The sequence below is a fragment of the Pseudomonas orientalis genome (assembly GCF_001439815.1).
In the GTDB taxonomy this organism is placed as follows: domain Bacteria; phylum Pseudomonadota; class Gammaproteobacteria; order Pseudomonadales; family Pseudomonadaceae; genus Aquipseudomonas; species Aquipseudomonas orientalis.
In genome coordinates, this window is the sequence record NZ_JYLM01000007.1 from 226136 (window position 1) to 283352 (window position 57217).

Annotated in this window: 52 protein-coding genes (2 of these 52 cut by a window edge); 31 read left to right on the plus strand and 21 right to left on the minus strand. The window is 61.8% G+C overall.

The genetic code is table 11. The features are described from left to right. On the plus strand, positions 1-6 hold the end of the coding sequence (locus tag TU82_RS18430) for a phosphate-starvation-inducible protein PsiE (RefSeq protein WP_057724703.1). Its footprint begins 483 nt before the window's first position; only the last 6 of its 489 coding nucleotides appear in the window; its start codon lies beyond the left edge, outside the window; the stop codon is at positions 4-6. On the opposite strand, the gene TU82_RS18435 is transcribed toward TU82_RS18430, so the two are convergent. Both TU82_RS18435 and TU82_RS18440 read right to left on the minus strand, forming a co-directional pair. Beyond that, entirely contained in the window at positions 3-320 is a 318-nt protein-coding gene (locus TU82_RS18435) for a DUF3509 domain-containing protein (RefSeq protein ID WP_057724704.1), read from the minus strand. The genes TU82_RS18430 and TU82_RS18435 overlap by 4 nt on opposite strands. Positions 321-668: 348 nt before the next feature. Further along, entirely contained in the window at positions 669-2045 is a 1377-nt protein-coding gene (locus TU82_RS18440; RefSeq protein ID WP_057724705.1) for an L-serine ammonia-lyase, read from the minus strand. Between the two features lie 137 nt (positions 2046-2182). Here TU82_RS18440 and TU82_RS18445 point away from each other — a divergent pair, with 137 nt between their 5' ends. After that, positions 2183-3130, plus strand: coding sequence for a LysR substrate-binding domain-containing protein (locus tag TU82_RS18445; RefSeq protein WP_057724706.1), 948 nt, complete (start codon positions 2183-2185; stop codon positions 3128-3130). 212 nt (positions 3131-3342) lie between these two features. Next, the gene (locus tag TU82_RS18450; RefSeq protein ID WP_057724707.1) at positions 3343-3753 is read left to right on the plus strand and encodes an HPF/RaiA family ribosome-associated protein; all 411 of its coding nucleotides are present in this window, start codon (positions 3343-3345) and stop codon (positions 3751-3753) included. A 54-nt stretch (positions 3754-3807) separates the two neighbouring features. On the opposite strand, the gene TU82_RS18455 is transcribed toward TU82_RS18450, so the two are convergent. After that, positions 3808-5319, minus strand: a complete 1512-nt coding sequence (locus TU82_RS18455) for an MFS transporter (protein WP_057724708.1) — start codon at positions 5317-5319, stop codon at positions 3808-3810. Positions 5320-5423: 104 nt separating this feature from the next. Between TU82_RS18455 and TU82_RS18460 the strand changes: the two genes are divergently transcribed. Then, positions 5424-6296, plus strand: a complete 873-nt coding sequence (locus tag TU82_RS18460; RefSeq protein ID WP_057724709.1) for a LysR family transcriptional regulator — start codon at positions 5424-5426, stop codon at positions 6294-6296. A gap of 169 nt (positions 6297-6465) precedes the next feature. Here TU82_RS18460 and fecA read toward each other — a convergent pair whose 3' ends face one another. The 3 genes from fecA to TU82_RS18475 form a co-directional block, all read right to left on the minus strand. Continuing rightward, a complete protein-coding gene (gene fecA, locus TU82_RS18465; protein WP_057724710.1) occupies positions 6466-8802 on the minus strand; it encodes a TonB-dependent Fe(3+) dicitrate receptor FecA in 2337 nt (778 codons plus the stop codon). Between the two features lie 90 nt (positions 8803-8892). After that, positions 8893-9834, minus strand: coding sequence for a FecR domain-containing protein (locus TU82_RS18470; RefSeq protein ID WP_057724711.1), 942 nt, complete (start codon positions 9832-9834; stop codon positions 8893-8895). Beyond that, the gene (locus TU82_RS18475; RefSeq protein WP_057724817.1) at positions 9831-10319 is read right to left on the minus strand and encodes a sigma-70 family RNA polymerase sigma factor; all 489 of its coding nucleotides are present in this window, start codon (positions 10317-10319) and stop codon (positions 9831-9833) included. The genes TU82_RS18470 and TU82_RS18475 overlap by 4 nt, the downstream gene beginning before the upstream one ends. Positions 10320-10489: 170 nt before the next feature. On the opposite strand from TU82_RS18475, the gene TU82_RS18480 reads away from it, so the two are divergent. Genes TU82_RS18480 through TU82_RS18500 form a run of 5 tightly spaced genes read left to right on the plus strand, consistent with a single transcriptional unit; the run spans position 10490 to position 14250 of the window. Beyond that, positions 10490-10792 carry a DUF3649 domain-containing protein gene (locus TU82_RS18480; protein WP_057724712.1) on the plus strand — a complete coding sequence of 101 codons (303 nt, stop codon included), beginning with the start codon at positions 10490-10492 and terminating at the stop codon, positions 10790-10792. Continuing rightward, complete coding sequence (locus TU82_RS18485; RefSeq protein WP_057724713.1) at positions 10789-12363, plus strand: PepSY-associated TM helix domain-containing protein; 1575 nt, start codon at positions 10789-10791, stop codon at positions 12361-12363. Before TU82_RS18480 ends, TU82_RS18485 begins: the two co-directional genes overlap by 4 nt. Further along, entirely contained in the window at positions 12364-12690 is a 327-nt protein-coding gene (locus tag TU82_RS18490; protein WP_057724714.1) for a DUF3325 domain-containing protein, read from the plus strand. Between the two features lie 7 nt (positions 12691-12697). Continuing rightward, positions 12698-13276: an RNA polymerase sigma factor gene (locus TU82_RS18495; protein ID WP_057724715.1), complete on the plus strand. Its 579-nt coding sequence runs from the start codon at positions 12698-12700 to the stop codon at positions 13274-13276. Then, positions 13273-14250, plus strand: a complete 978-nt coding sequence (locus tag TU82_RS18500) for a FecR family protein (protein WP_057724716.1) — start codon at positions 13273-13275, stop codon at positions 14248-14250. The genes TU82_RS18495 and TU82_RS18500 overlap by 4 nt, the downstream gene beginning before the upstream one ends. A gap of 218 nt (positions 14251-14468) precedes the next feature. On the opposite strand, the gene TU82_RS18505 is transcribed toward TU82_RS18500, so the two are convergent. Both TU82_RS18505 and yejK read right to left on the minus strand, forming a co-directional pair. Beyond that, the gene (locus TU82_RS18505; RefSeq protein ID WP_057724717.1) at positions 14469-14831 is read right to left on the minus strand and encodes a glutaredoxin family protein; all 363 of its coding nucleotides are present in this window, start codon (positions 14829-14831) and stop codon (positions 14469-14471) included. Further along, on the minus strand, positions 14831-15835 hold the full coding sequence (yejK, locus tag TU82_RS18510; RefSeq protein ID WP_003171997.1) for a nucleoid-associated protein YejK: 1005 nt from the start codon (positions 15833-15835) through the stop codon (positions 14831-14833). Before yejK ends, TU82_RS18505 begins: the two co-directional genes overlap by 1 nt. A 397-nt stretch (positions 15836-16232) precedes the next feature. Here yejK and TU82_RS18515 point away from each other — a divergent pair, with 397 nt between their 5' ends. Continuing rightward, a complete protein-coding gene (locus tag TU82_RS18515; protein WP_005785131.1) occupies positions 16233-16514 on the plus strand; it encodes an HU family DNA-binding protein in 282 nt (93 codons plus the stop codon). 182 nt (positions 16515-16696) lie between these two features. Here the strand turns inward: TU82_RS18515 and rlmF are convergent, their stop codons facing one another. The 5 genes from rlmF to TU82_RS18540 form a co-directional block, all read right to left on the minus strand. Further along, positions 16697-17713 (minus strand): 23S rRNA (adenine(1618)-N(6))-methyltransferase RlmF, encoded by a 1017-nt coding sequence (gene rlmF, locus TU82_RS18520; RefSeq protein ID WP_057724718.1) that lies wholly within the window; start codon positions 17711-17713, stop codon positions 16697-16699. 300 nt (positions 17714-18013) lie between these two features. Further along, the gene (locus TU82_RS18525) at positions 18014-20860 is read right to left on the minus strand and encodes a valine--tRNA ligase (protein ID WP_057724719.1); all 2847 of its coding nucleotides are present in this window, start codon (positions 20858-20860) and stop codon (positions 18014-18016) included. Between the two features lie 211 nt (positions 20861-21071). Further along, positions 21072-21446 carry a hypothetical protein gene (locus TU82_RS18530; RefSeq protein WP_057724720.1) on the minus strand — a complete coding sequence of 125 codons (375 nt, stop codon included), beginning with the start codon at positions 21444-21446 and terminating at the stop codon, positions 21072-21074. A gap of 7 nt (positions 21447-21453) precedes the next feature. Beyond that, a complete protein-coding gene (locus tag TU82_RS18535) occupies positions 21454-21882 on the minus strand; it encodes a DNA polymerase III subunit chi (protein ID WP_057724721.1) in 429 nt (142 codons plus the stop codon). A 145-nt stretch (positions 21883-22027) separates the two neighbouring features. After that, positions 22028-23518, minus strand: coding sequence for a leucyl aminopeptidase (locus tag TU82_RS18540; RefSeq protein ID WP_057724722.1), 1491 nt, complete (start codon positions 23516-23518; stop codon positions 22028-22030). Between the two features lie 282 nt (positions 23519-23800). Here TU82_RS18540 and lptF point away from each other — a divergent pair, with 282 nt between their 5' ends. The 10 genes from lptF to tadA all read left to right on the plus strand — a co-directional run bounded on the left by lptF (position 23801) and on the right by tadA (position 34326). Further along, entirely contained in the window at positions 23801-24919 is a 1119-nt protein-coding gene (gene lptF, locus TU82_RS18545) for an LPS export ABC transporter permease LptF (RefSeq protein WP_057724723.1), read from the plus strand. Further along, positions 24912-25991, plus strand: a complete 1080-nt coding sequence (gene lptG, locus TU82_RS18550) for an LPS export ABC transporter permease LptG (protein ID WP_057724724.1) — start codon at positions 24912-24914, stop codon at positions 25989-25991. Before lptF ends, lptG begins: the two co-directional genes overlap by 8 nt. 254 nt (positions 25992-26245) lie before the next feature. Next, positions 26246-28045, plus strand: a complete 1800-nt coding sequence (gene lepA / locus TU82_RS18555) for a translation elongation factor 4 (protein ID WP_057724725.1) — start codon at positions 26246-26248, stop codon at positions 28043-28045. A 5-nt stretch (positions 28046-28050) separates the two neighbouring features. Continuing rightward, a complete protein-coding gene (gene lepB, locus TU82_RS18560) occupies positions 28051-28905 on the plus strand; it encodes a signal peptidase I (protein ID WP_057724726.1) in 855 nt (284 codons plus the stop codon). A 147-nt stretch (positions 28906-29052) separates the two neighbouring features. Next, the gene (gene rnc / locus TU82_RS18565) at positions 29053-29742 is read left to right on the plus strand and encodes a ribonuclease III (RefSeq protein WP_003188856.1); all 690 of its coding nucleotides are present in this window, start codon (positions 29053-29055) and stop codon (positions 29740-29742) included. Beyond that, positions 29735-30637, plus strand: a complete 903-nt coding sequence (era, locus tag TU82_RS18570) for a GTPase Era (protein ID WP_003234112.1) — start codon at positions 29735-29737, stop codon at positions 30635-30637. The genes rnc and era overlap by 8 nt, the downstream gene beginning before the upstream one ends. Before the next feature lie 151 nt (positions 30638-30788). Further along, positions 30789-31478 carry a DNA repair protein RecO gene (gene recO, locus TU82_RS18575; RefSeq protein WP_057724727.1) on the plus strand — a complete coding sequence of 230 codons (690 nt, stop codon included), beginning with the start codon at positions 30789-30791 and terminating at the stop codon, positions 31476-31478. Between the two features lie 51 nt (positions 31479-31529). Further along, positions 31530-32279, plus strand: a complete 750-nt coding sequence (gene pdxJ, locus TU82_RS18580) for a pyridoxine 5'-phosphate synthase (RefSeq protein WP_057724728.1) — start codon at positions 31530-31532, stop codon at positions 32277-32279. Between the two features lie 170 nt (positions 32280-32449). After that, entirely contained in the window at positions 32450-33832 is a 1383-nt protein-coding gene (locus TU82_RS18585; protein WP_057724729.1) for a multicopper oxidase family protein, read from the plus strand. Then, entirely contained in the window at positions 33832-34326 is a 495-nt protein-coding gene (gene tadA / locus TU82_RS18590) for a tRNA adenosine(34) deaminase TadA (protein ID WP_057724730.1), read from the plus strand. Before TU82_RS18585 ends, tadA begins: the two co-directional genes overlap by 1 nt. A gap of 142 nt (positions 34327-34468) precedes the next feature. Here tadA and cmoB read toward each other — a convergent pair whose 3' ends face one another. The 4 genes from cmoB to lon form a co-directional block, all read right to left on the minus strand. Beyond that, positions 34469-35425, minus strand: coding sequence for a tRNA 5-methoxyuridine(34)/uridine 5-oxyacetic acid(34) synthase CmoB (cmoB, locus tag TU82_RS18595; RefSeq protein WP_057724731.1), 957 nt, complete (start codon positions 35423-35425; stop codon positions 34469-34471). Next, positions 35422-36165, minus strand: a complete 744-nt coding sequence (gene cmoA, locus TU82_RS18600) for a carboxy-S-adenosyl-L-methionine synthase CmoA (RefSeq protein ID WP_057724732.1) — start codon at positions 36163-36165, stop codon at positions 35422-35424. Before cmoA ends, cmoB begins: the two co-directional genes overlap by 4 nt. Before the next feature lie 137 nt (positions 36166-36302). Continuing rightward, positions 36303-36692: a protease inhibitor I42 family protein gene (locus TU82_RS18605; protein WP_057724733.1), complete on the minus strand. Its 390-nt coding sequence runs from the start codon at positions 36690-36692 to the stop codon at positions 36303-36305. A 189-nt stretch (positions 36693-36881) separates the two neighbouring features. Next, a complete protein-coding gene (lon, locus tag TU82_RS18610) occupies positions 36882-39299 on the minus strand; it encodes an endopeptidase La (protein WP_057724734.1) in 2418 nt (805 codons plus the stop codon). 316 nt (positions 39300-39615) lie between these two features. Between lon and TU82_RS18615 the strand changes: the two genes are divergently transcribed. Genes TU82_RS18615 through TU82_RS18630 form a run of 4 tightly spaced genes read left to right on the plus strand, consistent with a single transcriptional unit; the run spans position 39616 to position 43913 of the window. Further along, complete coding sequence (locus TU82_RS18615) at positions 39616-40293, plus strand: methylamine utilization protein (protein WP_057724735.1); 678 nt, start codon at positions 39616-39618, stop codon at positions 40291-40293. Next, positions 40277-42625 (plus strand): bifunctional diguanylate cyclase/phosphodiesterase, encoded by a 2349-nt coding sequence (locus TU82_RS18620; protein ID WP_057724736.1) that lies wholly within the window; start codon positions 40277-40279, stop codon positions 42623-42625. Before TU82_RS18615 ends, TU82_RS18620 begins: the two co-directional genes overlap by 17 nt. Positions 42626-42630: 5 nt before the next feature. Next, positions 42631-43494, plus strand: coding sequence for a DUF3034 family protein (locus TU82_RS18625; protein ID WP_057724737.1), 864 nt, complete (start codon positions 42631-42633; stop codon positions 43492-43494). After that, positions 43494-43913 carry a group I truncated hemoglobin gene (locus TU82_RS18630; RefSeq protein ID WP_057724738.1) on the plus strand — a complete coding sequence of 140 codons (420 nt, stop codon included), beginning with the start codon at positions 43494-43496 and terminating at the stop codon, positions 43911-43913. Before TU82_RS18625 ends, TU82_RS18630 begins: the two co-directional genes overlap by 1 nt. A 135-nt stretch (positions 43914-44048) precedes the next feature. Here the strand turns inward: TU82_RS18630 and TU82_RS18635 are convergent, their stop codons facing one another. Both TU82_RS18635 and TU82_RS18640 read right to left on the minus strand, forming a co-directional pair. Beyond that, positions 44049-46466 (minus strand): glucose/quinate/shikimate family membrane-bound PQQ-dependent dehydrogenase, encoded by a 2418-nt coding sequence (locus TU82_RS18635; protein WP_057724739.1) that lies wholly within the window; start codon positions 46464-46466, stop codon positions 44049-44051. A 454-nt stretch (positions 46467-46920) separates the two neighbouring features. After that, positions 46921-48939, minus strand: coding sequence for a TonB-dependent receptor (locus tag TU82_RS18640; RefSeq protein ID WP_057724740.1), 2019 nt, complete (start codon positions 48937-48939; stop codon positions 46921-46923). A 169-nt stretch (positions 48940-49108) separates the two neighbouring features. Here TU82_RS18640 and TU82_RS18645 point away from each other — a divergent pair, with 169 nt between their 5' ends. After that, a complete protein-coding gene (locus TU82_RS18645) occupies positions 49109-49342 on the plus strand; it encodes a VF530 family protein (protein WP_024073644.1) in 234 nt (77 codons plus the stop codon). Positions 49343-49346: 4 nt separating this feature from the next. Beyond that, positions 49347-49973: a Pr6Pr family membrane protein gene (locus tag TU82_RS18650; protein WP_057724741.1), complete on the plus strand. Its 627-nt coding sequence runs from the start codon at positions 49347-49349 to the stop codon at positions 49971-49973. Positions 49974-50033: 60 nt separating this feature from the next. Here TU82_RS18650 and TU82_RS18655 read toward each other — a convergent pair whose 3' ends face one another. Both TU82_RS18655 and TU82_RS18660 read right to left on the minus strand, forming a co-directional pair. Next, positions 50034-50801, minus strand: a complete 768-nt coding sequence (locus tag TU82_RS18655) for a siderophore-interacting protein (RefSeq protein WP_057724742.1) — start codon at positions 50799-50801, stop codon at positions 50034-50036. Continuing rightward, on the minus strand, positions 50798-51307 hold the full coding sequence (locus TU82_RS18660) for a PadR family transcriptional regulator (RefSeq protein ID WP_057724743.1): 510 nt from the start codon (positions 51305-51307) through the stop codon (positions 50798-50800). Before TU82_RS18660 ends, TU82_RS18655 begins: the two co-directional genes overlap by 4 nt. A 484-nt stretch (positions 51308-51791) precedes the next feature. Here TU82_RS18660 and TU82_RS18665 point away from each other — a divergent pair, with 484 nt between their 5' ends. The 5 genes from TU82_RS18665 to TU82_RS18685 form a co-directional block, all read left to right on the plus strand. Then, entirely contained in the window at positions 51792-52292 is a 501-nt protein-coding gene (locus TU82_RS18665) for a CS1 type fimbrial major subunit (protein ID WP_057724744.1), read from the plus strand. Positions 52293-52406: 114 nt separating this feature from the next. After that, positions 52407-54929, plus strand: coding sequence for a CS1-pili formation C-terminal domain-containing protein (locus TU82_RS18670; protein ID WP_057724745.1), 2523 nt, complete (start codon positions 52407-52409; stop codon positions 54927-54929). 9 nt (positions 54930-54938) lie between these two features. After that, positions 54939-56171, plus strand: a complete 1233-nt coding sequence (locus TU82_RS18675; RefSeq protein ID WP_072024077.1) for a hypothetical protein — start codon at positions 54939-54941, stop codon at positions 56169-56171. 66 nt (positions 56172-56237) lie between these two features. Next, entirely contained in the window at positions 56238-56996 is a 759-nt protein-coding gene (locus TU82_RS18680) for a hypothetical protein (RefSeq protein WP_057724746.1), read from the plus strand. 5 nt (positions 56997-57001) lie between these two features. Further along, positions 57002-57217 carry the start of a CS1 type fimbrial major subunit gene (locus TU82_RS18685; RefSeq protein ID WP_057724819.1) on the plus strand. The gene runs 270 nt beyond the window's last position, so only the first 216 of its 486 coding nucleotides appear in the window; its start codon is at positions 57002-57004; its stop codon lies beyond the right edge, outside the window.

Below are 57217 nucleotides of genomic sequence, written 5' to 3' on the forward strand. Positions count from 1 at the left end.
CTTTAAAGCCCGACGCTGAAAGGCAGATGACGGGCGGGCGGTCGCTGCAGGAGTTTGTGGCTGTCGCCGTCCGTCATCAGCTCCAGGATTTCCATGGCGCTATGACCCTGTTCGATGGCAATGCCGAACTGAATGCTTTGCACCAGGCGCTTGAGCCGTTGCGGGTCGTTGCGCTGTTCGGCGCTGATCATGCGTTTGGCCACTACGCCTGTGTCATCGGAGAGGGTGAGCATGATGCTGCCGTCCAGCCGCTGGATGCTCAGGTTGACGCGGTATTGTGGGCTGAAGGTGTCGGTGATGATCTGAAAAGGGTTGTCCATGGTGCGTTACCGCCTGATAAGAACATGCAGTCATTGACGACCGGTGTCGGGAATAGTTCGCGTTGCCTGACCACCGGCCAAAGTCCGTTTTCCTCAAAAGCTCTACAGCAAGGGGCGTGCCGTACAGGTGCTGGGAAGGCTTTTTTGTAGGAGCGAGCTTGCTCGCGAAAAACTTATAGGCGCCGCGTTCATTCAGGAAGCATGCGTTATCGTTGACGTTTTTCGCGAGCAAGCTCGCTCCTACAGACTGGCATTAGGGCAAGCCCCTCCCACATTTGACCGGCGTTGTTCCTGAGAGCAGTGACCTGTTTCAGGGCAATACGGAGAAAACGATCGCAGACGGCGCAGTCAGCACTCCACCCAGCTGACCGCCAGGCCGCCCCGTGAAGTTTCCTTGTACTTGTCATGCATATCGGCGCCGGTGTCGCGCATGGTGCGGATCACCCGGTCGAGGGAAATGAAGTGCTTGCCATCGCCGCGCAGGGCCATTTGGGTGGCGTTGATCGCTTTAACGGCCGCAATGGCGTTGCGCTCGATGCACGGCACCTGCACCAGGCCGCCGACCGGGTCGCAGGTCAGGCCTAGGTTGTGTTCCAGGCCGATTTCGGCGGCGTTTTCCAACTGTTCGGGGGTGGCGCCAAGGATGTCGGCCAGCCCGGCGGCGGCCATGGCGCAGGCCGAGCCCACTTCGCCCTGGCAGCCGACTTCGGCGCCGGAGATCGAGGCGTTCTTTTTACAGAGGATGCCGACGGCGGCGGCCGCCAGGAAAAAATTGACCACATCGTCGTCGGACGCGTCGGCGTTGAATTTCATGTAGTAATGCAGCACGGCAGGAATGATCCCCGCCGCACCATTGGTCGGCGCGGTGACCATGCGCCCGCCGGCGGCGTTTTCTTCGTTGACGGCGAGGGCGAACAGGTTGACCCACTCCATGGCCGATAAGGTCGATGTGATCACATTGGGCTTGCCGATTTCCAACAGGCTGCGGTGCAATTTCGCCGCGCGACGTGGGACGTCCAGGCCACCGGGCAGAATGCCTTCATCGCGCAAACCCTGTTCCACGCATTCACGCATCACCGACCAGATATGCAGCAGGCCGCTGCGGATGTCTTCGTCGCTGCGCCAGGCCCGTTCGTTGGCCATCATCAATTGCGAAACCCGCAGGCCGTGCTTGTTGCACAAGGCCAGCAGTTCAGCAGCGCTGGAAAAGTCGTAGGGCAATTGCACATCGCTGGTCGGCGCAATGCCCGATGCGGCTTCGGCGGCTTCGATGATGAAACCACCGCCCACCGAGTAGTAGGTGTGCTCGCTCAACAGGCCGCTGTCGCCATAGGCATGCAGGGACATGGCGTTAGGGTGATAGGGCAGGCTTTCATCGAGCAGCAGCAGGTCGGTGTGCCAGTTGAAGGCAATGGTCTGTTGGCCGGCGAGCAACAGCTGACCGGACTCGCGCAGTTGCTGGATACGCGCATTGATCGAGGTGGGGTCGATTCGATCCGGCCATTCGCCCATCAAGCCCATCACGCAGGCGCGGTCAGTGGCGTGGCCGACGCCGGTGGCGGACAGCGAACCGTATAAACGTACTTCGACGCGGCGGGTTTGGCCGAGCAACTGCTGGTCGGCCAGTGCCTGGGCAAAGGTCGCCGCAGCGCGCATCGGGCCGACGGTATGGGAGCTGGAGGGGCCGATGCCCACCTTGAATAGGTCAAAAACGCTGATAGCCATGCTAAAGCCTTACAAGCAATGGAGTGAGAATCGCTGCCATGTTTTGTAGAGCAGGCGGAGTTGGCGCGATACTGATCCTCTGGATTGGCACTGACCAACGAATTATCCTAAGACACCCTTTAGCAGGACTAAACGCTATGACTCGGCCCCTTCATGGCCAGACCTATTCCTGGCTGCATGTTTTTTCCTGTGCTGCGCGGCACCTTTCGTTCACCCGCTGCGCCGAAGAGCTGCACATCACACCGGGCGCGGTGAGCCAACAGATTCGCCAGTTGGAAGAGCGCCTGGGCTTCAGACTGTTTCACCGCCGCGCACGGGGTGTGGAGCTCAGCGCCGAAGGGCAGCGCCTGGCGGCGGTGGTAGGGGAGGCCTATGGCAGCATCGACGCCGAATTGCAGCGCCTGGACGCCGGGATGATCAGCGGCACCTTGCGCCTGCGCTCGATTCCGTCATTTCTCGGCAAGTGGCTGACGCCGCGCCTGCCACGCCTGCAGCAGCGCTTTCCGGACATTCAGTTGCGCATGGTTGCCGAGGACAGCAGCGTCGCGCTGCACGAGGGCGATTTCGACCTGGCCATCGACCTGAACGACGGCAGCTATCCCGGATTGTTATCCACAGCCCTGTTGGATGAGCAGATATTTCCGGTGTGCGCCCCCAGCCTGTTGCGTGGCCGGCCGCCGCTGCATGGGCCGGCGGACCTGGCGCATTTCCCGCTGCTGCACGATATCACCGCCTGGCGTGGGAGTTATGAGTATGCCGAGTGGGAGTTCTACCTGAATGCCATCGGTTACCCCGATGCCGATGTGCGTCGCGGGCACACCTTCAACCGCAACCACCTGACCATCGAAGCCGCCATCGCCGGCATGGGCGTGGCCATCGCGCGGCGCACCTTGCTCAACGATGAGCTGGAGCGCGGCACCCTGATCGTACCGTTCGGCCTGGCCGTGCCCAACCATAAACGCTACGTGCTGTTGTATGCCCCGGGTGCGTTGAATCACCCCGGCGTGCGGGCGGTGCACGACTGGCTGGTGGAAGAAGCGGGGGTTTTTCGCGCCTTGCACCCGTTGGGAGCGGGGCAACTGTGAGGAAACAGGATGTAAGAAGTTGTAACTAACTCCCCACCCTACCAGCGTTTTTGCTTGTCGTCAGGGTTAATTTGTAATGTAGGATTTATCTTTGCAAAGGGGTTGAAATGTTTCAGCAGGTGCTCAATTGTGTAATCAGGAGGTCATGGTTTCACCACCCCGGTGTTGCAGTTTGTGATCTCTGGCGAGCTAGCTGAAATAAGGGAAGAACTATGCAAATCCAAGTCAATAGCGATAACCATATTGAAAGCAGCATTCGACTGGAGGAGTGGGTACGTACCACCATTGAGAGCACGCTCGAACGTTATGAAGAAGACCTGACCCGTGTGGAGGTCTATCTGCGGGATGAGAACGGCGACAAGCCCGGTCCCCACGATTTAAGTTGCCGTCTGGAGGCACGTCCAAAAGGCCATCAAGCGATTTCGGTAGTGCACAAGGCCGATACTCTGGAGCAAGCGATCGACGGTGCGGCCACCAAGCTCGACCACGCGCTGGAACATCTGTTCGGCAAACTGCAAGGCAAGCCCCGCGCTGCCGGTAAAAACCAGCCGACCACCAAAGTCAATGAAGATGAGCTTGAACAGGAGTTTTTGGAAAAAGAACGGGCCGTCTTCAACGGCTGATAGTTTTTTGACTCCCCATTGAAAATGGGCCTGCGCATGCAGGCCCGTTTTCGTTTAACGGCGCTGTTTGAAGAAATACCCGCTGAGCATCGCCAGCCCGCAGGCACCTGAACCTGCGAAGAGCATTGCCCAGCCGGCGCCGTTGCGCAGCGCCGCCCGGGCCTCGTTGAGCGCCAATCCCGTCGCGTCCAGCTTGCCCGCCGCGAGGTGCTGGCTGAGGGCCGGCCAATCCATTGCCGTGTCCGGCGGCAGTACATCGGCCAGGTGATGGCTGATCCCCAACAACAGCACCAGTCCCATCAGCGCGATATTGAGCGCCAGGGTGATCAGCCGGGCGCTGAAGTCGATGCCCGAGGCCATGCCCGCGCGATCAGCCGAGACGGCGCCGGTGGTGGTGTTGGTGGTGGGCGAGTTGGTCAGCGCCAGGCCAGTGCCAGCGATCACGCAACTGAGCAGCACCGGCAGCGTGCCGGGCTGCGCGGCGAGATTGGCCACGGCCATCGCCAGAAACCCTGCGCCCATGGTTGCCAGGCCCAGCGGGATGATGCGTTCGGCGCCGTAGCGCAGGGCCAGGCGTTCGGCCAGGGGTGGCACCAGCAAGGTCGGCAAGGTATAGGCGAGCAGGGCGCCGCCGGTGGTCAGGGTGTCGTAGCCCAGGCCCGCCTGGAAATACAGCGGCAGGTAGATCATGAATGGCCAGAAGCTGAAATTCATGCCGATCGAGCCCATCAGCGCACCATTGAAGCGCTGGATGCGGAACACCGAGAAATCGAACATCGGATGGGCGCTGCGCTTTTCAACCACGATAAACAGCAGCAACCCCACCAGCGCCAGGCTCGCCCAGCCGAGCATGGCCGGTGTGGCGAAGCCGCGCTCGGTGCCCTGGGTGATGAAATAGACCAGGGCGAACACCGACAGCGTCAAGGTCAGCATGCCGGCGATGTCGAGGCGATGGCTGGCCGGGTCGCGGGATTCCTGCACGCTGATGCGCAACAGCGCCAGGGTGAACAGGGTGAGTGGCACGTGGGCGAGAAACACCCAGCGCCAATCGGCGACTGCCAGGATCAGCGCGCCGACCATCGGCCCGAACCCCAGGCCCACTCCGGCGATCACCCCCCAGATCGCGAAGGCCCGGGCGCGTGCGGCCGGTTCACGAAACAAGTGCGACAGAATCGCGAACTGGCAGATCATCATCGCGCCGGCGCCGATGCCCTGGACGAAGCGCGCCACGATCAATGTGGAAGCATCATTGGCCAGTCCACAGGCCAGTGAAGCCAGGCCGAACACCCACAGGCACAGTACCAGCACGCGTCGACGGCCAAAGCGATCGGCCAGGGTGCCCGCCGCCATCAGTACGCTGGTGCAGGCCAGGGTGTAGGCATTCATGATCCATTGGGCATCTTGAAAGCCGGTGCCCAATTCGCGTTCCAGGGTGGGCAGGATGACCGGTACGCTGGAGATTTCCAGGCCGAACATCAGGGCCACCAGACACACGGCGGTGAGCGCCAGGCCGTTTCTGTTGGTATGCGCGGGGCTTAGGGCCAGTAGAGCGGCGGCGGGTGGCATACGCAGTTCCTTTAGAGAGAGGGAGGGATTATTCTCTCGGGAATAGAGTTCTTTATTTGCGATAACTTTTCCTTTGATAAGGGAATTCAAGGCGACAATCTGCGATGTCTACCCCACGTTTCGATGGTGTCGAGCTGTTTCTGCAAGTCGTCGAGAGCGGCAGCCTGAGCGCCGCCGCCGAGCGGCTGAACCTCACGCGCTCGGCGGTGGGCAAGGGCCTGGCACGGCTTGAAGCGCGCCTGGGCACCTGCCTGTTGCAGCGCTCCACGCGCCGCCAGCGTCTGACCGAGGATGGGCAGGCGTATTACGAGCACTGTCTGCGCGCGCTGTCGGAGCTGGAGGCGGCCGAGTCCGTGCTGGAAAGCGGCCGCCAGCAGCCGCGCGGACGCTTGCGCGCCAGTTTGCCGCTGGCGTTTGGTCACCACTATGCCGCGCCTGCCCTGTGGGGCTTGATGGATCGCTATGCGGAACTCGAGATCGACATTTGCTTCTGCGACCGCATGATCGATCTGGCGCAGGAAGGCTTCGACATTGCCGTGCGTATCGGCCCGTTGCCGGATACCGACCGTCTGAGTGCGCGGCGTCTGGGGGAGCAGGTCATGGGCCTGACGGCGTCACCGGCGTATCTGCAGCGCAGGGAGCGAATTGAACGTATCGAGGACCTGGCACTGCATCGCGGCATTGCCTACCGCAGCAACAACGCCCATCGCTCGCGCCTGGTCACGCCCCTGGTGCTGGACGACCTCCAGGCTGTGGCCGATGCGGCGATTGCAGGCGTGGGCCTGGCCTGGTTGCCGAGTTGGTTGATTGCCCACTATGCGCTGCGCGGGCAACTGGAAGCGGTACTGCCCGGTTATCGCGAGCAGCCGGCCCCCATCCATGTGATCTGGCCGACGGCGCCGCACATGCCGGCCAAGATACGGTGCGCCATCGATGCGCTGGTCGCGGCCACCCCCAGTTGCCTGGCGGGCAGTTAGAGCTTCGGATGCGCTCCAATCCTGAACACACTGAGGATCAAATGTGGGAGGGGGCTTGCTCCCGATAGCGGTGGGTCAGCTACAGATAAGCTGACTGACACACTGCCATCGGGGGCAAGCCCCCTCCCACATTTGGATTTTTTGTGGCCTGCAAATTGACGTCTGGCAGTCAGAACGCGATGGACGTCTGCACATACACCGTGCGCGGCTCACCCACATACTTACCCTTGTTGTTATCGTCGAACGAGCGCGTGTAGTACTGCTTGTTGAAGATGTTCTTCACCCCGACCGCCACGTTCAAATCCGACAGCTGCGGGCCGAAGTCATACGCTGCGCGGCTGCTGAACAGCATGTAGCCGGGGATGCGTCCGTTCGCGCCGTCGGCGCTTTCGGCCTGGGTGTTGGCGTTGTCGGCGAACTGGCTGCTCTGGTAGCTGCTGTCCAGGTTGAGCTTCCACGGGCCTTCGGTGTAGCCCACGCCGAGGGTGCCTTTGTGCTTGGACGAGAAGGGCACGCGGTTGCCTTTGTTCGGGCCGTCTTCGCGGATGGTCGCGTCGACATAGGCATAGGTGGCGTACACATCGAAGCCGGCCAGCGCCGGGCTTACGCCGTCGAGGGCATAGTTGATGCTCGACTCGATGCCCTGATGCCGCGTCTCACCGCGCGCGATCACGGTGTCGTTGGTCTGGTTGCTGTCGTACTGGTTGTCGAAGTTGATCAGGAACGCACCGATTTCCGCGCGCAGGCTGCCGTTGTCGTAGCGCGTACCGAGCTCCCAGGTGCGGGCTTTTTCCGGTTTCACTTCGCCGCTGCTCACGCGGTTGGGCATCTGGCTGTACTGCACGCTGCCGAACGAGCCTTCCGTGTTGGCATAGAGGTTCCAGTCGTCGGTGAGGTGATAGAGCACGTTCAACGCCGGCAGCGCGGTGTTGTAGTCGCCTTTGTATTTGACGTTGCTCAGGTTGTTGGTCTGTTGGGACTCGATCATCTCGTAGCGCACGCCCGGCGTGATCGTCCACTTGCCGATGTCGATACGGTCGTCGATGAAGAACGCATTGGCTTCGGTGCCTCCACGGGTGTCGCGGTCGTTGCGGCTGTCGGTGGTGGGGATTTGCTGGTTGACGGCAATCGGCGTGCGGTAGCGCAACTCATGGCCGGCTTCGTTGATGTAGCGGTAGCCGACGCCGACTTCGTGGCTGGTGGGGCCGAGGTCGAAGCCTTGGGCGAAGCGGGTTTCCAGGCCGCGCACCCAATACTCGCGGGGTGACAGCGAGAGGAAGTTGCCCTGGTCGAGGTAGCCGCTGCGCAGGGTCTTGGTGAAGAAGCTGTTGACCGTGAATTCACGGCGATCCTGCTCGTAGCGGTAGCCGACGTTGAACATCGTGCGGCGGCCCCAGAACTTGTCGTAGGGACGGGTCGACTGGTACGGGTCGGCCTTGTAGTCCTTGACGTTCAAGCCCCCGGGCATATCGGCCTCGCCGTCGTAATACTGCGCCATGGCGTTGAAACTGTTGGCGTCATCCAGCTGGTATTTGCCCTTGAGGATCAGGTCATCGATACGGGTATCGCTGTTTTCGCGCCAGTCGCCGCCTCGGGTGCCGGAGTACAAGAGTGCGCCGCCCAGGCCATTGTCGGCGGTGCCGCCGGCCAGCAGGTTGCCGGTGGTCTTGAAGCCGTCGTGGCTGGAGGACGGGCTGGTTTCGGTCTGCAGGCCGCCTTTGACGGTGGGCGCATCCGGAATCGCACGGGTCACGAAGTTGACGATGCCGCCGACGTTCTGCGGGCCGTAGCGCACCGCGCCGCCGCCACGTACCACGTCGACCGCGTCCATGTTGCCCATGCTGATCGGTGCAAATGAAAGTTGCGGCTGGCCATAGGGGGCGAAGGGCACGGGAATGCCGTCCATCAGCACCGTGGAGCGTGATGCCAGGCGTGGGTTGAGCCCGCGAATACCGAAGTTCAGCGCCATATCATGGCTGCCGGTGCCGTTGTTGTCCGGGGCGTTGACGCCGGGAATGCGGTTGAGCACGTCGCGGGCCTGGGTTGCGCCCTGGCGTTCGAATTCGTCGCGGCGGATCACGTCACGGGCACCGGGATGCTCGAACACGTTGGTCTGCGCCGCATCGCCGAGCCAGTCGCCGACCACGTTGGAGGTTTGCAGCTCGAGGGTGGCCGGGGCGCCGGTCGGTTGCAGGCTGTAGGCGTTGTCGCCCTCGGCGCGGGCTTGCAGGCCACTGCCTTCCAACAGTTTGTTCAGGCCTTCGGCGGCGCTGTAGTTGCCCGTCAAACCGGGGCTTTGCCGGCCGGCGGTGACCTCGGAACCGAAGGACACCAGCACGCCGGCTTCGCGGCCGAACTGGTTCAGGGCCGCTTCCAGAGTCGTCGGCGCGATGTGATAGGCCTTGGTGTCGGCCGCCATCACCGGGGGCAGAACGGTCAGGCTGAGGCTGGCGCCGAGCAGGAGTTGGCGCAGGGTACGGGCAAGAAGCGTCGGTTGCAGGGGCATGAAGGGCGGTCCTGAGAAGGAAGGATCAAGGTGGCTTTCCTTCTCTGTCACGCGAGGTTGGGAAAACGGCTCAGCGTTCGTCAAATAATTTCACGCACGGGCCTGAACCGTCACCCAATAGCGGGTAAAGCGTCGCACGGTTACCGGCAGGCTGACTTCCAGCAAGTCGAGAATGCGTTCGCTGTCATCCAGCGGATAACTGCCGGACAGCAGCAGGTTTGCCACCTGCGGGTCGCAATTGAGCTGGCCCCGGCGGTAGCGCCCGAGTTCGCCGAGAAAGTCTTCCAGGCGCATATGTGCGGCGACCAGCATGCCGTCGGCCCAGGCGCCGCTGTTGGCGTCGACCGGGCGAGGGCTGTCCCAGCCTTTGCGGGTGTAATTGACCTGATGCGCAGCGTCCACCCTCAACGGCAGGCCGCTGTAATGGTTGGGCATCACTTCGACATGGCCATCGAGCACTGCCAATTGGGTATGGTCATTGAACTGGCGCACGTTCAGGCGCGCCGCCTGGCTGCTGAGCAGGCCCTGGCCGGTCAGTACGCGCAGCGGCGTGGCCCCGGCGCGGGCGGTCAGCAGGATTTCACCTTCGAGCAGGCGGATCAGACGCTGGCGGCCATCGAAATGCACATCCACTGCGCTGCCGGTGTTGAGCTGCAACTGGCTGCCGTCGGCCAACTGCACGCTGCGACGCTGGCCGACAGGGCTGCGGTAGTCAGCCGTCAATGGCGGCAAAATATGTTGCTGGCGCAGGCTCCAGGCTGCCGCCGAACCGGCGCCGAGGATCAACAGCAGCTTCAGCGCCTGGCGCCGACTGGTGGATATCGGGGCATTCAACGCCGCATGCGCCAGGGGCGAAGGCAGGCCGCGCAGGCGCTGGTTGACGCGCTGGATCTGGTCCCACGCGCGCTGGTGTTCGCTATGCGCCTCCAGCCATTGTTGCCAGGCCGCCTGTTGGCGTGAGTCGAGGGTGCCTTGCTGCATTTGCAGCAACCAGTGCACGGCTTGTTCGGCTACCTGGGTCGAGACGTTCATAGGGCGAAGTAGCAGCGCAGGGCGGCTTTGTGCAGGTGGCGCTTGACCGTGGCGATGGAAATGCCCAGTTGCGCGCCGATCTGCGCGTAGGTCAGGCCATCGAGCTGGGCCAGCAGGAAGGCGCGTTTGACCTGGACCGGCAGGCCGTCGAGCAGTTGGTCCAGTTCCACCAGGGTTTGCAGGATGATTGCGCGGTCTTCTTCCGACGGCGCCACGTGTTCCGGCATTTGCGCCAGGGCGTCGAGGTAGGCGCGTTCAAGGTCCTGGCGACGGTAATAGTTGAACAGCACACGCTTGGCGACCGTGGTGAGAAAGGCGCGCGGTTCGATCAGCGTGGGTGCTTCCCGTGCGCTGAGGACCCGTATGAAGGTGTCGTGCGCCAGGTCGGCGGCGTTTTGCGGGCAGCCGAGCTTGCATCGCAACCAGCCGGTGAGCCAGTGGTGATGGTCGTTGTACAGAACTTCGATGGTGGTGGACGGTGGCAACGTGATCACTCCATCGGCATTGGCATGCTTTAGAGAACAAGAATTGTTCGCATTGTAGGGCCGGGAGCACGGTTCGGCAATCGACCAGAGCAGGTGATTCATCCGTTCTCTTTTGCTTATGAGAATATTTATCATTAATATTGCGCGCTGATGAACTTGGCGCCTGCCGCATGAAAAGCAAAACCTCACTGCCCGCCTCTTATCGCCTCGCTGTCACTTCACGCGTGCTGGCGGCTGTGCTCGGCGGTTATCTGATGGCCTCCCTGGCCGCTATCTGCCTCGCGCTGTGGTTGCCGACGGCGCGCGCCGACGCGGTGATCGTCGGCATGATGAGCTCATTCGTGTTCTACCTGCTGGCGGTGCTCTGGTGTTTCGCCTGCCGCACCGCGTGGCGCGCGTGGGCGGGGGTGATGCTGCCGAGCGCGCTGCTCGCCACCCTGGCGGGCATAGGCTTCTGGGTGGTGCGCACATGAAAGAGGGTTTTCGCCAGGCCATGGCCTGGCTGCACACCTGGGCCGGGTTGATCTTCGGCTGGCTGCTGTTTGCGATTTTCCTGACCGGCACATTGGCCTATTTCAAGGACGAAATAACCCACTGGATGCAGCCCGAAGTTCAGGCCCATCCGCTGGACGACGCGCGCAGCCTGGCCGTGGCGCAAAGCTATCTGCAGCAACAGGCGCCCACGGCCGCGCGCTGGTTCATTACCTTGCCCACCCGCCGCGACCCCGGGCTGTCGGTGATGTGGCAAGACAAGGTCGACCCCGGCAAGCGCGGCAACTTCATCCAGAAAGTCCTCGACCCGGTCAGCGGCCAGGCGGTCCAGGCCCGCGAAAGCATGGGCGGTGAATTCTTCTACCGCTTCCACTTCCAACTGCAGATGCCTTACCCATGGGGCCGCTGGCTGTCGACCCTCGCCGCCATGGTGATGTTCGTCGCGCTGATCACCGGCATCATTACCCACAAGAAAATCTTCAAGGACTTCTTCACCTTCCGCCCGCGCAAGGGCCAGCGCTCCTGGCTGGACGGGCACAATGCGGTGGGCGTGCTGGTACTGCCGTTTCACCTGATGATTACCTACAGCAGCCTGGTGATCTTCATGAGCATGGTGATGCCGGCGCCGATCGTGGCCTCCTATGGCAATGACAGTCGTGCCTTCTTCAATGAAGTGTTTCCCAATACCGATAATCCTCCGGCGCTCGGCCAGCCGGGCACATTGCTGCCGTTGTGGCCGATGTACCAGCAGGCGCGGCAGCAGTGGGCGGGTGGGCATGTCGGGCGCCTGGCGGTGAATAACCCGAGCGACGTCAACGCCTCGGTGAATGTGTTTCGCGCCGGGTCCGACAGCGTGGTGCATGATTTCGGCAGCACCGTTTCGTTCAACGGCACCACGGGGCAGGTGTTGCGGGTCAGTGGCGAGCCGTCCCTGCCGTCGGTTATCGGTGGCAGTTTCTACGGCTTGCACATGGGCCATTTCGCCGGTCCGGTGCTGCGCTGGCTGTATTTCATCTGCGGCCTGGCGGGCACGGCGATGATCGGCACAGGCCTGGTGATATGGCTGGGCAAGCGTCAGCTCAAGCACGCCAAAACCGGTGTGATGCCCTTTGAGCTGCGGCTGGTGGAGGTGTTGAACATCGCCAGCATGTCGGGGCTGATGATCGCCGTCGCGGCGTTTTTCTGGGCCAATCGATTGCTGCCGGTGGGCGTGGCCGAACGTTCCGACTGGGAAGTGCAGAGCTTCTTTATCGCCTGGGGGCTGAGCCTGGTGCATGCCATGCTGCGGCGCGGTCGGCAGGGCTGGGTCGAGCAATTGAGCCTGGGGGCGTTGCTGTTTGTGATCCTCCCACTGGTTAACGCCCTGACTACGCCGTATCACTTGGGTGCTTCGCTGATGAGCGGCGACTGGGCCATGGCCGGCTTCGACCTGACGTGCCTGGCCAGCGGCCTGTTCCTCGCATGGGCGGCCTGGAAGATGCAGCGCCGCGCCGCATTGCAGCCCAGGGCGGAACACGCACGTTCATTGATGTTCAAGCAGGAGGCCGGCTGAATGCTGCTCTCCCTGCTGCTGTGCTACGCCGGGTTTACCGCGTTGTGCCTGTCGACTGACCGTCATCACGGCGAGCTGCTGCGCAGCAAACCCACGCCTGCACGGCGTCTGGGGTTGCGTGCGCTCGGCTGGTTGCTGCTGACCCTGTCGATCTGGCCGGCGGTGGCCGCCACCGGTTGGAGCCAGGGCCTGGTGGAGTGGTGCGCGGTGTTGATGCTCAGCGCCTTGCTGCTCGTGCTGCTGTTGCCGTACCGGCCACGGCTGGCCCTGATCCTCGCGGGCGTCGGCCTGCTGGCAAGCCCCGTCGCGGCGTTTGGGCTTTTCTGAGCGGCCCATGATGATCAGCCCGCCGCCCGAACCCCAAGACAGTTCGCACCCGAACGCGGCCGGTGGGCGTGCGCATTTCCTGCAGGTGTTCCTGTCCCAGCGTTCGCAGATGGAGGCCCTGGTCAGCCGCCGTGTCGGTTGCCGCGCCACGGCGGCTGACCTGGTGCAGGACCTGTTCCTGCGCTTCTGGCGCCGCCCGCTGGTGCAGGTCGAAGAACTCAGCACCTACCTGCTGCGCTGCGCCGGCAATATCGCCATCGACCATTTGCGCAGCGAAGGCGCCCGCGTGCGCAGCAATGAGGGCTGGTTGCCGGAGCAACAGGACAACCAGGCCTGCGAACCCCAGGCGGCCCTCGAGGCGGGCAATGACCTGCGACATGTCGAAGCCGCCTTGCGCAGCCTGCCCGAGCGCACTCGGCAGATTTTCCTGCTCAACCGTATCCACGGGCGCAAATACGCAGAGATCGCCAAGGCCATGGGCCTGTCCCAAAGCGCCGTGGAAAAACATATGATGCGCGCCCTGCAAGCCTGCAAGGCCAGCCTGTGCGAAACGCCGCCTCCACGTACGCCAGGGAAAGCACCGTGAACGTTACGCCCACACCCGCCCAGGAACAGGCCGCGCTCGACTGGCTGAGCCGGCTGCACGACCAGCCCGGCAGCGGTGATCAAGCCACCTTCAGCCGATGGCTGCGGGCCGACCCCGCCCATGTCGAAGCCTACGCCCGGGCCCAGGTGTTGTGGGAGTTGAGCGAAGTCCCGGCGCGCACCCTGGCTGACGAGGACGCACAGGCCTTGCAGGGCTACCTCGATACGATGAGTCGTTCCGGGCGCTCGCATCTGGTGCGTGGGGTCGGCGCCCTGGCCATGGCGGCCTGCTTGTTGTTGATGGTGTCGATGGGCGCCGGTTGGCAGCCGTCGCGCTGGGTCGATGACCTGGGCGCCGATTACGTGACCGCGCCAGGGGAGGTGAGGACCGTCACCCTGGCCGATCAGTCTCACGTCACCCTCGACGCCGACAGCGCGATTGCCGTGGATTTCAGCCACGGTGAGCGGCATATCCAGTTGCGTCGCGGGGCCGGTTTTTTCCGCGTTGTCCACACCGGCCAGCCCTTCGTGGTCGAGGCGGGCGATGGAGAAGCGCGGGTGCTGGGCACGCAGTTCGAAGTGCGCCTGCAACCGGCGGGCGCCCAGGTGACCGTGCTGTCCGGCCGGGTTGGCGTGACGCCATCCGGACAGGGCCCGCAGCAAATTCTGACGGCAGGCCAGCAAGTGGCCTACGCCGACGGCGTAGCCGAGCCGCTGCATTCGGTGGACAGCGAATCACGCCTGGCCTGGCGCGACGGTTGGCTCAATTACTACAAGGCGCCGCTGGCCGAGGTGGTCAGGGACCTTGCGCGGTATTACCCGGGCCGAATCCTCCTGCTCAATGCTGAAATGGGTGCCAGGCGCGTCAGCGGCAGCTTTCCAAGCAATGACCCTGTCGCCGTGTTGAAGGCCTTGCAAGCGGTCCTCGACTTCGAACAGCACACGCTGCTGGGTAGCTTGATCGTGTTGCGCTAGGCGCACGGCGCCGTTCACCGAATCGTCATCGCAATCACCAGAATCTGTCACTAGAGGGTTACACGCGGCGAGGGTCTGGCTCGGAGCCAGTTTCTAAGGCCACCACAAACCAAATGTGGGAGGGGGCTTGCCCCCGATAGCAGTGTGTCAGTCAGCCTATCTGTAGCTGATACACCGCAATCGGGGGCAAGCCCCCTCCCACATTTGACCCCGGTGTTTCAGGGATTGGTTGACTTCAGGGCGGCCATGGTCGCATCCGGGTTGTAGTCGCGAATCAACGTGCCATTGACGTCCACAAACGGAATTCCACCACCACCCAACGCTTCATAGGCCTTGCGCGCCTGGGCGTCCTTTTCGATATCCAGCGCCTGGTAAGGAATACCCTTCTGGTCCAGAAAGCGCCGGATCTGTTTGCAGTATCCGCACCAGTCAGTGAAATAAAGCACCACACGCGCCGAGCTGCGTACCTGCTCCGACACCACCTGGGACGGGTTGAACAGCCGCTCGACCTTGCCCCAGTTCTGAATCGCCACCACCACCAGCAACATCAGCAGGACTTTCTTCAAGACCCCGCCAAGCATCAGTTACGGCGCTTGAGCTGGTCGGTCAGCTGGGTCGGCAGGCCCTTGATGATCAAGGTGCCGGCGGCTTCGTCGTATTCGATCTTATCGCCCAGCAAGTGGGCCTCAAAGCTGATGGACAAGCCTTCGGCGCGGCCGGTGAAGCGGCGGAATTGGTTGAGGGTGCGTTTGTCGGCAGGGATTTCCGGCGACAGGCCGTAGTCCTTGTTGCGAATGTGGTCGTAGAACGCTTTAGGCCGATCTTCATCGATCAGACCGGACAGTTCTTCCAGGCCCATGGGCTCGCCGAGCTTGGCCTGGCTGCTGGCGTAGTCCACCAGAGTCTTGGTTTTCTCGCGGGCCGACTCGTCCGGCAAGTCTTCGCTTTCAACGAAGTCACTGAACGCCTTGAGCAGGGTGCGGGTTTCGCCCGGGCCGTCGACGCCTTCCTGGCAACCGATGAAGTCGCGAAAGTACTCCGAGACCTTCTTGCCATTCTTGCCCTTGATAAACGAGATGTACTGTTTGGACTGCTTGTTGTTCTGCCATTCGGACACGTTGATCCGCGCGGCCAGGTGCAGTTGGCCCAGGTCCAGGTGGCGCGATGGGGTCACGTCCAGCTCGTCGGTCACCGCCACGCCTTCGCTGTGGTGCAGCAGGGCGATGGCCAGGTAGTCGGTCATGCCTTGCTGGTAGTGGGCGAACAGCACGTGACCGCCGGTGGACAGGTTGGACTCCTCCATCAGCTTCTGCAGATGTTCCACCGCGGTACGGCTGAAGGTGGTGAAATCCTGACCACCGTCAAAGTATTCCTTCAACCAGCCGCTGAACGGGTGCGCGCCGGACTCGGCATGGAAGAAACCCCAGGCCTTGCCTTGTTTGGCGTTGTAGCTTTCGTTGAGGTCGGCAAGCATGTTCTCGATGGCGGCCGATTCGGACAGCTCCGAATCGCGGGCATGCAGAACTGCGGGTGTGCCGTCGGGTTTTTTGTCGATCAGGTGGACGATGCAATGACGGATCGGCATAGGCTTCTCGGCTGGTTGAAGGGGAGCGGTGAGCCTCCCCCAAAAAGTTGCCCAGTGTACCGCACCCGTTGGTCAAGACGCGCCTGGAGGGGCGTTTTGGATGTTCTCCCACCGTGCATATGGGTTTTTTTCACGGTTTAGAGCGATAAAGCTGACCAAATGGGTATGTTGAGGCGGATATTTCCCCGTCTCTGTGCTAGTTTTGCCCCGTCTTACGCCAAGTCTCGGCGTTAAGCGTGCATTCAGCATTTGTCAGGTCGAACCAATCCCCGTTTCAAGCATCTATAACCCCGTTCTCCAAAGGTTATAGCCGGGGCGCCAGGCCGACACGGTCGGGCTCGACGGCTGACACTGCACTCTGCAATCCATATGAATTTGATAGGGAAGGAACACCACAATGGCTTTGACTAAAGACCAACTGATCGCTGATATCGCTGAAGCTATCGACGCGCCGAAAACCACCGCGCGCGCAGCGCTGGACCAACTGGGCCAGATCGTTGCCGATCAGCTGGAAAACGGCGGCGAAATCACTCTGCCAGGTATCGGCAAGCTGAAAGTTACCGAGCGTCCTGCCCGTACCGGCCGTAACCCTTCGACTGGCGCTGCCATCGAAATCGCTGCCAAGAAAGTTATCAAGCTGGTTGTGGCCAAAGGCCTGACCGACGCTGTTAACAAGTAAGACGCAGTAAAAAAAACCGTGCTCCGGAGTGATCCGGGCACGGTTTTTTGTTGCCTGCGGTTTTGCGTCTTACTGTAGGAGCGAGCTTGCTCGCGAAGAACCCACAAGCAGCGTGTTTATCCAGAATACACGCGTTATCGTTGGCGTCCTTCGCGAGCAAGCTCGCTCCTACAGGGTTGGATTCAGCGCACCCAGCGCTGGCGCCAGATCTGCTGTTCGTTCTTGGTCTGGAAAGTCCAGGCGACGAAGCGGCTTTGCTTTTGCCCCTGGGACATTTCCACCACCTGGCTTTCCAGCACGCCGGCCTTTTTCAGCGCGGTCTCGATCGCGGGCAGGTTTGACGCTTTTGACACCAAGGTGCTGAACCACAGCACCTTGTGGGCAAAATGCGCGCTCTCGGCGATCAGTTGCGTCACGAAGCGGGCTTCGCCGCCCTCACACCACAGTTCGGCCGACTGGCCACCGAAGTTCAGCACCGGCAACTTGCGTTTCGGATCCGCCTTGCCCAAGGCACGCCACTTGCGCTCGCTGCCCTTGGTGGCTTCGTCCATGGACGCGTGGAACGGCGGGTTGCACATGGTCAGGTCGAAACGCTCCGCAGGCTCCAGCAGCCCCAGCAGGATGTGCTTGGGGTTGGGCTGCTGGCGCAACTGGATGACTTTGCTCAGGTCGTTGGACTGCACAATGGCCTTGGCGGCGGCCACGGCGATCGGGTCGACCTCCGAGCCCAGGAAGTTCCAGCGGTACTCCATGTAGCCAATCAGCGGGTACACGCAGTTGGCGCCCATGCCGATATCCAGCACCTTGACGATGGAACCGCGCGGAATCTTGCCTTCGTTGGTGCTGGCCAGCAGGTCGGCGAGGAAGTGCACATAGTCGGCACGCCCCGGCACCGGCGGGCACAGGTAATCGGCCGGGATGTCCCAATGCTGGATGCCGTAGAACGACTTGAGCAACGCCCGGTTGAACACCCGCACCGCGTCCGGGCTGGCGAAATCGATGCTCTCTTTGCCATAGGGATTGATGATCACGAACTGCGCCAGTTCCGGCGTGGTCTTGATCAGCGCCTGGAAGTCGTAACGGCCTGTGTGGCGGTTGCGCGGATGCAGGGTAGCCTCTTTGCGTGGCGCGACGGGTTTGGCCGTGGCAGCGGTTTTAGGCTTCTTGCGCGGTGGTTTGGGTGTGCTGGGGGCGGTCATGTTGATTCTGGTGTTGGCTCAAAGTGGCGGGCATTGTCACACATCTTGAGCTCAACTCGTTCAAATGTGGGAGGGGGCTTGCCCTTTGTAGGAGCGAGCTTGCTCGCGAAGAACTCCCAGGTACCGCGTTTATTCAGAAAACACGCGTTATCGTTGACGTTTTTCGCGAGCAAGCTCGCTCCTACAGACGGCGGAGGGCAAGCCCCCTCCCACATTGACTGCATTCCCAGCAGGACATCGGGAACGATCAGGCAAAAAAAAAGAGACCCGAAGGTCTCTTTTTTTTACGCGACTCAAGCCTTACAGGCTGGAAATCCGCGCATGTTGCTCGGCCAGCTTGCCCAGGGCCTGCTCAGCCTCGGCCAACTTGGCGCGTTCCTTGTCGATGACTTCTGCCGGCGCCTTGTCGACGAACGCCGCGTTGGACAGCTTGCCGCCCACTCGCTGCACTTCGCCTTGCAGGCGCGCGATTTCCTTGTCGAGACGGGCCAGTTCCGCGCCCTTGTCGATCAGGCCGGCCATTGGCACCAGCACTTCCATGTCGCCAACCAGGGCGGTAGCGGACAGCGGTGCTTCGGCGCCATCGGCCAATACGGTGATCGACTCCAGCTTTGCCAGCTTCTTGAGCAGTGCATCGTTCTCGCCGAGGCGACGCTGGTCTGCGGCACTGGCGTTCTTGACGAACACGGCCAGCGGCTTGCCCGGCCCGATATTCATCTCGGCGCGGATGTTGCGCGTGCCGAGCATCAAGGTCTTGAGCCATTCGATATCGCTTTCGGCGGCCTCATCGATGCGTGCTTCATTGGCCACCGGCCAGGGCTGCAGCATGATGGTCTTGCCGTCGATACCGGCCAGCGGCGCCAGGCGCTGCCAGATTTCTTCGGTGATGAACGGCATGAACGGATGCGCCAGGCGCAACGCCACTTCCAGCACGCGCACCAGGGTGCGGCGGGTGCCGCGCTGGCGTTCGACCGGCGCGTTTTCGTCCCACAGCACCGGCTTGGACAGTTCCAGATACCAGTCGCAATACTGGTTCCAGATGAACTCGTACAAGGCCTGGGCGGCCAGGTCGAAACGGAACTGGTCGAGCTGGCGGGTCACTTCGGCTTCGGTGCGCTGCAGCTGCGAGATGATCCAGCGATCCGCCAGGCTCAGCTCAAAGGCTTCGCCGTTCTGGCCGCAGTCTTCGCCTTTGTCCAGCACATAGCGCGCGGCGTTCCAGATCTTGTTGCAGAAGTTGCGGTAACCTTCGACGCGGCCCATGTCGAACTTGATGTCGCGACCGGTGGACGCCAGGGAGCAGAAGGTGAAGCGCAGGGCGTCGGTGCCGTAGCTGGCGATGCCGTCGGCGAATTCGTCGCGGGTCTGCTTCTCGATCTTCTTCGCCATTTTCGGCTGCATCATGCCCGAGGTGCGCTTGTGTACCAGCGCTTCGAGTTCGATGCCGTCGATGATGTCCAATGGGTCCAGGACGTTGCCCTTGGATTTGGACATCTTCTGGCCCTGGCCATCACGCACCAGGCCGTGGACATACACGGTCTTGAACGGCACCTGCGGGGTGCCGTCGTCGTTTTTCACCAAGTGCATGGTCAGCATGATCATCCGGGCAACCCAGAAGAAAATGATGTCGAAGCCGGTAACCAGCACGTCGGTGGGGTGGAATTTTTCGAGGAACGCAGTTTTTTCCGGCCAGCCCAAGGTGGAGAAGGTCCACAGGCCGGCGCTGAACCACGTGTCCAGTACGTCATTGTCCTGATTCAATACCAGGTCTGCGGGCAGATTATTCTTGGCACGCACTTCGGCTTCATCGCGGCCTACATAAACCTTGCCCGACTCGTCGTACCAGGCTGGAATACGGTGCCCCCACCACAGCTGACGGCTGATGCACCAGTCCTGGATGTCGCGCATCCAGGAGAAGTACATGTTTTCGTATTGTTTAGGCACGAACGCGATGCGGCCGTCTTCAACGGCGGCGATGGCCGGTTCAGCCAAAGGCTTGGTCGACACGTACCACTGGTCGGTCAGCCACGGTTCGATCACGGTGCCGGAACGGTCGCCCTTCGGCACTTTCAGGCCGTGGTCGTCGACGCTCACCAGCAAACCGGCGGCGTCGAAGGCGGCAACGATCTGCTTGCGCGCTTCGAAGCGGTCCAGGCCGGCATATTCGGCCGGGATCTTGCCGTCGATGCTGTCGTTCAGCGTGCCGTCCAGGTTGAACGCCTGGCAGGCCGGCAATACCGCGGCGTTCTTGTCGAAGATGTTCAGCAGCGGCAGGTTGTGGCGCTTGCCGACTTCGTAGTCGTTGAAATCGTGGGCCGGGGTGATTTTCACGCAGCCGGTGCCGAATTCAGGGTCGCAGTAGTCGTCGGCGATGATCGGGATGCGGCGGCCGACCAATGGCAGCTCGACGAACTTGCCGATCAGTGCCTGATAGCGCTCGTCGTTCGGGTTAACCGCTACGGCGGCGTCACCGAGCATGGTTTCCGGACGGGTAGTGGCGACGATCAGGTAGTCACTGCCTTCAGCGGTTTTGGCGCCGTCGGCCAGCGGGTACTTGAGGTTCCACAGAAAGCCTTTCTCGTCGTGGTTTTCCACTTCAAGGTCGGAGATCGCCGTGTGCAGCTTGGTGTCCCAGTTGACCAGGCGCTTGCCGCGGTAGATCAGGCCGTCTTCATGCAGGCGCACGAAGGCTTCCTTCACGGCTTCCGACAGGCCGTCGTCCATGGTGAAGCGCTCACGGCTCCAGTCCACGGACGAGCCCAGGCGACGGATCTGACGGCTGATATTGCCGCCGGACTGATCTTTCCATTCCCAGACTTTCTCGAGGAATTTCTCGCGGCCCAGGTCATGACGGTTCTGGCCGGTGGCTTCCAGTTGGCGTTCCACCAGCATCTGGGTGGCGATACCGGCGTGGTCGGTGCCCGGCTGCCACAGGGTGTCGCGACCCTGCATGCGGCGGAAACGGATCAACGCGTCCATGATCGCATTGTTGAAGCCATGGCCCATGTGCAGGCTGCCAGTGACGTTCGGTGGCGGGATCATGATGGTGTACGCGTCGCCCGCACCTTGTGGGGCGAAGTAGTTTTCGGACTCCCAGGTGTTGTACCAGGAAGTTTCGATAGCGTGGGGCTGGTAGGTCTTATCCATGCGCGGCGGGACCCTAGTTGGCATTTATTCAGGAAAGCCGGCAAGTATAACGGGGGATAGAGCGCAGGGCGAGGCGAAGACAGGGCTTAAGGTGTATGCAACCAAATGTGGGAGGGGGCTTGCCCCCGATGGCGGTGTGTCAGCTTCAAATAGACTGCTGACAGATTGCTATCGGGGGCAAGCCCCCTCCCACAGGGGATGTCGGTTTGGTTCAGGATTGGTACTGGCTGAGCAATCGCTCCATCCGCGCATCCATTCGCCGTTTGATCTCGGCTTCGATATGCGGCGCATAGTCGTCGATCACATCCTGCATGATCAATTGCGCCGCAGCGCGCAGTTCGTTGTCCAGGTGCAGCAGCAGGGCGTCGGGGGCTTTTTCCGCAGCGGGAGCGGGTTCTGCAATGACCGGCTGCGGCGCAGCAGGCTTGTTGCCGACCATGTCGAACAACAGCGGAATCTGTACCTCGCTCTCGACCGTCTCGGTCAACAGCGGCGGTTGCAAGCCATCATCACCCAGCAACTGACGGATCGACTCGAGGTCGTCCAGCAGGTGGTCGTCTTTTTTCAGCGGGTTGGGCGTGTCCATCATGTACTCAAAGTCGTTGTAGCCGGTGATCCTGCAAAGGATAGCCCTGTTCGCGGTAGAAACGGAAACTCTCCCGCGCGGCCTGACGAATAGCCGGGTCTTCCACCACCACTTCCGCCACGCGGGCGAATGCCTTGGCGAAGGACGGTACTTTCAGGTCAAGGTTGACCAGCAGGTCATGGTGGTCGCCGCAACTGTCGCCCACACCCAGGACTACCACGCCGTCGGGTTCCGATTCGGCGGGGCCGTGGGGTACGAAGCTTTCGCCCTTGAAGCGCCACAGGCGGGCATCAAGGTCCTCGCGTTGGGCGGCATCGCTGCAATGCAGGTAAATGCGATGGCCCATGCGCCAGGCTTTTTCGGTGAGCTTGCAGGCAAAGTCCAGGCGCGCGGACGGGTCGGCGCTGGGCAATATATAGAAGTCGACTTGGGTCATTGCGGTTCCTGGTGCTGGCCCGCCAGTCCTGTAGGAGCGAGCTTGCTCGCGAAAAACCAGAGGACACCGCGTTCATCCGGGATGGGCGCGTTATCGTTGGCGATCTTCGCGAGCAAGCTGGCTCCTACAGAAGGGCCGGTGGCGCTTAGGCTTTGGCGCGATCGAGCAGGTACTGGGTCAGCAGCGGTACTGGACGACCAGTGGCGCCCTTGTCCTTGCCGCCGCTGGTCCATGCGGTGCCGGCAATGTCCAGGTGCGCCCAGTTGAAGTTCTTGGCGAACCGCGACAGGAAGCAGGCAGCGGTGATGGTGCCGGCTTTGGGGCCGCCGATGTTGGCGATGTCGGCGAACGGGCTGTCCAGTTGTTCCTGGTACTCATCGAACAGCGGCAGTTGCCAGGCGCGGTCGTCGGCGGCCTTGCCGGCGCTGAGCAGTTGCTCGATCAGCTCGTCGTTGTTGCCCAGCAGGCCCGAGGTGTGGGCGCCCAGGGCAACCACGCAGGCGCCGGTCAGGGTGGCGATGTCGATCACCGCCTGCGGCTTGAAGCGTTCGGCGTAGGTCAGCGCATCGCACAGCACCAGGCGGCCTTCGGCGTCGGTGTTGAGGATTTCCACGGTCTGGCCGCTCATGGTGGTGACGATATCGCCTGGACGGGCAGCGCCGCCGCTCGGCATGTTCTCGGCGCAGGCCAGGATGCACACCAGGTTGATCGGCAGCTTGAGTTCCAGCACGGCACGCAGGGTGCCGAATACGCTGGCGGCGCCGCCCATGTCGTACTTCATCTCATCCATGCCGGCGCCCGGCTTGAGGCTGATGCCGCCGGTGTCGAAGGTGATGCCTTTACCCACCAGGGCGTAAGGCTTCTCGGACTTCTTGCCGCCGTTGTATTGCATCACGATCAGGCGGGGGGGCTGGTCGCTGCCCTGGCCCACGGCATAGAACGAGCCCATGCCCAGTTCCTTGATCTTCTTCTCGTCCAGCACTTCGACCTTCAGGCCCTTGAATTCCTTGCCCAGCGCCTTGGCCTGTTCGCCCAGGTAGGTGGGGTGGCAGATGTTCGGCGGCAGGTTGCCCAGGTCGCGGGTGAACGACATGCCGTTGGCGATCGCGGTGGCGTGGGTCACGGCGCGCTCGACTTCAGCCTGGGCGGCCTTGATGGTCAGCAGGGTGATTTTCTTCAGGGCGCGGGGTTCGGCTTTCTGGCTCTTGAACTGGTCGAAGACGTAGCCGCCGTCCACCAGGCTTTCGGCCAGCAGGCGGGTCTTGCCGTAGCTGTCACGGCCCTTGATGACGATTTCATCGAGTGCCAGTGCCGCGTCGCTGCCGCCCAGGCCTTTAAGCGTGGTGAGGATGGTGCTGATGATCTTGCGAAACGGACGGTCGCCCAGTTCGGCGTCCTTGCCCACACCCACCAGCAACACGCGCTCGGCCTTGAGATTCGGCAGGCTCTGCAGCAGCAGGCTCTGGCCGACTTTGCCGGCCAGGTCGCCGCGCTTGAGCACGGCGCTGATGGCGCCGCCGCTCAGTTCATCCAGTTGCTTGGCGGCAACGCCGAGTGTGCGGCCTTCGCCGACAGCGACCACGAGGGTGGCGGTTTTCAACGTTTCGGGGCTAACGCTTTTTACAACCAATTCCATTTTCGGGTCCCTTATAAGGTCGGTGAGCCTGGCATGCGTACCCAGGCTTTAAAGCGTGGCAGCCTTGTAAACCGCCAGCGACAAAGGCCGCAGTTTGAACCTCGCAGGCGAAGCCTGACAACCCTCGAAGCACGCTTTGTGCGTGCGCATGAGGTTGCGCAGTGACAGGCGCGGTCAATCACAGGATAATGCGCCATCTTTTTAGCCGGCCCGCGCAAACGGGTCGACTCGGTATGCTTGCTTGTTTGGCCGCCTTAGCCTGACAACCCTGGAGTGTCTGGTTTGATCGTCTTCCGTTATCTATCCCGCGAAGTCCTGTTGACCCTGAGTGCCGTGAGTGCGGTATTGCTGGTCATCATCATGAGTGGTCGTTTCGTCAAATTCCTTGCGCAGGCGGCCTCGGGCGCCCTGGATCCGGGCTCGCTGTTCCTGATCATGGGCTTTCGCCTGCCGGGCTTTTTGCAACTGATCCTGCCGCTCGGCCTGTTCCTTGGCATCCTGCTGGCCTATGGCCGGCTGTACCTCGAAAGCGAGATGACCGTGCTGTCGGCCACCGGCATGAGCCAGCAGCGCCTGCTGGCCATGACCCTGGTACCGGCCACCGGCGTTGCCCTGGTGGTGGCCTGGTTGAGCCTGAGCCTGGCGCCGCAAGGGGCCATGCAGTTCCAGCTGCTGTTGAACAAGCAGGACGCGATGACCGAGTTCGACACCCTCGAACCCGGGCGTTTCCAGGCGCTCAACGACGGTACGCGGGTGACCTATACCGAAGAAATGACCGAAGACCGTTCCAACCTGAGCGGTGTGTTCATTTCCCAGAAAAACCTCGGCAAGGACCAGAAAGACCGTGGCATCTCGATTCTGGTCGCCGACGGTGGCCGCCAGGAAGTGCGCGCCGACGGCAGCCGCTACCTGATCCTGGACAACGGCTATCGCTACGATGGCAGCCCGGGGTTGGCCGATTACCGCGTGATCAAATACGACTCCTACGGCGTCATGCTGCCCAAGCCCGATATCAGCGATGAAGTCACCGATCGTGACGCGCTGCCCACGGCCTCACTGTTCGGCAGCCAGGAACTGCGCTCCATCGCCGAGCTGCAATGGCGTCTGTCCCTGCCGTTGCTGGTGTTTATCGTGACCTTGATGGCGGTGCCGCTGTCACGCGTCAACCCGCGTCAGGGCCGGTTCCTCAAGCTGCTGCCGGCAATCCTGCTGTATATGGCCTACCTGACCATCCTGATTTCCGCCCGTGGCTCCCTGGAGAAGGGCAAGTTGCCGCCCGCCCTGGGCCTGTGGTGGGTGCACGGGATTTTCCTGGTGATCGGCCTGGGGCTGCTCTATTGGGAGCCTATCCGTTTGAAAATGAAGAGCCGTCGTGGCCTGAAGGAGTTGGCTCGTGGCTAAGCTCGATCGCTACATTGGTAGCAGCGTACTGATCGCCATCCTGGCGGTATTGGGCATCATCCTGGGCCTGGCCTCGCTGTTCGCCTTCATCGATGAAGTGGGCAACGTCACCGATACCTATACCGTCACCGATGTATTGAGCTTCGTGGCGCTGACCGCGCCACGTCGTCTCTACGACATGATGCCGATGGCCGGCCTGATCGGCTGCCTGATCGGCCTGGGCACCCTGGCCAGCAACAGCGAATTGACCATCATGCGCGCGGCGGGTGTGTCCATCGGGCGTATCGTCTGGGCGGTCATGAAGCCCATGCTGCTGCTGATGGCGTGCAGCGTGCTGATCGGCGAATACGTCGCGCCACCGTCCGAAGCCACCGCCCAGGCCAATCGGGCCCTGGCGCAGGGTTCGGGTGATGCGCAGAGCTCCAAGCACGGCCTGTGGCACCGCCAGGGCGACCAGTTCATCCACATCAACGCCGTGCAGCCCGGCGGGCTGTTGATCGGGGTGACGCGCTACACGTTCGACAAAGAGCGGCACATGCTCAGCTCCAGCTTCGCCAAGCGTGCGCAGTACGATGGCGCACAATGGCAACTGACCGACGTGACCACCACGCTGTTTCACAACGTGGGCCAGGGCGTCAATGCCAGTACCGAAGTGGTCAATGCGCCCACCCAGGCCTGGGACATCGCGCTGAAACCGGAACTGCTCAACACAGTGATCATGGTCCCGGAAACCCTGCCGATCTCGGGTCTCTGGAGTTATATCCATTACCTCAAGGACCAGGGCCTGAACAATGGCCGCTACTGGCTGGCGTTCTGGGTCAAGGTGTTGCAACCGGTGGTCACCGCCGCGCTGGTATTGATGGCGATCTCCTTCATCTTCGGCCCGTTGCGTTCCGTGACCCTCGGCCAGCGGGTATTCACCGGGGTGCTGGTGGGCTTTACCTTCCGCATCGCCCAGGATTTGCTGGGGCCGTCGAGCCTGGTGTTCGGCTTCTCGCCGTTGTTCGCGGTGCTGGTGCCGACGTTTATCTGCGCCGTGGCCGGGTTCTGGTTGTTGCGCCGAGCCGGCTGATTGCGCGCACACTAAATGCTCCCCCTGTAGGAGCGAGCTTGCTCGCGAAAATCTGCGAAGCGCCGTTCATCCAGGATGAGCGCATTATCGTTGGCGATCTTCGCGAGCAAGCTCGCTCCTACAACATCGGGCCTCGTGGAAACGGGGCTTTTTTGTGTTCGTCAGCAAAGATGACGTCTGGCCCGAGCATCAGGTACAATTCCCGGCTATTTTTCAGCGGGCAATCTGCCTGCAGCCTTTTTGAGTGTTGATCCGTGAGTGATTTGAGTCATATCCGCAATTTCTCCATCATCGCCCACATTGACCATGGTAAGTCGACGCTGGCCGATCGATTCATCCAGATGTGCGGCGGCCTTGCCGAGCGTGAAATGGAAGCCCAGGTCCTGGACTCCATGGACCTCGAACGCGAGCGCGGGATCACCATCAAGGCCCACAGCGTCACTCTGTACTACGTCGCCAAAGACGGTATCAAGTACCAGTTGAACTTCATTGACACCCCGGGCCACGTCGACTTCACCTATGAAGTCAGCCGCTCCCTGGCTGCCTGCGAAGGCGCGCTGCTGGTGGTGGACGCGGGGCAGGGCGTTGAAGCCCAGTCCGTGGCCAACTGCTACACCGCCATCGAGCAGGGCCTGGAAGTCATGCCGGTGCTGAACAAGATCGACTTGCCGCAAGCCGATCCGGACCGTGTAAAAGAAGAAATCGAAAAAATCATCGGCATTGACGCCACCGACGCCGTCGAGTGCAGCGCCAAGACCGGCCTGGGCGTCGACGAAGTGCTCGAGCGCCTGGTCAAGACCATTCCCGCGCCAACCGGCAACTACGAAGATCCGCTGCAAGCGTTGATCATCGACTCCTGGTTCGACAACTACCTGGGCGTCGTGTCCCTGGTGCGCGTGCGCCATGGCCGCGTGAAGAAGGGCGACAAGATCCTGGTCAAGTCCACCGGCAAGATCCACCTGGTGGACAGCGTCGGCGTGTTCAACCCCAAGCACACTGCCACCACTGACCTGAAAGCCGGCGAAGTGGGCTTCATCATCGCCGGTATCAAGGACATCCACGGTGCGCCGGTCGGTGACACCCTGACCCTGAGCTCCACCCCGGATGTCGACGTGCTGCCAGGCTTCAAGCGCATCCAGCCACAGGTCTACGCCGGCCTGTTCCCGGTCAGTTCCGACGACTTCGAAGACTTCCGCGAAGCCCTGCAAAAGCTGACCCTCAACGACTCGTCGCTGCAGTACACCCCGGAAAGCTCCGACGCCCTGGGCTTCGGCTTCCGTTGCGGGTTCCTGGGCATGCTGCACATGGAGATCATCCAGGAGCGCCTGGAGCGCGAATACGACCTGGACCTGATCACCACCGCGCCAACGGTTATTTTCGAGCTGGCGCTGAAAACCGGTGAAACGATTTACGTCGACAACCCGTCCAAGCTTCCAGACCTGTCTTCAATCGAAGACATGCGTGAACCGATCGTGCGCGCCAATATCCTGGTGCCGCAGGAACACCTGGGCAACGTCATCACCCTGTGTATCGAAAAGCGTGGCGTGCAGCACGACATGCTGTTCCTCGGCACCCAGGTGCAAGTGACCTACGATTTGCCGATGAACGAAGTGGTCCTGGACTTCTTCGACCGTCTCAAATCCACCAGTCGCGGCTATGCTTCGCTGGATTACCATTTCGACCGTTACCAGTCGGCCAATCTGGTGAAGCTGGATGTACTGATCAACGGCGACAAGGTTGATGCCCTGGCACTGATCGTGCACAAGGACAATGCGCACTACAAAGGTCGCCAGTTGACCGAGAAGATGAAAGAGCTGATTCCGCGTCAGATGTTCGACGTCGCGATCCAGGCCGCCATTGGCGGGCAGATCATTGCGCGGACCTCCGTCAAGGCACTCAGAAAGAACGTACTGGCCAAATGCTACGGTGGCGACGTCAGCCGTAAGCGCAAGCTGCTTGAAAAGCAAAAGGCCGGTAAAAAACGCATGAAGCAAGTGGGCAACGTGGAAATTCCACAAGAAGCCTTCCTTGCGGTGCTCAGGTTGGATAGTTAGGTCCTATGTCGCTAAATTTCCCGCTGTTGCTGGTCATCGCCGTTGCCGTCTGTGGTTTCCTGGCGTTGCTCGATCTGGTGTTCTTCGCCCCGCGTCGGCGGGCTGCTATCGCGTCCTATCAGGGCAGCGTCAGCCAGCCCGATGCCGTGGTGATCGAGAAGCTGAACAAAGAGCCCTTGCTGGTTGAATACGGCAAGTCGTTCTTCCCGGTGTTGTTCATCGTGCTGGTGCTGCGTTCGTTCCTGGTGGAGCCGTTTCAGATCCCGTCGGGGTCGATGAAACCTACCCTGGACGTGGGCGACTTCATCCTGGTGAACAAGTTTTCCTACGGGATTCGCTTGCCGGTGATCGACAAGAAGGTGATTGAGGTCGGTGACCCGCAGCGCGGCGATGTGATGGTGTTCCGCTACCCGAGCGACCCGAACGTCAACTACATCAAGCGTGTGGTCGGCCTGCCGGGCGACGTGATCCGCTATACCAGCGACAAGCGCCTGTTCATCAATGGTGAGTCGGTGGCGGAAAAACTGTTGGGCGCCGAGCCGAACACCCTGGGCAGCGCCGAGCTGTACCAGGAAAAACTCGGCGCGGTAGAGCACCAGATCCGCAAGGAAATGAGCCGCTACCGCGCGATGCCCGATGGCCAGTGGAAAGTGCCTGCCGGGCACTACTTCATGATGGGCGACAACCGCGACAACTCCAACGACAGCCGCTACTGGGACGACCCCAATATTCCCAAGGACCTGCTGGGCATGGTGCCCGACGAGAATATCGTCGGCAAAGCCTTCGCGGTCTGGATGAGTTGGCCGGAACCCAAGCTCAGCCACTTGCCGAACTTCTCGCGGGTGGGGCTGATCAGGTAATACAGGCGGCGCTGTGAACACAGCGCCGAATGCTTTTCTGGGGCTTGGACATTTTCCGACGCCCTGCGGCACAAGTCAGGATTTGAATTTGAACACTGCGTCAATCGTCGATGGCCGCCGGTGCCACCAACTAGATATGGATAAACCGTGACCGTTTCTCTGAGTCGTCTCGAGCGCCAGCTCGGCTACACCTTCAAGGATCAGGAATTGATGGTCCTTGCCCTCACACACCGCAGCTTTGCAGGGCGCAATAACGAGCGCCTGGAATTCCTCGGTGACGCCATTCTCAATTTCGCCGCCGGTGAGGCGCTGTTCGAGCGTTTCCCTCAAGCGCGCGAAGGCCAGCTGTCGCGCCTGCGCGCGCGCCTTGTGAAAGGCGAGACCCTGGCCGTGCTGGCCCGAGGTTTCGGCCTGGGCGAGTACCTGCGCCTCGGTTCCGGTGAGTTGAAAAGCGGCGGTTTTCGTCGCGAGTCGATCCTGGCGGATGCCCTGGAAGCCTTGATCGGTGCGATCTACCTCGATGCCGGGATGGAAACGGCCAAGGAGCGCGTGGTCGCCTGGCTGGCGTCGGAAATCGAAAGCCTCACACTGGTCGACACCAACAAGGATCCAAAGACCCGCCTGCAGGAATACCTGCAGTCCCGTGGTTGCGAGCTGCCACGCTATGAAGTGGTGGATATCCAGGGTGAGCCGCATTGCCGCGTGTTCTTCGTGGAATGTGAAATCACCTTACTGAATGAAAAAAGCCGAGGTCAGGGTGTGAGCCGTCGTATTGCCGAACAGGTAGCGGCCGCTGCAGCACTGATTGCCCTGGGCGTGGAGAATGGCCATGACTGATTCAACCGCAACACGCTGTGGCTATGTTGCCATCGTCGGCCGCCCCAACGTGGGCAAGTCCACGCTGCTTAACCACATCCTCGGCCAGAAGCTGGCGATTACGTCGCGCAAGCCGCAGACCACCCGTCATAACATGCTGGGCATCAAGACCGAAGGCAGCGTGCAAGCGGTCTACGTCGACACGCCGGGCATGCACAAAGGCGGCGAGAAAGCCCTCAACCGCTACATGAACAAAACCGCGTCGGCGGCGTTGAAAGACGTCGACGTGGTGATCTTCGTGGTCGACCGCACCAAGTGGACCGATGAGGACCAGATGGTCCTCGAGCGTGTGCAGTACGTCACCGGCCCGTTGATCGTCGCGCTGAACAAGACCGACCGCATCGAAGACAAAGCCGAGCTGATGCCGCACCTGACCTGGCTGCAGGAACAACTGCCCAATGCCCAGATCATGCCGATCTCGGCGCAGCACGGGCATAACCTCGAAGCTCTGGAGCGCGTGATCGCCGGCTACCTGCCGGAGAACGAGCACTTCTTCCCGGAAGACCAGATCACCGACCGCAGCAGCCGTTTCCTCGCCGCGGAACTGGTGCGCGAGAAAATCATGCGCCAGATGGGCGCCGAGCTGCCGTACCAGATCACTGTTGAAATCGAAGAGTTCAAGCAGCAGGGCAAGACCCTGCACATCCATGCGCTGATCCTGGTTGAGCGTGACGGCCAGAAGAAAATCATCATTGGCGACAAGGGCGAGCGCATCAAGCGCATCGGCACCGAGGCGCGCAAGGACATGGAATTGCTGTTCGACTCCAAGATCATGCTGAACCTGTGGGTGAAGGTTAAGGGTGGCTGGTCCGATGATGAGCGGGCACTGCGCTCCCTGGGCTACGGCGACCTGTAAGGTCCTGAATGCACCACAGGGCTAGAAAATGTGGGAGGGGGCTTGCCCCCGATAGCAGTGGGTCAGTTAACAGATAAGTGACTGACACACTGCCATCGGGGGCAAGCCCCCTCCCACATTAGGTTGATGTTGTTTTCAAGATCGAGAGCCCATGTCCCAATCCCCACCTCCCAGCCAGCTTGCCTATGTGCTGCACAGCCGCGCCTACCGTGAGACCAGCGCCCTGGTGGACTTCCTCACGCCCCAGGGCCGTCTGCGCGCGGTTTTGCGTAGCGCACGGGGCAAGGCCGGTACGTTGGCGCGGCCGTTCGTGGCCCTGGATGTGGAGTTTCGCGGCAAGGGCGAGCTGAAGAATGTCGGCCGCCTGGAAAGCGTCGGCACGTCCGCCTGGCTCAATGGCGATGCGCTGTTCAGCGGGCTCTATCTCAACGAACTGCTGATCCGCCTTTTGCCCGCCGAAGACCCGCACCCGGCGGTCTTCGATCACTACGCCGCGACCTTGCTCGCTCTCGCTGAAGGCCGTCCCCTGGAGCCGCTGCTGCGCGCCTTTGAATGGCGCCTGCTGGATGACCTGGGCTACGGCTTCGAATTGCACAACGACCTGCACGGTGATCCTGTCGCCGCCGACGGCCTGTATCGCCTGCAAGTGGACGCGGGGCTTGAGCGCGTGTACTTGTTGCAACCCGGCCTGTTCCAGGGCGCCGAGTTGTTGGCCATGAGCGAAGCGGACTGGACCGCCCCCGGTGCCTTGTCCGCCGCCAAGCGCCTGATGCGCCAGGCCCTGGCCGTGCACCTGGGCGGGCGGCCGCTGGTCAGTCGCGAGTTGTTTCGAAAGCCCTGACATCCCCGTGTATGCTGTGCACCGATTCTTTCCCTTTTCAGGAGCGCTTCCGTGAGCACCAGCAATCGCATTCTTCTTGGCGTCAATATCGACCACGTCGCCACCCTGCGCCAGGCCCGGGGCACCCGTTACCCGGACCCGGTCAAGGCCGCGCTGGACGCCGAAGAAGCGGGCGCCGACGGCATCACCGTGCACCTGCGCGAAGACCGCCGCCATATCCAGGAGCGTGACGTGCTGCTGCTCAAGGACGTGCTGCAGACCCGCATGAATTTCGAAATGGGCGTCACCGAAGACATGATGCAGTTCGCCGAGCGCATCCGCCCGGCGCACATTTGCCTGGTTCCGGAAACCCGCCAGGAACTGACCACCGAAGGTGGCCTCGACGTGGCCGGCCAGGAAGCGCGGATCAAGGCCGCCGTGGAGCGCCTGTCGAAGATCGGCAGCGAAGTGTCGTTGTTCATCGACGCAGACGAACGCCAGATCCAGGCTTCACGCCGCGTCGGCGCCCCGGCCATCGAACTGCACACCGGTCGCTATGCCGATGCCACCACCCCGAGCGAAGTCGCCGACGAACTGCAACGCATCATCGATGGCGTGAATTGCGGCCTGCACGAAGGCCTGATCGTCAACGCCGGCCATGGTCTGCACTACCACAACGTCGAGGCCGTGGCGGCGATCAAGGGCATCAACGAACTGAACATCGGCCATGCGCTGGTGGCCCATGCGCTGTTCGTCGGTTTCAAAGGCGCCGTGGCCGAGATGAAGGCCTTGATCCTGGCGGCCGCCGCAATGGATCGCTGACACTGTAGGAGCGAGCTTGCTCGCGAAAAACGTCAACGATAACGCGGGTCGCCTGAATACACGCGCAGGCTTCGAGTTTTTCGCGAGCAAGCTCGCTCCTACAGCCGGGGCCGGTGTATCGTATCAGCCCTTTGCAGGCCCTTGGCCTGCGGCAGATACGTGAGGTTGTTGTGTCCCGATCCTTTTCCCGTCGACAAATCCTGGGTGGTCTTGCCGGCCTGGCCGTAGTGGGCGTCGGTGCCGGTGGCGGCTACCGCTACTGGCTGGGGAAGGTCGCGGAATCCGAGGCGGGGCACGATTACGAGTTGATCGCAGCGCCCCTGGACGTGGAACTGGTGCCGGGCCACACCACCCAGGCCTGGGCGTTCGGCCCCTCGGCGCCCGGCACCGAGCTGCGCGTACGCCAGGGCGAGTGGCTGCGGGTGCGCTTTATCAACCACCTGCCGGTCGCCACCACCATCCACTGGCATGGCATCCGCCTGCCGCTGGAAATGGACGGCGTGCCCTACGTCTCGCAATTGCCGGTATTGCCGGGGGAATACTTCGACTACAAGTTCCGTGTGCCCGACGCCGGCAGCTACTGGTATCACCCGCACGTCAACAGCAGCGAAGAACTCGGCCGTGGTCTGGTCGGACCGCTGATCATCGAGGAGCGCGAGCCCACCGGTTTCAAACACGAACGCACCCTCAGTCTGAAAAGCTGGCATGTGGACGAAGAGGGCGCCTTTGTCGCCTTCAGCATTCCCCGTGAGGCGGCGCGTGGCGGTACGGCCGGGCGTTTGTCCACCATCAACGGTGTGTCCCAGGCCGTGGTCGACCTGCCGGCCGGGCAGATCACCCGGGTGCGCCTGCTCAACCTGGACAACACCCTGACGTATCGCATCAACATTCCGGGCGTCGAAGCGCAGATCTATGCGCTGGACGGCAACCCCATCGAGCCGCGCCCGCTGGGCAAGGAGTACTGGCTGGGCCCCGGCATGCGTATCTGCCTGGCGATCAAGGCGCCGCCGGCCGGCGAAGAACTGTCGATCCGTAATGGCCCGGTGCGCCTGGGGACGTTCCGTTCGGTGGCCAATACCGACGCGCCCACCGAGTGGCCCCCGGCACTGCCGGCCAACCCGGTCGCCGAACCGGACCTGGCCAATGCCGAGAAACTCAACTTCAATTTCGAGTGGGTCGGTTCGGTGTCGGTCAATGTCGACAACGGCAAGCCACCGAGCCTGTGGCAGATCAACGGCCAGGCCTGGGACATCACCGACAAGACCTGCGCCGACCGCCCCATCGCCAAGCTTGTGAAGGGCAAGAGCTATATTTTCGAACTGAAGAACATGACCCAGTACCAGCACCCGGTCCACCTGCACGGCATGAGTTTCAAGGTCATCGCGTCGAACCGCCACAAGGTCATCCCGTATTTCACCGACACCTACCTGCTGGGCAAGAACGAACGCGCCCGCGTAGCGCTGGTGGCGGATAACCCGGGGGTGTGGATGTTCCACTGCCATGTGATCGACCATATGGAAACCGGCCTGATGGCCGCTATCGAGGTGGCGTGATGCGCCAGGTTCGCCCGGCGATCATCGACCGCAGCCGCGACCAGCACTTCATGCGCGAAGCCCTGGCCCTCGCCGCCCAGGGCGCGGCGCTGGGAGAAGTGCCGGTGGGCGCGGTGCTGGTGCAGGGCGGTGAGATCATCGGCCGCGGCTTCAACTGCCCGATCAGCGGCAATGACCCGAGTGCCCATGCCGAAATGGTCGCGATCCGCGCAGCGGCCCAGGCCGTCAGCAATTACCGCCTGCCGGGCAGTACGCTCTATGTGACGTTGGAACCGTGCAGCATGTGCGCGGGGTTGATCGTGCATTCGCGGGTGGCGCGGGTGGTATATGGCGCGCTGGAACCGAAAGCGGGGATTGTGCAGAGCCAGGGGCAGTTTTTTACCCAGGGCTTTCTCAACCATCGGGTCCTGTTTGAAGGCGGCGTGCTGGCCGAGGAGTGCGGGACGGTGTTGAGCGAGTTCTTCAAGGCTCGCCGGGCCAAGCCTCCACTCTAAAGAACACTGAGGATAAAAGTGTGGGAGGGGGCAAGCCCCCGATAGCAGAGTGTCAGTCACCACATCCATGGCTGATACACCGCAATCGGGGGCAAGCCCCCTCCCACATTTGGATCTCCATATATTCAGTGATAACTCACCGCTACTTCCTGGCGATGATCACCGCCCGCATCGGCGCCGGCAGCCCTTCGATGGTCTTGCTGTGATCCTGCGGATCGAGGAAATCACTGAGCGACTGGTACTTCATCCACGCCGTCCCGCGCTGTTCCTCAACCGTGGTCACGCTCACATCCACACAGCGCACATCGCTGAATCCGGCGCGGCGCAGCCACAGCATCAGCGCCGGAACCGAGGGCAAGAACCACACGTTACGCATCTGCGCATAGCGGTCTTCCGGCACCAGCACCTGCTGCTGATCGCCTTCGACCACCAGGGTTTCCAATACCAGTTCGCCGCCTTTGACCAGGGTGTCCTTCAGTGCCAGCAAATGCTCGATCGGTGAGCGCCGGTGGTAGAACACGCCCATGGAAAACACCGTGTCGAAGCCTTCCAGGTTCGCCGGCAGGTCCTCGAACGGAAACGGCAGGTGCCAGGCCCTGGGTTCGGACAGGTAACGCTGCACCGCCTGAAACTGGCAGAAGAACAGCCAATTGGGGTCCACGCCAATCACGCTGTCGGCGCCGGCGCCGAGCATGCGCCACATGTAATAGCCGTTGCCGCAACCCACATCGAGGATGCGCTTGCCCTTCAAATCCAGGTGCGGCGCCACGCGGGACCATTTCCAGTCAGAGCGCCATTCGGTGTCCACATGCACGCCGAACAGGTGGAACGGGCCTTTGCGCCAAGGGCTCAGCCCCATGAGCGCCGTGTGCATCTGTGCGCGAGTGTCGTCGTCGCACTCAGTGTCCAGCACCAGGCCGTTCAACAGGTCGACTTCACTGGGCTGGATCTTCGGCAGTGCATCCAAGGCACTCTGCCAGCGCTCCAGGTCGCCATGGCCTTTTTCCATCTTGCTATCGAGCTGCGCTTGCAGGCCCTGGGCCCACACGGCCAAAGGAGTGCCCACCAGATGGCGGGCGAGGGGAGACAAATCAATCATGGCAAGGCAATCAACGAGGCAAAGTTAAGACACTGGAACCACGGCACGACTTTCGAGAACCCGGCCGCCAGCAGGCGTTCGCGGTGTTCTTCGAGGCTGTCGGGCTTCATGACGTTTTCGATGGCGCTGCGCTTCTGGGCGATTTCCAGTTCGCTGTAGCCGTTGGCGCGCTTGAACGCGATATGCAGGTCGGTCAGCAACCCATGCTCTTGGGCATCGTTGAAACGCAGCTTTTCCGAGAGGATCAGTGCGCCGCCCGGCAGCAGTGCCTGACGGATGCGCCCGAGCAGCGCCAGGCGCTGATCGGGCGCGATGAATTGCAGGGTGAAGTTCAGCGCCACCACTGAAGCCGGCTGGAATTGCAGGGCCAGGATATCGCCTTCGATCACCTGCACCGGCAGCAATTCCTGGAACATCGAATCCTGGCCAGTGAGGTATTGGCGGCAACGCTCGACCATCGCCGTCGAGTTATCCACCGCGATCACCCGGCAGCCCTCGGTGCGCACATGGCGGCGCAGGGCCTGGGTGACCGCACCCAGGGATGAGCCCAGGTCGTACAGCACGCTGTTGGGCTGGGCGAACTGGGCGGCGAGCACGCCGAGGTTTTCAACGATGGTCGGGTAACCGGGCACCGAGCGCTTGATCATGTCCGGGAACACCCGCACCACGTCCTCGTTAAAGGCGAAGTCCGGCACCTGGGGCAGGGGCTGGGCGAATAGGCGATCGGGTTCTTTGCTCACGGTTGTTCCGGCGACGAGGGGGAAAGGCCGGCATTTTAGCGTAGGAGCTGGCTTGCCTGCGATGGTCGTCAACGATTACGCAGACATTCTGGATGAACGCGGTGCCGGAATCAGCACATCACCAAAGCCTTGACCCATCAGTTCACCGTAATGGCGCAGTCGAACGTTTCCACAGGCTCGGCTTCCGGTTCCCACGGTTGCTGGGAGGTCAGGCGCAGACGGCCCTGGCCGGCGGCGAACGCCTGGAAGCGCCAGGTCGACTGGCCGCCGCCGCCGATCACGCCGGATTCGCTGCTGCTGTACACCTCAGGGCTTAGCGCGCGTAACACGCCGCCGGCGGAATCCTGGATGGCCCAGCGATAGCCGGTGGTGGGATTGCTGGGCAGGCTGAGGATCAGGTTTTGTCCGATTTTAAGCGGGAGCGGGCAGGCGCTCTGGTTGTCCACGGTGACGTTTTGCTTCGGCGCACTGGCGCACGCGGTAAGCAGGGCAAGGCTCAAGGGGAGAAGCAGGCGGGCAGCGGTCATGGGAGCTCCGTTTATACACGACGAAGGGCGAGCATAACCGAAGATGAGACAAGGTGTGGCAGGAGGGGGTGTGTTGGCAGGTCTGGCCTCATCGGGGGCAAGCCCCCTCCCACATGTTGAGTGGTGAACACAGTCAAGTGTGGGAGGTGTCTGGCCCCCGACAGGGTCAGTTCAGGCACTGCATAACTGTCAGAAGAGCACCTTCGCCACATCCGCAAAGCGCTTGGCAAAGTGCACCGTCATGCCTTCCTTCAGGTACTCCGGCAGCTCTTCAAAGCTGCCACGGTTGGGCTCCGGCAGGATCAGCTCGTGAATCTTCTGGCGCCGCGCCGCAATCACCTTTTCACGCACCCCGCCAATCGGCAGCACATGCCCGGTCAAGGTCAGCTCGCCGGTCATGGCCACGCCTTTCTTCGGCGGCTGGTTGCGCGCCAGTGACAGCAGCGCACTGGCCATGGTCACCCCCGCGCTCGGGCCGTCTTTGGGCGTGGCGCCCTCCGGCACGTGCAGGTGGACGAAGGCTTCGTCGAAGAACTTCGGATCACCGCCAAACGACTTCAGGTTCGAGCTGATGAAGCTGTAGGCGATTTCGGCGGACTCCTTCATCACATCACCCAATTGCCCGGTGAGCTTGAAGCCGCGATTGAGCGTGTGGATGCGCGTCGCTTCGATCGGCAAGGTGGCGCCGCCCATGCTGGTCCAGGCCAGGCCGGTAATCACGCCGGTGCCGGACAGCACTTGCTCATTGCGAAATACCGGCATGCCCAGGGAGCTTTCCAGGTCCTTGTTGCCGATCTTGATCACCGAATCCGGCTCATCGAGCAGCTTGACCACGGCCTTGCGCACCAGTTTGCCCAGTTGCTTCTCCAACTGACGCACACCGGCTTCCCGCGCATAGCCGTCGATCAGCGCACGCAAGGCGCCATCGCTGATGCTCAGGCTGTTTTTCGAGACGCCGGCTTTTTCCAGCTGCTTGGGCCACAGGTGGCGCTTGGCAATGGCGACTTTTTCTTCGGTGATATAGCCCGACAGGCGAATCACTTCCATACGGTCCAGCAGCGGGCCGGGAATCGAGTCCAGGGTGTTGGCGGTGCACACGAACAGCACCTTGGACAGGTCCAGGCGCAGGTCCAGGTAGTGGTCGAGGAATTCGACGTTCTGTTCCGGGTCGAGGGTTTCCAGCAGTGCCGAAGCCGGGTCGCCCTGGAAGCTCTGGCCCATTTTGTCGATCTCGTCGAGCATGATCACCGGGTTCATCACCTCCACATCTTTCAACGCCTGCACCAGCTTGCCGGGCAGGGCGCCGATATAGGTGCGGCGATGGCCCTTGATCTCGGCCTCGTCGCGCATGCCGCCGACACTGAAGCGGTAGAACGGTCGGCCCAGGGATTCGGCGATGGATTTGCCCACGCTGGTCTTGCCCACGCCCGGCGGGCCCACCAGCAGCACGATGGAGCCGGCGACTTCGCCTTTATAGGCGCCCACCGCGAGGAACTCGAGGATGCGACTCTTGATGTCATCCAGGCCCGCATGGTGTTTGTCCAGCACCTTGCGCGCGTGTTTCAGATCGAGTTTGTCTTCGCCAAACACGCCCCACGGGACTGAGGTGGCCCAGTCCAGGTAGTTGCGCGTGACCGCATATTCCGGTGAGCCGGTTTCGAGGATGGAGAGTTTGTTGAGTTCTTCATCGATGCGTTTCTGCGCCTGGGCCGGCAGCACCTTGCCCACCAGCCGCTGCTCGAACTGTTCGACGTCGGCGCTGCGGTCGTCCTTGGTCAGGCCCAGCTCCTGCTGGATGACCTTGAGCTGTTCCTTGAGGAAGAACTCGCGCTGGTGCTCGCCGATCTTGCGGTTCACTTCGGCGGACAGCTCTTTCTGCAGGCGCGCGACTTCGACCTCTTTGCGCAGCATCGGCAGCACTTTTTCCATGCGCTTGAGCATGGGCACGCAATCGAGCACTTCCTGCAATTCGTTACCGGTGGCCGAGGTCAGCGCGGCGGCGAAGTCGGTGAGCGGCGACGGGTCGTTGGGGCTGAAGCGGTTGAGGTAGTTCTTCAGTTCTTCGCTGTACAACGGGTTGAGCGGCAGCAGTTCCTTGATCGCGTTGATCAGGGCCATGCCGTAGGCCTTGACCTCATCGGTCGGCTCGGAAGGCTGGTGCGGGTATTCGACTTCCACCAGGTATGGTGGGCGGTGGTGCTTGAGCCAGGTCTTGATGCGCACGCGGGTCAGGCCCTGGGCCACGAATTGCAGCTTGCCGTTCTCGCGGCTGGCGTGGTGCACCTTGACCAGGGTGCCGTACAGCGGCAGGGCCGAGGTGTCGAAATGGCGCGGGTCTTCGGGCGGTGTGTCCATGAAAAACAGGGCGAGGGAGTGGTGGTCGGATTTGCTCACCAGTTCCAGGGTCTCGGCCCAGGGCTCTTCGTTGACGATCACCGGCAACACTTGCGCCGGGAAAAACGGCCGGTTGTGGATCGGGATGATGTAGACCTTGTCCGGCAGGTTCTGCCCAGGCAGGGCCAGGCCGGTGTTGGACGAGGATTCAGCGTTTTCGGGGTCGGCGTAGTCGTTCAAATCGTAATCAGGGATGTCTTGCTGGTCGCTCATGGGGCACCTGCATCAGGAAGTATGGTGCTTAGATGGGGCAGGGCAGTGGTGGTTTCAATGGTGGGGGTGAGATAGCAACATATTGCATGAATTCTCGCCGATGACCTGGAAAAGCTTCGCGGCCACTTCAGATTTTCTGTCCAGGGTCGATAACGCCTATAACGACTGACCGGTTGCATAGGTTTTACCGACCGGCGGTCACGTGTGACTGCATATACAGTGATGGCAATTGGCCTTATTTGCGCCATCATCCATGCACATCTACGCTTCCGTGCCAAGGCTGGCCGCTTTCTAGCCCATTATCTGCGGATCGACCATGGCTCGGATTTTCCACCTGTTATGCCGTGCAGCGCTGTTATCGGCTGCTATCGGCCCTGCGTCGGCGGCGACGCTTGAGGTATTGGCTTATCAAGCCGACGGCCGACCGGTCGCCGATGCCGTAGTGACGCTGCAAGGCCCGGTCGGCGCGCCGCAGGGTGCGCTCAAGGCTGATATGGACCAGCTTGACCAGCGCTTTGCCCCTCATGTGCTGGCGGTGCATACCGGTACGCAGGTGCGTTTCCCCAACAGCGACAATATTCGTCATCAAGTGTATTCGTTCTCCACGGCCAAGCGCTTCGAGTTGCGTCTGTACGAAGGCACGCCGGCGGCCCCCTTGCTGTTCGACAAGCCTGGGGTGGTGGTGCTGGGTTGCAATATCCATGACTGGATGCTCGGTTATATCTACGTGACCGACGACCCGCGTTTCGGCGTCAGCGATGACCAGGGCCGGGTGCGCCTGGCGGAGCTGCCGGCCGGTGACTACCGCCTCACCCTGTGGCACCCGCAACTGGCGGATATGCAGCCGTTGGACGGCGGTACCGTGCGCGTCCCGGCCGTCGGGCTCAGCCACCGTGTGGGATTGAAGCTTGTGCCTGCGCCCGCGGATTTGCCGCCAACACCCAGCGCCTTTGGCGATGCCTTCAATCGAGCGGCCAATGAAACTGCGCAGTAGCTTCCAGGCGCGGGTCGCCAGCGTGTTGATCCTGCTTTCGCTGGTGGTGATCGGTGCGCTGTATTTCAGCGTCAAGGCCGCGACCAATTCGGCAGTACACCGCCAGGCCCAGGCCCAGTTGGAGGTGGGCACGCGGGTGTTCGAGCGCTTGCTCGACGTTCGCGGCCGGCGCTTGGCCGATGGCGTGCAGTTGCTGGCGTCTGACTTCGGTTTTCGCGATGCCGTCGCCAGTGGCGATTCGGCGACGATGCGTTCGGTGCTGCTCAACCACGGCAAGCGCATCAACGCCAACGATATGATTCTGCTGGGCATGGACGGCAAAGTCCTGGCCAGCACCCTCAAGGAAGTCGCCGAAGGCTCGACCTTTCGCTACGACCTGGCCTTGCGCGAGGCACGGCAGAATCACCAGGCGATGCTGATGGTGCCTTTGCAAGGCAAGCCGCACTTGCTGGTGGAGGCCTCGGTGCTGGCGCCGTTGCCGATCGCGCGGGTGGTGATGGGGTTCAGCATGGACGGTGCCTTCGCCGATGAGTTGCGCTCGCTGAGCAATCTGGAAGTTTCGTTCCTGGCGATTGACCAGGACCTGCCTGGCGAGTTGGTCAGCACCCAGCCGCAGGTGTTGCGCGACAGTATCCGCGCGCTGATGCAGGAGGATTCGACACGCCGTGGCGTGTCCACCACCGATCACCTTGAGCACCGCTTCCTCAGCCAGTCGCTGGTCCTGGCCAGCGATGAAAACGGCAAAGTCCTGGCCCTGCTGCAAAGTCCGCTGGATGCGGCGATGCAGGCCTTTGCGCCGCTGGATGAAAAGATTCTCGGTATCGCCCTGGTCGCCCTGATTGCTTCGTTGATCGGTGCTTTGCTGCTGGCCCGCTCGGTCTCGCGCCCGGTGCAGGCGCTGGCGCTGGCGGCCGAGCGTATTGGCAGTGGCGACTACCAGACCCCGGTCGTGCTGGCGCGCAGCGATGAACTGGGACGCCTGGCGCTGGCGGTCAATGCCATGCAGAGCGGCATTGCCGAGCGCGAACAACAGCTGGCGCACTACGCCCTGCATGATCGTCTTACCGGCCTGCCCAACCGCGCGCTGGCGATGGAGCGTCTGGGCAGTGCAATTGCCCTGCAACGACCGGTGGCGTTGATCTATCTGGGCATCGACAATCTGCGCGCTGCCAGCGAAACCGTCGGCCCCGAAGCGGTGGACCAACTGCTCTTGAGCGTGAGCCAGCGCCTGCAGGCTGCGTTGCGCCCCGGCGATACACTGGCGCATCTGATCGCCGATGAATTCCTGCTGCTGCTTGAAGGCGCAGGCAGCGACGAAGCGGTGGGCCTGGCCGACAAACTCCAGCAACTGTTACTGCGCCCCCAGCGCATCAGCGGTCATGACCTGGCGCTGGACTGCCGCCTGGGTATCGCGGCGTACCCGGCGGATGGCGAAAGCCCGCAGACCTTGCTGGAGCGCGCGGCCATCGCCATGAAGGACGCCGCGCAAATGCCCGATCGCTTGCAGGTTTACGAGCATGGCCGCGACCTCGCCCACCGCCGCCAGATCACCCTGATCCGCGACCTGCGCCACGCCCCCGGCCATGGCCAACTGTTGCTGCACTACCAGCCCAAGCTGGATATTCGCCAGGGCATCGTGCGCCAGGCCGAAGCTCTGTTGCGCTGGCAGCACCCTCAGTTCGGCCTGGTCTCGCCGGCGGAATTCATCCCCCTGGCCGAGCGCTCGGGCAGCATCCGCTTGTTGACCCAATGGGTCATCGAAGAAGGTATTCGCCAACTGTGCGAATGGAACCGGCGCGGCCTGGCCTTGCAGCTGTCGCTGAACATCTCGGCGGACGATCTGCTCGATGACGAACTGGCCCATCGCGTGTCGGCCTTGCTGCGTCGCTATGGCTTGCCGGCGGAGCAGCTGCTGTTCGAAATCACCGAGAGCGCTGTGATGCGCGAACCGGAAAAAGCCCTCAAGGTGCTCCACTTGCTGCGTGAGTGCGGCATCGGCCTGTCGGTGGATGACTTCGGCACCGGTTACTCGTCATTGGCGCACCTCAAGCGTCTGCCGGTGCAAGAGTTGAAGATCGACCAATCCTTCGTACGTAATCTCGATGAAACCAGTGAAGACGCAGTGATCGTGCGTTCCACCATCGAGATGAGCCATAACCTGGGCCTCAAAGTGGTCGCCGAGGGCGTTGAATATGCCCATAGCCTGCGCCTGCTGGAGCGGTGGCAGTGCGACACGGCCCAGGGTTACCTGATCAGCAGGCCATTGAGCGCCGACGCTTTCGAAGCCTGGGTGGCCTTGCCTCTCAGTGCGCAAACTTCCCTGGTTCATTGAGTGGCATGACAGTGCGTGTTTCTTTCCTGATCGGTTGCCTCGGCGCACTGACCCTGCAAACGGCGCTGGCCGATAATGGCCGCCTGATCGCGACCGGTGGTGCCAGCAGTATCGAAGGCGCGGCGGGAGGCGGTCTTACGCCTTGGGCCGTGCTGGCCGGTTATGGCGAACGGCACGAGTGGGGCGCCACGGCGTTCGCCACTACGGTCAACCTGCCGGATTACCGGCTGGACGTGGCCGGTGTGGCGCTGGCCTACGACAACCGCGTCGAACTGTCTTTCGCCCGCCAGCGCTTTGACCTTGGCAGCCTGGTGCATAAGCTCAACCTGCCCGACGACAGCCTTGGGCAGGACGTGCTGGGCCTCAAGGTGCGGCTGTTCGGCGACGTGGTCTACGACGCGCTGCCCCAGGTCTCGCTGGGCCTGGAATACAAGCATCAGACCGACGTCGAGATTCCCCGCCTGGTGGGTGCCACGCGTGACAGCGACGTCGAGGGCTACCTCGCCGCCAGCCGTCTGTTCATGGGCGCCGTGTTCGGCTACAACGTGCTGGTCAACGGCAGCTTGCGCTACAGCCGGGCCAACGAGACCGGCCTGCTCGGTTTTGGCGGCGACCGTCGCGACAGCCGCAGCCTGCTCAAGGAAGGCGCGCTGGCGCTGCTGCTCAACCCGCGTTGGGCGGTGGGCGTGGAGTACCGCGAGAAGCCCGACAACCTGTCGTTTGCGGGCGAAAGTGACTGGGCGGACGTATTCGTGGGCTATTTCCCCAACAAGCATGTGTCGTTTGTATTGGCCTACGCACGCTTGGGGGAAATCGCCACGCTGGATCACCAGAATGGCACCTACTTGTCTGTGCAAGGGAGTTTCTGATGCGCTGGTTACCGGTTTGCCTGCTACTGCTGCTCTGTGCCTGCGCCCAACAGCCACCCAAGGACGACAGCCTCTATCGCGACCTCGGCGCCCTGCCGGGCATCACGCGTATCGTCGAAGGCATGTTGCTCAACATCGCGCGGGACGAGCGCATCGTCGAACGCTTCCGGCGTATCGATATCCAGCGCCTGCGCAGCAAGCTGATTGAGCAGTTCTGTGTCGAGGCGGGCGGGCCGTGCACCTATACCGGCGACAGCATGGCCGAGAGCCACAAGGGCCAGCATCTGAGCCGCAGCGATTTCAATGCGCTGGTGGAGGACTTGATTGCCTCAATGGACAAAGAAGGTATTGCCGTGCCCGTGCAGAACCGCCTGATCGCCCGGTTGGCGGCGATGCGCGGTGAGGTGATCGAACACTGATCCTGCGGCCAGCACCCTCCGAATGTGGGAGCGGGCTCGTGTCGAATGCAAACAAGGTGAACACCCACACTGTCCTGGCATGAAAAAGGCGGCTACCTGTCGAGGTAGCCGCCTTTGTTTTACTGCCCGTCTTGCTTAGTCCGGCAGTTTGAACGCCATCACGTAGTCACCCTGCTTGGTGCCCAGGGAGCCGTGACCGCCGGCCATGACCAGCACGTATTGCTTGCCGTCCTTGCCGGTGTAGGTCATCGGGGTGGTTTGCGCGCCCGCAGGCAGGCGACCTTCCCACAGTTGCTTGCCGTTTTTCACGTCATAGGCCCGCAGGTACTGGTCGAGGGTGCCGCTCAGGAACGCGACGCCACCGGCGGTGGTGAACGTACCGCCCAGGCTCGGCACGCCCATGGTCAGCGGGATCGGAATCGGCGAGCTGTCACGCACGGTGCCGTTCTTGTGCATCCAGATGGTCTTGTTGGTGGTCAGGTCGACCGCTGCCACATAACCCCACGCCGGCGCTTGGCACGGCAGGCCCATGGGCGACAGCAGCGCTTCGAGGATCACGCCGTACGGCGCGCCTTTGTTTGGCTGCACGCCTTCGGTTTCGCTGACGCGCGGGCCTTGCTTGGCGATGTCGGCAGCCGGGATCAGCTTCGATTTGAACGCCATGTAGCTGGGGTTCACGAAGGCGATCTGGCGCACCGGGTCAACCGAAATGCCGCCCCAGTCGAATACGCCGAAGTTGCCTGGGTACACGATCGAGCCTTGCAGCGACGGCGGGGTGAACGGGCCGTCGTAGCGCAGCGACTTGAAGTCGATCCGGCAGATCAGTTGGTCGAACGGCGTCACGCCCCACATGTCACGCTCCTTGAGGGGCGGTGGCATGAAGTTCAGCTCGGACTTGGGCTGGGTAGCCGCGGTGCGATCGCCCGCGACGGCGCCCTGTGGCACCGGGACTTCATTGAACGGCACAACCGGCCAGCCGGTGGCGCGGTCCAGCACGTAGATGCTGCCTTGCTTGGTCGATGCCATCACCGCGTGCCTGACGCCGGCGGCGGTCTTGATGTCGATCAGCGACGGCTGGCCACCCACGTCCATGTCCCACAGGTCGTGGTGGGTGAACTGGACGGTCCACTTCACATGGCCGGTCGCGATGTCCAGGGCGGTCAGGCCGGCCGCGTACTTCTCGGAGTCCTCGGTACGGTCGCCGCCGTACTGGTCGGGCATCTGGTTGCCCATCGGCAGGTAGAGCATGCCGAGTTTTTCATCCACCGCGAACATGGACCACATGTTCGGCGAGTTGCGGGTGTAGGTCTTGCCCTGGGCCAACGGGGTGGTGTCGTTCGGGTTGCCGCTGTCCCAGTTCCACACCAGCTTGCCGGTGTGCACGTCGAACGCGCGGATCACGCCGCTTGGCTCGTCGATGGAAACGTTGTCGGTCACGTGACCGCCGATCACCACCAGGTTTTTGGTCACGGCCGGTGGCGAGGTGGAGTAGTAACCACCTGGGGCGAAGCTGCCGATATTGGCGCGCAGGTCCACCTGGCCTTTGTCACCGAAGTCTTCGCACATCTTGCCGGTGTCGGCGTTCAGGGCGATCAGACGGGTGTCGGCGGTCGGCACGAAGATGCGTTTCGGGCAGGCAGTCGGTGCGGCGGCCGGGCTGGCCTTGCCGGTTGGCTTCTGCTCGGAAGGGTAGGCGGCGTCATCGTGATACGACACGCCACGGCAGGTCATGTGCGCCCAACCCTTGAAGTTCTCGGCACCCTGGGTGCTGATCTTCGGGTCGAAACGCCAGATTTCCTTGCCGGTGTCCGGGTCCAGGGCAATCACCTGGCTGTGCGGGGTACACACATACAGCATGCCGTTGACTTTCAGCGGGGTGTTTTCCGCAGTGGTTTCCCCGGGATCGCCCGCGCCGGGAATGTCACCGGTACGGAAGGTCCAGGCCGGCACCAGCTTGTGCGCGTTTGCCGGGGTGATCTGGCCCAGTGGCGAGTAACGGTCACCGTAGGCCGAGCGGCCATAGGAATTCCAGTCACCGTCGGCCTGGCTTGGCGCAGTGCTGGCCATGCCGGGCACTGCGTCGCGGTCCAGTTGGCCGGTCTTGACCATTTCACCTGGGTTGGTGAACTGGCTGGCCAGGGCGGTAGCGCCGGCCAGCACCACGGCAACGCTCAGCGCGCCCGTGCCCAGCGGCGCGGCCTGGCCATGCAGCAACGGACGGCGAAACCACGGCAGCAACATGACGATGCCCAGGGCGAACAGCAGGGCCAGGCGCGGCACCAGTTGCCACCAATCCAGGCCCACTTCCCACAGGGCCCACACGGTGCTGGCGAACAGCACCAGTGCATAGAGGCCCAGCGCAGCGCGGCGGGTGGCCAGCAGCAATACGCCGGTCAGGGCGATGCCGATACCGGCCAGCAGGTAATACAGCGAGCCGCCGAGCATGCTCAGCTTGACCCCGCCGGCCAGCAAGGCCAGTCCCATGATCAGCAGCAAGACGCCTAGCAACCTGGGCAGCAGGCGGCTTGGGCTTGAGGCACCATCAGTGCTCATAGTGTGTTTCTCCGTTACGTTGGAATTATGTAACCCCGTGCTTCACTCACTGTAGATGACGATTCGGCGCGGGCTTGGTTCATCGTTTTTTTGGTTTTTTCTGTGGATAACCGGGTTATCCACAGGCGGGCAATAACACCCCAGGCGCAGGTCTATTTCAGACAGCGCTGTCTTTGCGTACAGGGAAATTCGGCAAAATGGGTCGACCGGGAGGTGAAGCGTTTCAGATTGTTGCGAAGGATAATGCGGCGGGGCTTTTTGAGGAAGGGTGAATCGCAAGATGCATCATTTCAGATTTGGTAACAGTGACAGATAGTCGCTGCCTGAATAGCCTCTGTAGGAGCGAGCTTGCTCGCGAAAAACCCACTGGCGCCGCGTTTATTCAGGAAGCGCGCGTTATCGTTGACGGTTTTCGCGAGCAAGCTCGCTCCTACAGGGGGATTTGTGGTGTGGGTTAGAAGGTGGTGCGGATGCCGAATTGCACACTGCGCCCTGGTGCCGGCGCGATGTCGCGCAGGATCGAGCTGGCATAGCGCACCGTCTGGTTGGTCAGGTTTTCGCCGTTGACGAACGCCAGCCATTGGCTGCTGCCCACATTGAAGTGGTAACCGGCGCTCGCACCCAGGGTGGTGTAGCCATCGGTGCCGCTTTCGTTACTCGGCACACGCCCCTGGCCGGCGGCATGTTCCACGTCGATGCGCGCCTGCCAGCGGTCCAGTTCCCACAGCAAGCCGCTGTTCAGGCGCAACGGCGCAATGCGTGGCAGGGCTTCGCCCGTATCCAGGTTGGTCGCGCGGGTGTAATCGCCCGACAGCTCCAGGGCGAACTTGCCGTAGGCGCCTTCGCCGAGTTTCCAGTGATCCTGGGCTTCGAAGCCAGCAAAACGTGCGCGTACGCCGGAATAGGTGTACTCGGGAATACCGCCGGCGTCCTCTTCACCTTCATCGTTCAACGTACGGCCGGTGCCGAGCAGGCCGATGTAATTGGAGAAGCGGCTGTAGAACACGCCGAAGCTGCCTTTATGGGTGCCGTTGTCGAAGCGCAGGGCCAGGTCGCTGGACACAGCTTTTTCCTTGGACAGGTTGGCATCGCCCAATTCGTAAGTGCCGGTGGCGACGTGGGCGCCGTTGGCATACAGCTCGTAGAAGGTTGGGGCGCGTTCGGTGTAGCCCAGGGTGGCGGCCAGGGACCAGATCGGCGTCAGGCGGTAGACCGCGCCGGAGGACAGGCTGCCGGCGGTGAAATCATTGGCCTTGTCAGCATTGGCAAAGCGCGCGTTGCCCTTGGCATCCGGGTCGACGTTGGTGTGCTCCAGGCGCCCGCCGAGGCTGAGTTTGAGGCGCTCGGTGGCCTGCATTTCCTCAAGGATGAACAGCGCGCCGGCATTGGTATCGGTCTGGGGCACGAAAGCTTCTTCACCCAGGGCCGAGAATTCGTTGCGGGTCACTTGGGCGCCAACCACGCCGTCGAACGGCCCGAGCGGCTGGTGACGGGCCTCCACCCGCGCTTCATAACCTTTGTTCTTGAAGGTGGTGCCGGTTTCGCCGCCTTCGATCTCGCGGTGCTCGTAGTCGGTGTAGCCCGCGTCGATCTTCACCGAGGTAAACGGGCCTTGCAGGTTACGGATCTCGGACGCAAAGGCGTAGTGATCCTGCTGCATGCGGATGCGCACATCCTGCTCGGCCGGCGAGCCATAGTTGCTGTCGTAGTTGCTGTAGGACAGCCCCGCGTAGCCATCATCCCAGGTGTAGGACCCGCCCACCGCGCCGCCATCCTGGCGCCCGTCGCTGTTGCCCAGGCGGCCGTTTTTACCGGGGCCATCCTCGGTGTCGGGGGCGTGACGGCTACGCGCATAACCCGGAATTTTCAGGTCGTTGAATTCCCGCGCGTTGGCGTCCAGGTGCAAGGCAAAGGTGCCGTCGCCGGCCTCCAGCTTGCCCGCGCTGCTGCGGGTGGTGTCGGCGCCGCCGTAGCGCAGTTCACCGGCACCGTGGATGCCCTCGATGGCGGCGGTGGGGATGCGGTTGTCAAAGGTATTGACCACGCCGCCGATGGCGCTGCCGCCGTACAGCAGCGCTGCCGGGCCACGTACGATTTCAATGCGGTCAACGTTGATCGGGTCAAGCGGCACCGCGTGGTCATAGGACAACGACGACGCATCCAGCGCACCTACACCGTTGCGCAGGATGCGAATACGGTCGCCGTCCTGGCCGCGAATGATCGGCCGGCTGGCGCCCGGGCCAAAGTATGAAGACGACACCCCCGGCTGCTTGTTCAGGGTTTCGCCGAGGCTTCCTTTTTGTTGCAGGGTCAGGTCATCGCCTTCCAGCACGGTGGTGGGCGAGGCGAGCTGCTCGCTGCCCAGGGGATTGCCGGTGATGATTTGCGGTTGCAGCTCCAGCGCGTGGGCCTCGGAGCAGATCAGCAGGGCGGCGGCGAGGGGCGACAAACGCCAGAAAAACGAGACGGACATCGGACATTCCTTGGCAGGATTTTGATAAGAGTTGTTACAATATAACATCTCTTTTTTCGCTGAAAAGGGGAACTTTTGCCGGCCGGCTATATTCAATGCAGTGCTTCCACCGTTACGCCCCGTCGGCTAAGGTGCGCGGCTGTGTTTCCTCTCTCGCAAAAGGCCCGGCATGACCGCGACAAGCAACGACCCACTCCACGGCGTGACCCTGCAACACGTCCTCACCACGCTGGTGGAACACTACGAATGGGCCGGCCTGGCCGAACGCATTGATATCCGCTGCTTCAAAAGCGACCCGAGCATCAAGTCGAGCCTGACCTTCCTGCGCAAGACCCCTTGGGCCCGTGAAAAAGTCGAAGGCTTGTACGTCAAGCTGATGCGCACCAAACGCCCATTGGATTGAGCCGGTGAAGCGTTTTGTCGCGTCGGCCGCGCTGGCCGGTTGGGCGGGGCTGGCGATTCAGCAGTACCTGATTTTGTATTCGCGCTGGTCCAGCGGTGCGAGCCTGCTGGGCGGTTTGATCAGTTTCCTGAGTTTTTTTACCGTCTTGACCAACACCCTGGTGGTCGTGGTGCTGAGCTATGCGCTGGTCACCCGCGAATCTCCCGCCAGACGGTTTTTCCTGAAGCCCGGCATTTGCGGCGGGGTCGCCACGAGCATCGTAGTGGTGAGCCTGGCCTACAACCTGCTGCTACGGCACTTGTGGAGCCCCGAAGGCTTTCAGTTCATCGCCGATGAATTGCTGCATGACGTGATGCCGCTGCTGTTTCTGATTTACTGGTGGCGCTGCGTGCCCAAAGGCACCTTGCAGCTCAGGCACATCGCCGGCTGGGTGATTTACCCCGTGGTGTACTTCGGTTATGTGCTGCTGCGCGGGCATATGCTTGGGCAGTATCAGTACCCGTTCATGGACGTGGACAGTCTGGGTTATCCACAGGTGTTCGTGAACGCCGGGGGGATTTTGGCAGGGTTCCTACTAATTGCGCTGGCCGTGATTGGGGTGGACAGGCTTCTCAAACCTACCTCGGTTTAAAGCAGGCACAGCCACTGTGGAAGGGGGCAAGCCCCCTCCCACAGTTTGATTGTGTCCAGGTTAATCTTCGTCGCTGCCTTGCGCGCGCCAGTAGCCCACGGCCTTGAGAAATTCCTCGTTGACCTTGTGCGTATCGAGCAATACCCGCCGCACCTGGCGTGACAACCTGGTTTCGGTCGCGACGAAGCTGTACAGCGTGCCGCCGGGCAGTGTCAGGTTGCGTACCACCTCGAGCAGGTCGTGCTGGCCGCGCAGTACCCAAATGATTTCAACATCCGCCGCACTTTCCAGTGTCTGTTGCTCGGCGGCATCGGCAATTTCGATCACCGCCAGCACCTTGCGCCCGGCGGGTAATTCTTCCAGGCGTCGGCCAATGGCGGGCAGGGCGGTTTCATCGCCGATCAGCAGGTAGCTGTCGAAGATATCCGGCACGATCATCGATCCCCGGGGGCCACCGATATGCAGGTGCTGGCCGACTTGCGCCTGCTCCGCCCAGGTGGACGCCGGGCCATCGCCGTGCAGCACGAAATCGATATCCAGTTCGCCGATGCTCAGGTCGAAACGCCGTGGCGTGTAATCGCGCATTGCAGGTTGCGGGCCGTCGCCCTTGAGGGTGAACGTCGGGCTTTCCAGAGCCGCCTGCTCGGCGGCGTTCTGCGGGAACAGCAGCTTGATGTGATCATCACTGCCCAGGCTGATAAACCCCGCCAGTTCCGGCCCACCCAACGTAATGCGGCGCATGCGTGGGGTGATATCCACTACCCGCAATACCTGCAGGCGGCGGCGTTTGATGTCGTGGGTCACGCGATGGATGGCTTGTTTGTTCATTGGTCTCTCCCGTCGGCAATGGCTTGAGCGGTGCGATTGAGCAGCGCCGCGACACGCACGATTTCTTCCGGGCTCCAGCGCCCGTGGTGTGAATGCAGGGCATGGCGCAGGTTGTGCACCGCCTCGTGGATTTCGGGGGGACGGTCGTGGCCGCGCAGCGAGCGTTTGCTGACGTCGATGCGCAGGCGCACGCCATCCAGGGCAACGGCCTGCTCGCTTAAGAAGAGACGACCGACGTCGGTGATTGTGTAGCGTTTTTTTCCGCCGTCGGCGTCGCCACTGATCAACTCGCTTTCTTCGAGAAAGGTCAGGGTGGGGTAGATGACGCCAGGGCTGGGGCTGTAGGCACCGTCGAACAGATTTTCGATGCGGCGGATCAAGTCGTAACCGTGGCAGGGCTGTTCGGCGATGAGCGACAGCAGCAACAGCTTCAGGTCGCCGGGAGCGAACACCCGTGGGCCGCGGCCACCGCGTTTTTCAAACTCGCCACGAGGCTCGTTTCTCATGGTGCAGTACTCCAATACACGTTTAGATATAACTTAAGATATATCTTTTGTGAAGCATAGCCTATGCCGACCAACGGTCTGGCCTGCGGTTTTCCCAACAAGATCCGATGATCCACGCGCATTAATGTGTTGTTTAGAGTGATAACTTTAATTAGAGTTATCACTCGAATTTTTAGTTTGATAGTTGATTTTGATCACTCGGTCATTGATGTAGTACTGTTCTTACGGATACTTCAATTCATGAACTTTTCAGGGTTGTAGTCTGTTTCTTACAGAGCGATTTAAAGTTTTGGCAAAAAGCCATCTTTTTCTCTATCTCTATGATTACAAAGGCTACGCGCTTGTGAGAGAACGCCTGCATACCTGTTTTTTTATTTATTTGATGATGGCCGTACATGGCGGGTTCAACTGTCTCGTCATGGCATTCGTTATTAAGTAAGTGCTTAGTAGCGAACCTCTCTATTGATAATTACAGGTATTGACCATGTTCAAGAAGTTCGCGATCGCTGTGCCCCTGGTTGTTATGGCGCTGTCCTCCACGGCAACCGCTTTTGCTGCCGGTGAAGCCAGCCATACCGTCAACCTGAAGGCCACCATCCCTACCACTGTGTTCCACGCACTGCCACGCGACCCGAACTGGGGCCGTGACGAAACCATGAACTACAACCTGGTCAGCGGTGAGCTGTCGCCCCTGAGCGCGATCTATGACATCAAGAACACCAACGGTTCGGTGCATGCCTATATCGAAGGCGGTCCGGCCGTACTGTTCAACGGTGACGCTTCGCAGAACATCCCGCTCACCACCACCCTCAACGGCGTCACACTGACCGGCACCCCTCAGGAAGTGGTCAACGAAGCCGACTCCACCCCGGGCGTGGGCGCTGAAATGCGCATCGTCGCGGCCAAACCTTCGGCCACTCAACGCGGCTCCTACACCGCAGTGATGCCGGTGGTCTTCGATGCGGTACTGCCTGTAACGCCTTGATGCCAATCAGTGCCCGTTACGAGCGGGCATGACTTTTCAGGCCGGCGGATTCCTCCTCCTCCGTTCGCCGGCCTGGTTTTGATTTTGGTCTCTTGGCATTCAGAGTATCCGTTCATGTTCCCGATGACGCCTATCGCGGCGGCGCTTGCGCTGCTGATGTGTACGAGCGCGCTGGCTACGCCTGCTGTTTCCGGCGCCGCAACGCCCGGTAGCCTGATCAACCAGGCCCAGGGATTGCCCGCAGGCTTTGCCGATCACTTTTTCGATGTGCCGCTGGCGGTACGTGTGGACCTGGACCGGCAAATGCTGGGCGAGGCGCTGATCGTGCTGTCCCAGGACGACCGCGTCACCCTGCTCGAATTCACCGACACCGGCGACAGCAAGGTGCCGGCCGCCACCCGCGATACCTGGCAAGCCCTGCTGGAGAAAGGCGTGGCATTGGGCGCCTGTACCCAGGCCTGCCCCGAAAAAATGGTCTCGGCGTTCTACAACCTGGAAAACTCCCAGCTGTCGATCCTCACCCAGAACGTCGAATTGAATGACGACACCCCACGCTTCTACGACCAACCGGAGGGCGGCAGCCTCGGGTTGATCATCAACAACCAGCTCAACCTCAACGGCGGTCAGCAAGACAGCCTCGGCGGACGTTACGGTTTGCAAGCCAGTTCCAGCCTCGGCAACTGGAGCCAGGTGTTCAACCTGCAACTGGCGCGCCAGAGTGGCGATGACCAGCCCATGCGCCATGCAATCCACGAGCTGTACACCCAACGTGAACTGGAAGGGCAGTTTTTTCGCCTGGGCCACTTCACCCCCAATTCCGATGGCCTGACCCGCCAGCTGCGCAGCTTCGGCGCCAGCCCCGACACCGCCCTGGGCCTGATGTATGGCAGTTCCGACAGCCTGGCCATCAACAACCCCAAGCCCAGCGTGTACCCGATCTACGTCACCGCCAACCGCCAGGCGGCGGTGGAGATCTACCGCAACGGCCTGCTGATCAATACCCAGGCGGTGGCGGCAGGTTTGCAAACTCTGGACACCCGGCCGCTGCCCGGCGGTATCTATGAAGTGGAAGTGCGGCTGGTGGAAGACGGCCTCACCACCAGCACCACCCAGGAACTGGTGTACAAGCCCAGCAACTGGCGTAACGCCGATGACCGTTGGCGCTACAACCTGTTTGCCGGGCGTGAAACCAAGCTGTTCAGCAACTGGGATGAACAAGCCTCGGGCGCAGTGACGGCCGGTGCGTCCCTCAACTATCTGCTGCACCCACGCGTGATCCTCGGCCTGTCGGCGCGCCAGGTACGCGAGCAATTGCAATATGGCAGCTCGGTGGACTGGACGGTGGCCAACAACACCAGTCTTTACGCCAACGTCTATCAAACCCGCGAACACGGCACCGGCCTGGACCTGCAAGGCCTCTACACCTTTGGCGCGACCAACCTGGTGTTCAGCCACAACCGCAGCTGGCTTGATACCCGCGACACCTATGAAACCCTGCCCGATGGCACCCGCCTGCGACGTAACACCTTCGTCGGCCAGGCGAGCAATTCGGCGCTGTCGGTCAACCATCGCCTCGACGCGAAAAACACCCTGAACATGCGTCTGTCCCACAGCGAGGGCAATGTCGAAGGTGCCGGCCTGGACCTGGGCTGGAGCCGTCACGACAACTTCCTGGGCAGCGATGCCAACTGGCGCTTCTCGGTATTCGATCGCCCCGGCAGTTCCGGCACCAACGACAAGCGCAATCGCGGCGTGGACGTGACCCTCAGCGTCAACCTGGGCCAGGATGGCCGGCAAATTTCCGGCAGTGTCGGCACCCGCACCGCCCGTGATGGCGGCCGCGACAACAATGCCTCGGTCACTTTCCGTCAGGACCTCACCGATCACCTGCTGCAAAGCGTCTCGGCCACGGCAATCACTGACACCTACGGCGTCGGCCTGTCGAGCATGGCCAGTTTCAATACCGATGCGGTCAGCGGTGACGGCTTCGTGCAACGCAGTTCCTTCAATGGCGACTTCAGCGGTGGCCTGAACCTCAACAGCACCTTCGTCGCCGGTGCCGGCAAGATGCTGCTTAGCAGCCAGTACCAGGGCAACGGCGCGGGCATGATCATCGATGTGGAAACCGACCTCGACGACATCGCTTTGCGCGCCGACGACCTCGGTGGCGGCGGCGCCTTGCTGCGCCCAGGCCGCAACTACGTGCCGGTCTCGGCCTACAAGAGCAGCAGCGTGAGCTTCGACTTCGAAGGCAATCACCCGCCGGCAGCCAACATCCAACCGGCACGCGCCAGCTACCACCTGAACAAGGGCGGTGTGGACTACCGGAAAATAACAGTGATGAAAACCGTCACCGTACTTGGTCGCCTGCTGGATGAGCGCGGCGCACCGTTGCGCGGCCATCACGTGATCAACCACGCCAGCCGTGGGGTCAGCGAGGTGGACGGGTTCTTCTCCATGGAAATGAGCGCCAGCGCGCCGACCCTGCAAGTGCGCTACCAGAACCAGTTGCTTTGCCAGTTCCGCCTGGACCCCACCAATGCGCCGAATGAAAACGATGTGTTGATGATCGGCGATCTGCGCTGCACGCCGGACACCCTGGCGGACAACACGCTCAAGTCTGAAACGGCAGGTTAACGAGTGCTTATGAAAACCAGATCCACACGAAACCGCGGTCGGTTGCTGTTTGCCGGCCTGCTGACCAGCCTGCTGGCAGGGCCTGCCCAGGCAATGGTGCAGGAGATTACTGCGGTCTTTAATCCAGACCCCGGTAACCCGACTAAAAATGAGTTTCGCAACACCACACCGGTCTCGGGTGTGTGCGCGTGGCATATGCCTGCACGGTGCGAGCAGATGGGTATCTTCACGATTCGCACCGACAGCTTCAGTACTGTCGGTGTTCCCATAGAGGCGGATCATGAGGATGAACGCAAAGGGGCCATGTGGCAGGTGCCGTCGTCCTGGAAGGATGTACAAGTCACCAACACCCGCACCGGTGAGGTCGAGACGGTACAGGTGCGGATCGGTGGGATAGGGCATCGTTTCAATACGCTTCCTCATAACGCGGCATGGGATGTACCCGGGGGATATTGGCAATCGTTTTGGCTATACGCTCCCAGCCCTTGCAGCAGCTCGTATTTTTTGACGGGGACAGGCACTTACGCGTTGTTTTTTTGGCTTGTGCCTGAAGGCGCCGGTGTGTGCAGCCGCCAGGCCAGGCAGCCGATCAGCAATTTCTGGCTCAGCACCTTTGAGTTCGCCTACGCCCTCAAAACACCTAATCCGTTGAGCATGTCGGGCGGCCTGTACACCGGTAGCCATACCTACACCATCGGGCCGGGCATGGATTTCGACTTCGGCGACGTGGTGATTCCCACCGACTCACAGTTGACCCTGAACTTTGCCCTGAGCGTCGAGCACGCCCTCAAGGTCGACCTGCCGCCCGGCGGCAATCGCGTGATCCTGCAACCCCAGGGCGGCTGGCAAGCCTGGCTCAACCAGGGGCGTCGACCCACTCGGCTGTTTCGCGATCAGACGTTCGCGATCTCTTCCAGCTCACGTTTCAAGATGAACCTGGAATGCAGCGTGGTGATCGGCAATACCTGTGGCTTGCGCAATGACGCCGGTGATGAAGTGCCGTTGCAAATCGCCGTCAGCTTGCCGTTCGGCTTGAACAACCAGCGCGGTGACTCGGTGACCAAGCAGCCTTTGCGCCTGGACGGTGTGGGCACCGAATTGTTCCAGCCCACGCAATACGTGAACAACCGCCCCGGCACCCTGCATTTTGAAGTGGAAAAAGAGGATGTAAGCGAAATGCTCAAACACCCCGGCAGCACCTATTCGGGCGTGGCTACGGTGATCTGGGATTCGGAAGTCTAGGCAGGCGCTGCCTGCACATCGGCCCTGCTCAAAGGGCCGCGTTTAAACAATGAGGCGTAAGCAACTATGAAACATGCAGTGTTATGGATCGGACTGTCGCTGATGGCATTGACGGCGCATGCCGGGCCGGCGATCAACGTCGGCGTGGTGTACGACTACCTGGAAGGTGATCGCAGTTCGTACCTCAAGCGCGTGTTCAACGGTGGCACCAGTACCGCTTTTATCAAGGTCAATGTGTTGGAGATCGTCTACAACGCGGACGGCACGTCCAGGGAAATTCCCGTGGCGTCGATGACCGATGAAAAAGGCGCCGCCACCAGTCGCGACGGCCTGATGGCCAGCCCTGCGCGCATGATCGTCCCCGCCGAAGGGCGCCAGGGCACGCGCTTGCTGTACATGGGCGCGCGCGACAAAGAACGTTATTTTCGGGTGCGTTTCATCCCGGTAGTGCCGGAAAAAGAAGACGACTTTGCCGTCACCGAAGAAGAGCGCAACGAATACAAGAAGGACCTGGCAGCCGGGGTCAACGTGATGGCGGGTTATGGCACCGTATTTTTCGTACGGCCCAAAGACACCCGTTTCGACACGCAGATCAGCGATACCGCCGGCCAGTACACCTTGCGCAATGCCGGCAACAGCGTGGTGGTGCTTGATGAGTTTCGCAACTGTTCGGTGACGAAAAAAACCGACTGCGAACCCACCACCAAGCACCACATCCTGCCGGGCCGTCAGTGGGTGCTGGAGAAGAAACCCGAGCGCGAATACAGCTTCCAGCTGATCGAAGGCCGGACCAAAAAACCGACGAAGGTCAATAGCAACGGGTGATGACGATGTTCAAGCAACTGACGGGTGTACTGGCGGTGCTGATGTCGCCGTTATTCATGGGCCAGCAGGCGGGGGCAGTTCAGGAGCGCCAGAGTTTTGAGGTGTCGGTGAGCATCCCGGTTCATGAAGCCTATGTGCTGCCCTCCGAGCCTGACTGGATGGCACAGGACCAACTGCTCGCGTGGGACCTGGCGACTGGCCGGCTGGGCCGGCTGCGCAAA

Coding starts and splice junctions, on each gene's coding strand:
- TU82_RS18435 (WP_057724704.1), bottom strand. CDS start 320: ATGGACAACCCTTTTCAGATCATCACCGACACCTTCAGCCCACAATAC.
- TU82_RS18440 (WP_057724705.1), bottom strand. CDS start 2,045: ATGGCTATCAGCGTTTTTGACCTATTCAAGGTGGGCATCGGCCCCTCC.
- TU82_RS18445 (WP_057724706.1), top strand. CDS start 2,183: ATGACTCGGCCCCTTCATGGCCAGACCTATTCCTGGCTGCATGTTTTT.
- TU82_RS18450 (WP_057724707.1), top strand. CDS start 3,343: ATGCAAATCCAAGTCAATAGCGATAACCATATTGAAAGCAGCATTCGA.
- TU82_RS18455 (WP_057724708.1), bottom strand. CDS start 5,319: ATGCCACCCGCCGCCGCTCTACTGGCCCTAAGCCCCGCGCATACCAAC.
- TU82_RS18460 (WP_057724709.1), top strand. CDS start 5,424: ATGTCTACCCCACGTTTCGATGGTGTCGAGCTGTTTCTGCAAGTCGTC.
- fecA (WP_057724710.1), bottom strand. CDS start 8,802: ATGCCCCTGCAACCGACGCTTCTTGCCCGTACCCTGCGCCAACTCCTG.
- TU82_RS18470 (WP_057724711.1), bottom strand. CDS start 9,834: ATGAACGTCTCGACCCAGGTAGCCGAACAAGCCGTGCACTGGTTGCTG.
- TU82_RS18480 (WP_057724712.1), top strand. CDS start 10,490: ATGAAAAGCAAAACCTCACTGCCCGCCTCTTATCGCCTCGCTGTCACT.
- TU82_RS18485 (WP_057724713.1), top strand. CDS start 10,789: ATGAAAGAGGGTTTTCGCCAGGCCATGGCCTGGCTGCACACCTGGGCC.
- TU82_RS18490 (WP_057724714.1), top strand. CDS start 12,364: ATGCTGCTCTCCCTGCTGCTGTGCTACGCCGGGTTTACCGCGTTGTGC.
- TU82_RS18495 (WP_057724715.1), top strand. CDS start 12,698: ATGATGATCAGCCCGCCGCCCGAACCCCAAGACAGTTCGCACCCGAAC.
- TU82_RS18505 (WP_057724717.1), bottom strand. CDS start 14,831: ATGCTTGGCGGGGTCTTGAAGAAAGTCCTGCTGATGTTGCTGGTGGTG.
- yejK (WP_003171997.1), bottom strand. CDS start 15,835: ATGCCGATCCGTCATTGCATCGTCCACCTGATCGACAAAAAACCCGAC.
- TU82_RS18515 (WP_005785131.1), top strand. CDS start 16,233: ATGGCTTTGACTAAAGACCAACTGATCGCTGATATCGCTGAAGCTATC.
- rlmF (WP_057724718.1), bottom strand. CDS start 17,713: ATGACCGCCCCCAGCACACCCAAACCACCGCGCAAGAAGCCTAAAACC.
- TU82_RS18525 (WP_057724719.1), bottom strand. CDS start 20,860: ATGGATAAGACCTACCAGCCCCACGCTATCGAAACTTCCTGGTACAAC.
- TU82_RS18530 (WP_057724720.1), bottom strand. CDS start 21,446: ATGGACACGCCCAACCCGCTGAAAAAAGACGACCACCTGCTGGACGAC.
- TU82_RS18535 (WP_057724721.1), bottom strand. CDS start 21,882: ATGACCCAAGTCGACTTCTATATATTGCCCAGCGCCGACCCGTCCGCG.
- TU82_RS18540 (WP_057724722.1), bottom strand. CDS start 23,518: ATGGAATTGGTTGTAAAAAGCGTTAGCCCCGAAACGTTGAAAACCGCC.
- lepB (WP_057724726.1), top strand. CDS start 28,051: ATGTCGCTAAATTTCCCGCTGTTGCTGGTCATCGCCGTTGCCGTCTGT.
- era (WP_003234112.1), top strand. CDS start 29,735: ATGACTGATTCAACCGCAACACGCTGTGGCTATGTTGCCATCGTCGGC.
- recO (WP_057724727.1), top strand. CDS start 30,789: ATGTCCCAATCCCCACCTCCCAGCCAGCTTGCCTATGTGCTGCACAGC.
- tadA (WP_057724730.1), top strand. CDS start 33,832: ATGCGCCAGGTTCGCCCGGCGATCATCGACCGCAGCCGCGACCAGCAC.
- cmoB (WP_057724731.1), bottom strand. CDS start 35,425: ATGATTGATTTGTCTCCCCTCGCCCGCCATCTGGTGGGCACTCCTTTG.
- TU82_RS18605 (WP_057724733.1), bottom strand. CDS start 36,692: ATGACCGCTGCCCGCCTGCTTCTCCCCTTGAGCCTTGCCCTGCTTACC.
- lon (WP_057724734.1), bottom strand. CDS start 39,299: ATGAGCGACCAGCAAGACATCCCTGATTACGATTTGAACGACTACGCC.
- TU82_RS18615 (WP_057724735.1), top strand. CDS start 39,616: ATGGCTCGGATTTTCCACCTGTTATGCCGTGCAGCGCTGTTATCGGCT.
- TU82_RS18620 (WP_057724736.1), top strand. CDS start 40,277: ATGAAACTGCGCAGTAGCTTCCAGGCGCGGGTCGCCAGCGTGTTGATC.
- TU82_RS18625 (WP_057724737.1), top strand. CDS start 42,631: ATGACAGTGCGTGTTTCTTTCCTGATCGGTTGCCTCGGCGCACTGACC.
- TU82_RS18630 (WP_057724738.1), top strand. CDS start 43,494: ATGCGCTGGTTACCGGTTTGCCTGCTACTGCTGCTCTGTGCCTGCGCC.
- TU82_RS18635 (WP_057724739.1), bottom strand. CDS start 46,466: ATGAGCACTGATGGTGCCTCAAGCCCAAGCCGCCTGCTGCCCAGGTTG.
- TU82_RS18640 (WP_057724740.1), bottom strand. CDS start 48,939: ATGTCCGTCTCGTTTTTCTGGCGTTTGTCGCCCCTCGCCGCCGCCCTG.
- TU82_RS18645 (WP_024073644.1), top strand. CDS start 49,109: ATGACCGCGACAAGCAACGACCCACTCCACGGCGTGACCCTGCAACAC.
- TU82_RS18655 (WP_057724742.1), bottom strand. CDS start 50,801: ATGAACAAACAAGCCATCCATCGCGTGACCCACGACATCAAACGCCGC.
- TU82_RS18660 (WP_057724743.1), bottom strand. CDS start 51,307: ATGAGAAACGAGCCTCGTGGCGAGTTTGAAAAACGCGGTGGCCGCGGC.
- TU82_RS18665 (WP_057724744.1), top strand. CDS start 51,792: ATGTTCAAGAAGTTCGCGATCGCTGTGCCCCTGGTTGTTATGGCGCTG.
- TU82_RS18670 (WP_057724745.1), top strand. CDS start 52,407: ATGTTCCCGATGACGCCTATCGCGGCGGCGCTTGCGCTGCTGATGTGT.
- TU82_RS18675 (WP_072024077.1), top strand. CDS start 54,939: ATGAAAACCAGATCCACACGAAACCGCGGTCGGTTGCTGTTTGCCGGC.
- TU82_RS18680 (WP_057724746.1), top strand. CDS start 56,238: ATGAAACATGCAGTGTTATGGATCGGACTGTCGCTGATGGCATTGACG.